Annotated in this window: 55 protein-coding genes and 1 tRNA gene (2 of these 56 cut by a window edge); 30 read left to right on the top strand and 26 right to left on the bottom strand. The window is 68.0% G+C overall.

Annotation, left to right across the window (positions count from 1 at the left end):
- Both ROP_RS10405 and ROP_RS10400 read right to left on the bottom strand, forming a co-directional pair.
- Nucleotides 1–810 carry the 5' portion of a multicopper oxidase family protein gene (locus ROP_RS10405; protein WP_012689294.1) on the bottom strand. It extends 678 nt beyond the left edge of the window, so the window shows 810 of its 1,488 coding nt (coding positions 1–810); its start codon is at nt 808–810; its stop codon lies off the left edge, out of view.
- 51 nt (nt 811–861) lie between these two features.
- The gene (locus ROP_RS10400; protein WP_012689293.1) at nt 862–1,809 is read right to left on the bottom strand and encodes an acyl-CoA thioesterase; all 948 of its coding nucleotides are present in this window, start codon (nt 1,807–1,809) and stop codon (nt 862–864) included.
- Nucleotides 1,810–2,042: 233 nt separating this feature from the next.
- Here ROP_RS10400 and ROP_RS10395 point away from each other — a divergent pair, with 233 nt between their 5' ends.
- A complete protein-coding gene (locus ROP_RS10395) occupies nt 2,043–2,600 on the top strand; it encodes an intradiol ring-cleavage dioxygenase (protein ID WP_043824539.1) in 558 nt (185 codons plus the stop codon).
- On the opposite strand, the gene ROP_RS10390 is transcribed toward ROP_RS10395, so the two are convergent.
- On the bottom strand, nt 2,588–3,358 hold the full coding sequence (locus ROP_RS10390) for an IclR family transcriptional regulator domain-containing protein (RefSeq protein WP_043826422.1): 771 nt from the start codon (nt 3,356–3,358) through the stop codon (nt 2,588–2,590). The two genes, ROP_RS10395 and ROP_RS10390, sit on opposite strands and share 13 nt — an antisense overlap.
- 206 nt (nt 3,359–3,564) lie before the next feature.
- On the opposite strand from ROP_RS10390, the gene catA reads away from it, so the two are divergent.
- Genes catA through catC form a run of 3 tightly spaced genes read left to right on the top strand, consistent with a single transcriptional unit; the run spans nt 3,565 to nt 5,856 of the window.
- Nucleotides 3,565–4,407: a catechol 1,2-dioxygenase gene (gene catA, locus ROP_RS10385; RefSeq protein WP_012689290.1), complete on the top strand. Its 843-nt coding sequence runs from the start codon at nt 3,565–3,567 to the stop codon at nt 4,405–4,407.
- A gap of 29 nt (nt 4,408–4,436) precedes the next feature.
- Entirely contained in the window at nt 4,437–5,558 is a 1,122-nt protein-coding gene (locus ROP_RS10380) for a muconate/chloromuconate family cycloisomerase (RefSeq protein WP_012689289.1), read from the top strand.
- 16 nt (nt 5,559–5,574) lie between these two features.
- Complete coding sequence (catC, locus tag ROP_RS10375; protein WP_012689288.1) at nt 5,575–5,856, top strand: muconolactone Delta-isomerase; 282 nt, start codon at nt 5,575–5,577, stop codon at nt 5,854–5,856.
- A 13-nt stretch (nt 5,857–5,869) separates the two neighbouring features.
- Here catC and ROP_RS10370 read toward each other — a convergent pair whose 3' ends face one another.
- Nucleotides 5,870–7,057 carry an ROK family transcriptional regulator gene (locus ROP_RS10370; RefSeq protein ID WP_012689287.1) on the bottom strand — a complete coding sequence of 396 codons (1,188 nt, stop codon included), beginning with the start codon at nt 7,055–7,057 and terminating at the stop codon, nt 5,870–5,872.
- A gap of 151 nt (nt 7,058–7,208) precedes the next feature.
- Here ROP_RS10370 and zwf point away from each other — a divergent pair, with 151 nt between their 5' ends.
- The 5 genes from zwf to ROP_RS10345 all read left to right on the top strand — a co-directional run bounded on the left by zwf (nt 7,209) and on the right by ROP_RS10345 (nt 14,052).
- Nucleotides 7,209–8,687, top strand: coding sequence for a glucose-6-phosphate dehydrogenase (zwf, locus tag ROP_RS10365; protein ID WP_012689286.1), 1,479 nt, complete (start codon nt 7,209–7,211; stop codon nt 8,685–8,687).
- Complete coding sequence (edd, locus tag ROP_RS10360; protein WP_012689285.1) at nt 8,684–10,537, top strand: phosphogluconate dehydratase; 1,854 nt, start codon at nt 8,684–8,686, stop codon at nt 10,535–10,537. The genes zwf and edd overlap by 4 nt, the downstream gene beginning before the upstream one ends.
- A gap of 11 nt (nt 10,538–10,548) precedes the next feature.
- The gene (gene eda, locus ROP_RS10355; RefSeq protein WP_012689284.1) at nt 10,549–11,175 is read left to right on the top strand and encodes a bifunctional 4-hydroxy-2-oxoglutarate aldolase/2-dehydro-3-deoxy-phosphogluconate aldolase; all 627 of its coding nucleotides are present in this window, start codon (nt 10,549–10,551) and stop codon (nt 11,173–11,175) included.
- A gap of 28 nt (nt 11,176–11,203) precedes the next feature.
- Complete coding sequence (locus tag ROP_RS10350; RefSeq protein WP_012689283.1) at nt 11,204–12,382, top strand: ROK family transcriptional regulator; 1,179 nt, start codon at nt 11,204–11,206, stop codon at nt 12,380–12,382.
- 218 nt (nt 12,383–12,600) lie between these two features.
- Complete coding sequence (locus ROP_RS10345; RefSeq protein WP_012689282.1) at nt 12,601–14,052, top strand: sugar porter family MFS transporter; 1,452 nt, start codon at nt 12,601–12,603, stop codon at nt 14,050–14,052.
- Between the two features lie 36 nt (nt 14,053–14,088).
- Here the strand turns inward: ROP_RS10345 and ROP_RS10340 are convergent, their stop codons facing one another.
- Nucleotides 14,089–14,820, bottom strand: coding sequence for a FadR/GntR family transcriptional regulator (locus ROP_RS10340; protein WP_012689281.1), 732 nt, complete (start codon nt 14,818–14,820; stop codon nt 14,089–14,091).
- Between the two features lie 167 nt (nt 14,821–14,987).
- On the opposite strand from ROP_RS10340, the gene ROP_RS10335 reads away from it, so the two are divergent.
- The 3 genes from ROP_RS10335 (at nt 14,988) to ROP_RS10325 (ending at nt 18,055) form a co-directional block, all read left to right on the top strand.
- The gene (locus ROP_RS10335; RefSeq protein ID WP_012689280.1) at nt 14,988–16,382 is read left to right on the top strand and encodes a GntP family permease; all 1,395 of its coding nucleotides are present in this window, start codon (nt 14,988–14,990) and stop codon (nt 16,380–16,382) included.
- Nucleotides 16,383–16,415: 33 nt separating this feature from the next.
- The gene (locus ROP_RS10330; RefSeq protein ID WP_043824536.1) at nt 16,416–16,967 is read left to right on the top strand and encodes a gluconokinase; all 552 of its coding nucleotides are present in this window, start codon (nt 16,416–16,418) and stop codon (nt 16,965–16,967) included.
- 116 nt (nt 16,968–17,083) lie between these two features.
- The gene (locus ROP_RS10325) at nt 17,084–18,055 is read left to right on the top strand and encodes an alpha/beta hydrolase (RefSeq protein WP_043824534.1); all 972 of its coding nucleotides are present in this window, start codon (nt 17,084–17,086) and stop codon (nt 18,053–18,055) included.
- Between the two features lie 5 nt (nt 18,056–18,060).
- Here the strand turns inward: ROP_RS10325 and ROP_RS10320 are convergent, their stop codons facing one another.
- Nucleotides 18,061–19,527: an MFS transporter gene (locus tag ROP_RS10320; RefSeq protein ID WP_043824532.1), complete on the bottom strand. Its 1,467-nt coding sequence runs from the start codon at nt 19,525–19,527 to the stop codon at nt 18,061–18,063.
- 64 nt (nt 19,528–19,591) lie between these two features.
- Between ROP_RS10320 and ROP_RS10315 the strand changes: the two genes are divergently transcribed.
- Complete coding sequence (locus ROP_RS10315; protein ID WP_043826419.1) at nt 19,592–19,972, top strand: MarR family winged helix-turn-helix transcriptional regulator; 381 nt, start codon at nt 19,592–19,594, stop codon at nt 19,970–19,972.
- Between the two features lie 4 nt (nt 19,973–19,976).
- Here ROP_RS10315 and ROP_RS10310 read toward each other — a convergent pair whose 3' ends face one another.
- The 12 genes from ROP_RS10310 to ROP_RS10255 all read right to left on the bottom strand — a co-directional run bounded on the left by ROP_RS10310 (nt 19,977) and on the right by ROP_RS10255 (nt 29,485).
- Nucleotides 19,977–20,780 carry a transglutaminase-like domain-containing protein gene (locus ROP_RS10310; RefSeq protein WP_012689275.1) on the bottom strand — a complete coding sequence of 268 codons (804 nt, stop codon included), beginning with the start codon at nt 20,778–20,780 and terminating at the stop codon, nt 19,977–19,979.
- A 50-nt stretch (nt 20,781–20,830) separates the two neighbouring features.
- On the bottom strand, nt 20,831–21,670 hold the full coding sequence (locus ROP_RS10305) for an alpha/beta hydrolase (RefSeq protein WP_012689274.1): 840 nt from the start codon (nt 21,668–21,670) through the stop codon (nt 20,831–20,833).
- 70 nt (nt 21,671–21,740) lie between these two features.
- On the bottom strand, nt 21,741–22,967 hold the full coding sequence (locus ROP_RS10300) for a cytochrome P450 (RefSeq protein WP_012689273.1): 1,227 nt from the start codon (nt 22,965–22,967) through the stop codon (nt 21,741–21,743).
- A gap of 102 nt (nt 22,968–23,069) precedes the next feature.
- Nucleotides 23,070–23,146: transfer RNA gene (locus ROP_RS10295), tRNA-Met, on the bottom strand.
- Nucleotides 23,147–23,207: 61 nt separating this feature from the next.
- On the bottom strand, nt 23,208–23,846 hold the full coding sequence (locus ROP_RS10290; RefSeq protein WP_012689272.1) for an LON peptidase substrate-binding domain-containing protein: 639 nt from the start codon (nt 23,844–23,846) through the stop codon (nt 23,208–23,210).
- Nucleotides 23,846–24,319 carry a DUF309 domain-containing protein gene (locus ROP_RS10285; protein ID WP_012689271.1) on the bottom strand — a complete coding sequence of 158 codons (474 nt, stop codon included), beginning with the start codon at nt 24,317–24,319 and terminating at the stop codon, nt 23,846–23,848. The genes ROP_RS10290 and ROP_RS10285 overlap by 1 nt, the downstream gene beginning before the upstream one ends.
- 16 nt (nt 24,320–24,335) lie before the next feature.
- Nucleotides 24,336–25,085 (bottom strand): ESX secretion-associated protein EspG, encoded by a 750-nt coding sequence (locus ROP_RS10280; protein ID WP_012689270.1) that lies wholly within the window; start codon nt 25,083–25,085, stop codon nt 24,336–24,338.
- Nucleotides 25,082–26,413 carry a hypothetical protein gene (locus ROP_RS10275; protein WP_012689269.1) on the bottom strand — a complete coding sequence of 444 codons (1,332 nt, stop codon included), beginning with the start codon at nt 26,411–26,413 and terminating at the stop codon, nt 25,082–25,084. Before ROP_RS10275 ends, ROP_RS10280 begins: the two co-directional genes overlap by 4 nt.
- A gap of 2 nt (nt 26,414–26,415) precedes the next feature.
- Nucleotides 26,416–27,006 (bottom strand): DUF3558 domain-containing protein, encoded by a 591-nt coding sequence (locus ROP_RS10270; RefSeq protein ID WP_012689268.1) that lies wholly within the window; start codon nt 27,004–27,006, stop codon nt 26,416–26,418.
- On the bottom strand, nt 27,003–27,344 hold the full coding sequence (locus ROP_RS10265) for a hypothetical protein (protein WP_231868878.1): 342 nt from the start codon (nt 27,342–27,344) through the stop codon (nt 27,003–27,005). Before ROP_RS10265 ends, ROP_RS10270 begins: the two co-directional genes overlap by 4 nt.
- A 95-nt stretch (nt 27,345–27,439) precedes the next feature.
- Nucleotides 27,440–28,783 (bottom strand): HNH endonuclease, encoded by a 1,344-nt coding sequence (locus ROP_RS10260; RefSeq protein ID WP_012689266.1) that lies wholly within the window; start codon nt 28,781–28,783, stop codon nt 27,440–27,442.
- 102 nt (nt 28,784–28,885) lie between these two features.
- Nucleotides 28,886–29,485, bottom strand: a complete 600-nt coding sequence (locus tag ROP_RS10255) for a TetR/AcrR family transcriptional regulator (RefSeq protein ID WP_012689265.1) — start codon at nt 29,483–29,485, stop codon at nt 28,886–28,888.
- 140 nt (nt 29,486–29,625) lie between these two features.
- On the opposite strand from ROP_RS10255, the gene ROP_RS10250 reads away from it, so the two are divergent.
- From ROP_RS10250 to ROP_RS10225, 6 genes are all read left to right on the top strand, one after another.
- Nucleotides 29,626–30,771, top strand: a complete 1,146-nt coding sequence (locus ROP_RS10250) for an acyl-CoA dehydrogenase family protein (RefSeq protein ID WP_012689264.1) — start codon at nt 29,626–29,628, stop codon at nt 30,769–30,771.
- Nucleotides 30,772–30,812: 41 nt separating this feature from the next.
- Entirely contained in the window at nt 30,813–31,574 is a 762-nt protein-coding gene (locus ROP_RS10245; RefSeq protein ID WP_012689263.1) for an SDR family NAD(P)-dependent oxidoreductase, read from the top strand.
- Nucleotides 31,575–31,618: 44 nt separating this feature from the next.
- Entirely contained in the window at nt 31,619–32,314 is a 696-nt protein-coding gene (locus tag ROP_RS10240) for a TetR/AcrR family transcriptional regulator (RefSeq protein WP_012689262.1), read from the top strand.
- Between the two features lie 122 nt (nt 32,315–32,436).
- Entirely contained in the window at nt 32,437–33,246 is an 810-nt protein-coding gene (locus ROP_RS10235) for an SDR family oxidoreductase (RefSeq protein ID WP_012689261.1), read from the top strand.
- Between the two features lie 67 nt (nt 33,247–33,313).
- Complete coding sequence (fabG, locus tag ROP_RS10230) at nt 33,314–34,072, top strand: 3-oxoacyl-ACP reductase FabG (RefSeq protein ID WP_012689260.1); 759 nt, start codon at nt 33,314–33,316, stop codon at nt 34,070–34,072.
- Nucleotides 34,073–34,075: 3 nt separating this feature from the next.
- Nucleotides 34,076–35,065: an NADPH:quinone oxidoreductase family protein gene (locus tag ROP_RS10225; protein ID WP_012689259.1), complete on the top strand. Its 990-nt coding sequence runs from the start codon at nt 34,076–34,078 to the stop codon at nt 35,063–35,065.
- Here ROP_RS10225 and ROP_RS10220 read toward each other — a convergent pair.
- Entirely contained in the window at nt 35,062–35,520 is a 459-nt protein-coding gene (locus ROP_RS10220) for an SRPBCC family protein (protein WP_012689258.1), read from the bottom strand. The genes ROP_RS10225 and ROP_RS10220 overlap by 4 nt on opposite strands.
- Before the next feature lie 119 nt (nt 35,521–35,639).
- Between ROP_RS10220 and ROP_RS10215 the strand changes: the two genes are divergently transcribed.
- From ROP_RS10215 to ROP_RS10200, 4 genes are all read left to right on the top strand, one after another.
- The gene (locus ROP_RS10215) at nt 35,640–36,260 is read left to right on the top strand and encodes a TetR/AcrR family transcriptional regulator (protein WP_012689257.1); all 621 of its coding nucleotides are present in this window, start codon (nt 35,640–35,642) and stop codon (nt 36,258–36,260) included.
- A 99-nt stretch (nt 36,261–36,359) separates the two neighbouring features.
- Nucleotides 36,360–37,571, top strand: coding sequence for an acyl-CoA dehydrogenase family protein (locus tag ROP_RS10210; RefSeq protein WP_012689256.1), 1,212 nt, complete (start codon nt 36,360–36,362; stop codon nt 37,569–37,571).
- Nucleotides 37,568–38,593 carry a phosphotransferase family protein gene (locus tag ROP_RS10205; protein WP_012689255.1) on the top strand — a complete coding sequence of 342 codons (1,026 nt, stop codon included), beginning with the start codon at nt 37,568–37,570 and terminating at the stop codon, nt 38,591–38,593. The genes ROP_RS10210 and ROP_RS10205 overlap by 4 nt, the downstream gene beginning before the upstream one ends.
- Nucleotides 38,590–39,327: an SDR family NAD(P)-dependent oxidoreductase gene (locus ROP_RS10200; protein ID WP_012689254.1), complete on the top strand. Its 738-nt coding sequence runs from the start codon at nt 38,590–38,592 to the stop codon at nt 39,325–39,327. The genes ROP_RS10205 and ROP_RS10200 overlap by 4 nt, the downstream gene beginning before the upstream one ends.
- On the opposite strand, the gene ROP_RS10195 is transcribed toward ROP_RS10200, so the two are convergent.
- Nucleotides 39,324–39,875, bottom strand: a complete 552-nt coding sequence (locus ROP_RS10195; protein ID WP_012689253.1) for a hypothetical protein — start codon at nt 39,873–39,875, stop codon at nt 39,324–39,326. The two genes, ROP_RS10200 and ROP_RS10195, sit on opposite strands and share 4 nt — an antisense overlap.
- 95 nt (nt 39,876–39,970) lie before the next feature.
- On the opposite strand from ROP_RS10195, the gene ROP_RS10190 reads away from it, so the two are divergent.
- Genes ROP_RS10190 through ROP_RS10170 form a run of 5 tightly spaced genes read left to right on the top strand, consistent with a single transcriptional unit; the run spans nt 39,971 to nt 43,125 of the window.
- Nucleotides 39,971–40,477, top strand: a complete 507-nt coding sequence (locus ROP_RS10190) for a methylated-DNA--[protein]-cysteine S-methyltransferase (protein WP_012689252.1) — start codon at nt 39,971–39,973, stop codon at nt 40,475–40,477.
- Nucleotides 40,474–40,965, top strand: a complete 492-nt coding sequence (locus ROP_RS10185; RefSeq protein ID WP_012689251.1) for an RNA polymerase sigma factor — start codon at nt 40,474–40,476, stop codon at nt 40,963–40,965. The genes ROP_RS10190 and ROP_RS10185 overlap by 4 nt, the downstream gene beginning before the upstream one ends.
- The gene (locus tag ROP_RS10180; RefSeq protein ID WP_012689250.1) at nt 40,962–41,564 is read left to right on the top strand and encodes a methylated-DNA--[protein]-cysteine S-methyltransferase; all 603 of its coding nucleotides are present in this window, start codon (nt 40,962–40,964) and stop codon (nt 41,562–41,564) included. The genes ROP_RS10185 and ROP_RS10180 overlap by 4 nt, the downstream gene beginning before the upstream one ends.
- Nucleotides 41,561–42,271, top strand: a complete 711-nt coding sequence (locus ROP_RS10175) for a 2OG-Fe(II) oxygenase (protein WP_012689249.1) — start codon at nt 41,561–41,563, stop codon at nt 42,269–42,271. Before ROP_RS10180 ends, ROP_RS10175 begins: the two co-directional genes overlap by 4 nt.
- A 2-nt stretch (nt 42,272–42,273) precedes the next feature.
- Entirely contained in the window at nt 42,274–43,125 is an 852-nt protein-coding gene (locus tag ROP_RS10170; RefSeq protein ID WP_012689248.1) for a DNA-3-methyladenine glycosylase family protein, read from the top strand.
- On the opposite strand, the gene ROP_RS10165 is transcribed toward ROP_RS10170, so the two are convergent.
- Both ROP_RS10165 and ROP_RS10160 read right to left on the bottom strand, forming a co-directional pair.
- Nucleotides 43,122–45,344: an MMPL family transporter gene (locus tag ROP_RS10165; RefSeq protein WP_012689247.1), complete on the bottom strand. Its 2,223-nt coding sequence runs from the start codon at nt 45,342–45,344 to the stop codon at nt 43,122–43,124. The two genes, ROP_RS10170 and ROP_RS10165, sit on opposite strands and share 4 nt — an antisense overlap.
- A gap of 83 nt (nt 45,345–45,427) precedes the next feature.
- Nucleotides 45,428–46,963 carry a bifunctional 3'-5' exonuclease/DNA polymerase gene (locus ROP_RS10160; protein WP_167315977.1) on the bottom strand — a complete coding sequence of 512 codons (1,536 nt, stop codon included), beginning with the start codon at nt 46,961–46,963 and terminating at the stop codon, nt 45,428–45,430.
- 124 nt (nt 46,964–47,087) lie between these two features.
- On the opposite strand from ROP_RS10160, the gene ROP_RS10155 reads away from it, so the two are divergent.
- Nucleotides 47,088–47,294 carry a hypothetical protein gene (locus ROP_RS10155; RefSeq protein WP_012689245.1) on the top strand — a complete coding sequence of 69 codons (207 nt, stop codon included), beginning with the start codon at nt 47,088–47,090 and terminating at the stop codon, nt 47,292–47,294.
- Between the two features lies 1 nt (nt 47,295).
- Here ROP_RS10155 and ROP_RS10150 read toward each other — a convergent pair whose 3' ends face one another.
- Together ROP_RS10150 and ROP_RS10145 are read right to left on the bottom strand one after the other, a co-directional pair.
- Nucleotides 47,296–48,639, bottom strand: coding sequence for a DUF3533 domain-containing protein (locus ROP_RS10150; protein WP_012689244.1), 1,344 nt, complete (start codon nt 48,637–48,639; stop codon nt 47,296–47,298).
- 75 nt (nt 48,640–48,714) lie between these two features.
- Nucleotides 48,715–48,963, bottom strand: a complete 249-nt coding sequence (locus ROP_RS10145; protein WP_012689243.1) for a phosphopantetheine-binding protein — start codon at nt 48,961–48,963, stop codon at nt 48,715–48,717.
- A gap of 146 nt (nt 48,964–49,109) precedes the next feature.
- On the opposite strand from ROP_RS10145, the gene entS reads away from it, so the two are divergent.
- Nucleotides 49,110–50,375: an enterobactin transporter EntS gene (gene entS, locus ROP_RS10140; protein WP_043824530.1), complete on the top strand. Its 1,266-nt coding sequence runs from the start codon at nt 49,110–49,112 to the stop codon at nt 50,373–50,375.
- Nucleotides 50,376–50,391: 16 nt separating this feature from the next.
- Here the strand turns inward: entS and ROP_RS10135 are convergent, their stop codons facing one another.
- Nucleotides 50,392–51,456 carry an iron-siderophore ABC transporter substrate-binding protein gene (locus ROP_RS10135; RefSeq protein ID WP_012689241.1) on the bottom strand — a complete coding sequence of 355 codons (1,065 nt, stop codon included), beginning with the start codon at nt 51,454–51,456 and terminating at the stop codon, nt 50,392–50,394.
- Nucleotides 51,453–56,179, bottom strand: partial view of an amino acid adenylation domain-containing protein gene (locus ROP_RS10130; protein WP_012689240.1) — the 3' portion only. The gene runs 2,344 nt beyond the window's last position; 4,727 of the gene's 7,071 nt are visible here — the last part of the coding sequence; its start codon lies beyond the right edge, outside the window; the stop codon is at nt 51,453–51,455. Before ROP_RS10130 ends, ROP_RS10135 begins: the two co-directional genes overlap by 4 nt.

Genomic DNA, 56,179 nt, shown 5'->3' with positions numbered 1-56,179 from the left:
GGCGTTGATCAGCCGGATCCGGGCGCGCTGCCCCGCGCGCGCCGTGAAGACCACCGGGTCGGCGGGAGGTCGGCCGTTCACGAGGTACACCGGATACCGCACGTCCCCGGCGTCGCCGCCGAGCGCGGCCGACGTCATGTCGGGGCCGGGCATCGGGGACATTCCGCCCCTCAGCTCGTCGAAGACCTGCGTCGGTGTGCGCTCGGTCAGCCAGTCGGACAGCACGACGACGAACTCGGCGTCGTAGTCCGCGGGTGCTCCGGGGTCGTCGACGATCAGCGCGCCGTACAGGCCGCGACCGCGCTGGAGGTCGCCGTGCGTGTGATACCAGTACGTTCCGGGGTCGGGCGGGATGAAGTCGTAGACGAACTCTGTGTCCGCCGGGATCGGGGCCTGGGTGACGTCCGGGACCCCGTCCATGTCGTTGCGGATGGCCAGCCCGTGCCAGTGCACCGTCGTCGGGTCCGGGAGTTGGTTGCGGAACCGCACCTGGACGCGATCGCCGACGTCCGCCCGCAGGACCGGGCCCGGCAGTTGCGTGTTGTACAGCCACGCCGCGGTGCGCGTCCCTGCGAGGTCGACGTCGGACTGCGCCGCGGTCAGTTCGTAGGCGACCGGTCGACCGCCGGGAAACCGCCGCGACTCGGCCTCGGCGAACGCCCGCACCTGCGGTGAATCAGGGCCGACGGGAGAGTCGGTGTCTTCGCTCGACGAGCAGGCGGCGGTCAACCCGAGCACGGCTGCGCTCGCACCCCAACGCAGGACGTCTCGTCGCGACAGCTGGATGTCGAGCGCCCGGAACCCGGTCATCTCCCGCTCCTTCCGCGGGTAGACGCTTTCCCGTGACGCTACTCGGCCGGGTTACGCAAGGGCGCCGATTCGCGCGCGGTCGCGGAGGGCGATGAGTTCGCGGGCGTGCGCCTCAAGCTTGCGATCCTCGTCGGACTGCGGAACCCATTGCCGCGCAGCCGTCGCCGCGCCGGCGTCGTCCACAGCGGCGACGACGGTGAGGCAGTGGGTGGTGAGGTTCATTTCCCGCGTGCGCGGGTCGCCCGATCGCACGTGCACCGAAATGTGCATGGTCTGCGCGCCGGTGTGCAGCAGGCGGGCGTCGACCTCGACGACGTGCCCGATCTGGATCGGACGGTAGAACCGGACACCACCGGCGTACACGGACACGCACGGGGTGCCGTTCCACGACGTGCCGCACAGGTAGGCTGCCTCGTCGATCCAGCGCATCACGGTGCCGCCGTGAGTCTTGCCGCCCCAGTTGACATCGGTGGGCGCGGCCAGGAAGCGGGTCAGTGATTCCGGTGCGGTGCCCGCGTCGGTGTAGCTCTGCTTGCTCATCGCCTCTTCGATGTCGGCCCGCAGGCCGATGCGCATGACGGCCTCCTCGGCCTCGGCGCGGTCGGCGGCGGTGACGGGCTTCCACGGCGGTACGGTCGTCGGTTTTCCGGAGTCGTCGACGGCCACGAAGATGATCAGGCAGTTGCTGGCCTCGGTGAACTGTCCGGTGCGAGGATCGGCGGACGACACCGTGCACTGGATGTGCATGCTGGAGCGCCCGGTGTGAACGAGCCGTGCCTCGACCTCGACGAGGTGTCCGGACTCGATGGACCGGGTGAATTTGATGTTTCCGACGTATGCGGTGACGCAGTAGCTTCCGCTCCAGCCGACCGCGCAGGCGTATGCGGCCTTGTCGATCCATTCGAGGATGCGGCCGCCCTGGACCGCACCTCCGAGTGTCGCGACCTCGGTGGGTGCGGCGAGGAAGCGGAGGGTGATGCTGCGGGGAGGGGTGGTCATCGATGTGTTCCTCGGGTGTTCGACGTGGCCGGCGCGAGGGCGCGCACCGGGGTACGGCGAAACGTCGTTGTCCGCCGGTGGCGGGGAAATTATCCCACAGTTGCCTCGTACCGACGCGTTCGCGATGTGAACGGACCGCAGTTGACGAACGTGTGTGACAGCGCGCACACTCGATCGGGACCGCAGAGCGTTCTGTGTGTACGCACAGCGTGCATGAGTGATCGGATCAGGTGATGACCTCAATCTCGACGACGGCCGCACCACGGGCTTCCCTCGACTACGTGGACCGGGAGTTCTACCTCCCCGCGCAGCGGGTGCTGCCGTGGACCGCGAACCTGGCGGCACTTCCCGGCGAACCCGGGTCGCCGCTGCGGGTGACGGGTGTTGTCCGGTCCCGCACCGGCGAACCGCTGTCGGGTGCGGAGATCGAGATCTGGCACGCGGACGCCGACGGATGCTATTCCGGGTACTCCGTGGAGATCCTGCGCAACAACCTGCGCGGCATCGTCGTCACGTGCGCGGGTGGTCGCTTCGACATCGCGACGGTGCAGCCCGCACCGTGCGAATTCTCCAGTGCCCGAGGCGATGCCGCCGTGGGCCATCTCAACGTGGTCGTGCACGCCCGCGGCCACCTGCCGCGCGAGACGCGCTTGGTGCCGACGCCGGACGCATCGCGGGAAGTGGGTGAGTCCGCCGTCGAGACGTTCGTCGACGTCGATGCCGGCGGTGCGGTGTCCTGCGACTTCGTGCTCGATCCGATCCGATCGGCGTGCGGCCCTCAGCCGGCGTAGCCCATATCCGCACTCAGGGCGGCCGCGGCGGCGAGGACGCACGGAACGGCCTGTTCCCGGAACTGCGCCGGAGTGTTGCGTGCCGACGAGGTGGAACACGCGACCACGCCGACCACCGCGCCGCCGGCGTCGCGGACCGGTGCGGCGAGCGAGATCAGCCCCTTTTCCAGTTCCTCGGCCGTCAGTGCGAAGCCCTGCTCCCGGACCTTCGCGAGTTCGCGGTCGAGTTCGGCTGCGGAGCCGATGGTCTCCGGCCCCAGTTTCTGGAACGTCGACTCGGCGACCACCCGCTCGACGACGTCGGCGGGAGCCCAGGCGAGGAGGGCGCGGCCCATCGAGGTGGCGTATGCGGGGACGCGGGTGCCGACCGAGACGTTGATGCTCATGATCCGTCGAACGGGCACGCGGGCCGCGTACACCACGTCGGCGCCGTCGAGCACGCCGAGGGACGCGGACTCCTGCGTCTTCTCGGCCACCTCGAGCAGTCGCGGCATCGCGGCCTCGATCAGCGCGTGCGACTCCGAGTAGTGCTGGCCGATGCTGAGCACGCGCGGGGTGAGCGACCACCGGCCTCCGGAGCCGGCGACGTATCCCAGCTTCTGCAGGGTCAGCAGGATCCGGCGGACCGCGGGGCGCGACAGCCCCGCCTCCGTGGCGAGTTCGGCGAGCGTCGGGTTCGGGCGCTGGGCATCGAAGGCGAGGAGCACCGCGAAGCCGCGCTCGATGCTCTGGATGTAGTCGCGGTCGTTCTCGGTCATGGCGGCCTCCACCAGGGATTCTCGTGCATATCCGGACTCGGGGTTGACATTTCAATGTGACTGCGCGCACAGTAGTGGTGTACGCACAGCGTGATGTTAGTACGCATAGCGTACATGCGCAAGACCCTCCGGCGCGTGATCACCCACCGCGTCGCCCAAAACTCGATAACAGCCCCGTCCGAATCCCTCCAGCCCAAGGAGAAAAGATGACCACCACCGAGAGCCCCACCGCAGCCGGTTCCGGCACGGCCGCCACCGACAAGTTCAAGGCCGAACGCGTCACCGCCGACACCTCGCCCGAGCGGCTCGCGGCGATCGCGAAGGACGCCCTCGGCGCGCTCAACGACGTGATCCTGAAGCACGGCGTGACGTACCCCGAGTACCGCGTGTTCAAGCAGTGGCTCATCGACGTCGGCGAGGGCGGCGAGTGGCCGCTGTTCCTCGACGTGTTCATCGAGCACTCCGTCGAAGAGGTCCTCGCCCGCAGCCGCAAGGGCACCAAGGGCAGCATCGAGGGCCCGTACTACATCGAGAACTCGCCCGAACTGCCCTCGAAGTGCACCCTGCCGATGCGTGCCGAGGACGAGAAGATCACCCCGCTCGTCTTCGCCGGTCAGGTCACCGACCTCGACGGCACCGGCCTCGCGGGGGCGAAGGTCGAACTGTGGCACGCCGACAACGACGGCTACTACTCGCAGTTCGCACCCCACCTGCCCGAGTGGAACCTGCGCGGCACGATCATCGCCGACGACGAGGGTCGCTACGAGATCACCACGATCCAGCCGGCGCCCTACCAGATCCCGACCGACGGCCCCACCGGTCAGTTCATCGAGGCGCAGGACGGCCACCCGTGGCGTCCCGCGCACCTGCACCTCATCGTGTCGGCGCCCGGCAAGGAGTCGGTCACCACGCAGCTGTACTTCAAGGGCGGCGAGTGGATCGACAGCGACGTCGCTTCGGCCACCAAGCCGGAACTGATCCTCGACCCGAAGACCGGCGACGACGGCAAGAACTACGTCACCTACAACTTCGTGCTCGACCCCGCGTGAGCCGTTCCACCCGTACAGAAAGTGATCCGATGACCGACCTGTCGATCGTCTCCGTCGAAACGACGATCCTCGATGTGCCGCTGGTGCGTCCCCACAAGTTCGCCACCACGTCGATGACCGCGCAGCCGCTCCTACTGGTCGCGGTCGAGACCGCGGGCGGCGTGACCGGCCACGGCGAGGGCGTCGTCCCCGGCGGCCCCTGGTGGGGTGGCGAATCGGTGGAGACGATGCAGGCGATCATCGAGAAATACATCGTCCCGGTCCTGCTGGGCCGGCGTGTCGACGAGATCACCGGCATCATGTCGGACATCGAAAGGGTGGTCGCGGGTGCACGTTTCGCGAAGGCCGCCGTCGACGTCGCGCTGCACGACGCCTGGGCGCGCAGCCTGGGTGTGCCCGTGCACACGCTGCTCGGCGGGGCCTTCCGAAAAGGCGTCGACGTCACCTGGGCGCTCGGCGCCGCACCCGCCGAGGAGATCATCGAGGAGGCCCTGGGTCTCGTCGAGTCGAAGCGGCACTTCAGTTTCAAGCTGAAGATGGGCGCGCTCGACCCCGCCGTCGACACTGCGCGAGTGGTCCGGATCGCCCAGGCGCTCGAGGGCAAGGCCGGCGTCCGGATCGACGTCAACGCCCGATGGGACCGGCTCACCGCGCTGAAGTACGTACCCCGCCTCGTCGACGGTGGCGTCGAGCTGATCGAGCAGCCCACACCCGGTGAGCAACTCGAGGTCCTCGCCGAGCTGAACCGCCTCGTCCCCGTCCCGGTGATGGCCGACGAGAGCGTCCAGACTCCGCACGACGCCCTCGAGGTCGCCCGGCGCGGCGCCGCCGACGTCATCGCGCTCAAGACCACCAAATGCGGTGGCCTCGCCAAGAGCCGCGAAGTGGTCGCCATCGCGAAGGCTGCCGGAATCGCCTGCCACGGCGCCACATCCATCGAAGGTCCGATCGGCACCGCGGCGTCCATCCAGTTCGCCTGCGCCGAGCCCGGCATCAACTTCGGCACCGAACTGTTCGGGCCCCTGCTGTTCAGCGAGGAACTGCTGCAGGAACCGATCCGCTACGCCGACGGCCAGGTCTCCCTGCCCGAAGGACCCGGACTCGGAGTCGAGCTCAACATGGACGCAGTCAAGACCTGGACCAGGAACTAGAGGAGGACACCACCCGATGGCACTCTTTCACGTGCGCATGGACGTCGCCATTCCCCGCGACCTCGACCCGAAGGTCCGGGACGAGACCATCGCCAAGGAGAAGGCCTACTCGCAGGAGCTTCAGCGCTCCGGCAAGTGGCCCCAGATCTGGCGGATCGTCGGGCAGTACAGCAACATCAGCATCTTCGACGTCGAGTCGGCCGACGAACTGCACGAGATCCTGTGGAACCTTCCGCTGTTCCCGTACATGAAGATCGAGATCATGCCGCTCACGAAGCACGGTTCCGACGTCAAGTAGGCGGCGGAGCCGCCTACTTCTGTTGCGCCAGCAACCGGTCGACGGCCCGCACGCTGAGCACGTGGTCGAGCGCCATGGTGGCGCTGCCGACGACGCCCGACAGTTCCCCGTGCGTCCAGGGGAGGATCTGAAGCTGTTGGGTGGCCACGGCGATCGCATTGCCGTAGAGGGTTTCGCGTAACCCGGCGACGAACGTGTCGTACGCCTGCGCCATGTCGCCGCCGACGATCACGACCTCCGGGTTGAGGAGGTTGATCGCTCCCGACAGGACCTCGCCGATCTGCCGCCCGCTCTCGCGGATCATCCGCCGGGCCTCGGCGTCCCCGGCGAGGGCGAGGGTGATCACGTCGCGGATGTGGGTGACCTCGCGTCCCTGCTCCTGCAGGTTGCGGACCAGTGCCCACCCGCCGGCGACGGCCTCGATGCATCCCACATCACCGCAGCGGCACACGACCCCTTGTGCCGCTGCGGTTTTCGTGTGCCCGATCTCGCCCGCAGCGCCCAGGGCGCCGCGTTGCAGCACGCCGCCGGACACGAGGCCGGCGCCGAGCCCGGTCGACGCCTTGATGAGCAGCATGTCCGCGAAGTCGCGGCGTTCCCCGCGCCGCTCCGCCAGCACCATCACGTTGGCGTCGTTGTCGACGAACACGGGCGCGTCGGTGACGTCGGCGAGGAACGGCTGCAGCGGGACGCCGTCCCAGCCCGACATCATGGGGGAGTTCAGGCTGCACCCGCGTTCGGTGTCGACGGTGCCGGGGAGGCTGATCCCGATCCCGACCGTCCGGCCCGCGGTCTCGCCCAGCCCCTCGCGCAGCGCGAGGAGGCGCCTGGCGATGACGGGCATCAGCTCGGCCGGGCTCGTGCCGATCTCCTGCTCCACGTCCTCGGCGACGATGACGTCGCCCGCGAGGTCGCAGATGGCCAGCTGGGTGCGGCTCCGGCCGATGGCGGCCGACAGCACCACACCGGCCCGCACGTGAAACGAGAGTTTCACCGGCGGGCGCCCGCCGGTCGAGACGCCTTCTTCGCGTTCGACGACGAGCCCCGACGCCTGCAGTGACGACACCCGCGCCGCGACGGCCGTGCGGGACAGTCCGGTGAGGTTGCCGATCTCGGTGCGCGTGGTGGCTTGTCCTGCGCGAATGAGGGCGAAGACGTCGCCGCCCGTCGCCGGGGAGGTCGTCGAGCGAGGCGTCCGCATGCAGGCCATTCAACCAACCGGACACGCGTCTGACAACGTAAGGTTCAGATCTTTGTTCGTCGAAATACTTAAGTCTGTATTGATCGAAAGCGAAAGGTCGCCTACTCTCGTCTGTGATGGCCCACACATCCGGCTTTCAGAGGGAGATGACATGTCACCAGCGACCACCGTGGAACCGTGCGATTTCGTCGTGTTCGGCGGCACCGGCGACCTGGCGGTTCGTAAGCTGCTTCCCGCGCTCTACCTGCGCGACAGGGACGGTCAGCTGCCCGCCGAAACCCGCGTGATCGGTGCCTCGCGAGCCGGTCTCGACACCGACGGCTACCGCGACAAGGTGCGCGGAGAACTCGCGCGGTTCGTCTCCGGCGATCAGCTGGATTCGGACACCTGTGAGCGATTTCTCAATCGCCTCGAATACGTCACCGTCGACGTCGCCGACCCGGCGAACTGGGCGGGCCTGCAAGACTGTCTCGCCGACCGGGAGGGCGCCATCCGGGTCTTCTACCTGGCGTGCGCCCCCGGCCTGTTCGGGCCGATCTGCGAGAACCTCGCCCTGAACGGTCTCGCCGACGCGCAGTCCCGCGTGGTGCTGGAGAAGCCCATCGGCCACGACCTCGCCTCGGCCCGCGCCGTCAACGACGCGGTCGGCGCTGTGTTCGAGGAATCCCAGATCTTCCGCATCGACCACTACCTCGGCAAGGAGAGTGTCCAGAACCTGCTGGTCACTCGATTCGCCAACACGTTCCTCGAGCCGCTGTGGAACTCCTCGTCGATCGACCACGTGCAGATCAACGTCGCCGAGTCGCTCGGAGTGGGCAGCCGCGGCGGCTACTACGAGTCGGCGGGCGCGCTGCGCGACATGCTGCAGAACCACCTCCTGCAGCTGCTCTGCCTCGTCGCGATGGAGCCGCCCACCTACGTCGACCGCGAAACCGTGCGCGACGAGAAGCTGAAGGTGCTCCAGGCGCTCAAGCCGATGAGCCCGCAGGACGTCGAACGCTGCACGGTCGCAGGCCAGTACGGCCCCGGGCTGGCGGACGGCAAGGCGGTGCCCGGATACCAGGACGACGTCGAGAACCCGGACAGCACCACCGAGACGTTCATCGCCGTCAAGGCCGAGATCCAGAACTGGCGGTGGGCCGGCGTGCCGTTCTACCTGCGCACCGGCAAGCGCATGGACCGCCGCTGCTCGGAGATCGTGGTGCAGTTCAAGCCCGTCCCGCACCCCATGTTCCCCGGCAGCGAGGGCCACAGCGAGCCCAACCGCCTGGTCATCCAGCTGCAGCCCCACGAGGGCATGCGGTTGCACATGACGGCGAAGGAACCCGGCCCCGGCGGCATCCGGCTCAAGCCGGTCTCGTTGGACCTCAACTACATCGAGACGTTCAAGCGTCCGTCGCCCGACGCCTACGAGCGGCTGCTGATGGACGTGGTCCGGGGCAACCCGACCCTGTTCATGCGCCGCGACGAGGTGGAGGCCGCCTGGGAGTGGGTCGAGCAGATCCTCGTCGGCTGGGAGAAGTCCGAGCGCGGACCCCGCCGGTACCCGGCAGGCACCAACGGACCCACCGACGCGACCATCCTGATCGAGCGCGACGGCCGCGCCTGGCACGAAGGAGTTACCGCATGACCGACGCGCCCACACCCACCGCCGACATACACCCCGTCCTCGCTGCCGTCACCGAACGCATCATCGAGCGCAGCAAACCCGAGCGCACGGTCTACCTCGACCGGATGCGGCAGGCCGCCGACCGCGGTCCCGCGCGCGGCAAGCTGGCCTGCGCGAACCTGGCGCACGGGTTCGCCGCGTCCGGCCCGGCCGACAAGAAGGCGCTGCGCGCGTTCGTCAAGCCCAACATCGCGATCGTCTCGTCATACAACGACATGCTGTCGGCGCACCAGCCGTTCGAGCACTTCCCGCGGCAGCTGAAGGCCGCGGTCATGGAGGCCGGCGGCATCGCCCAGTTCGCGGGCGGCGTCCCCGCGATGTGCGACGGCATCACCCAGGGCCGCGACGGCATGCAGCTGTCGCTGTTCAGCCGCGACGTGATCGCGATGGCGACGGCGATCGGCCTGTCCCACGACATGTTCGACGGCGCCCTCATGCTCGGCGTGTGCGACAAGATCGTTCCCGGAATGCTGATCGGCGCACTCGGATTCGGCCACCTGCCGACGATCTTCGTGCCCGCCGGGCCGATGACGTCCGGTCTGCCCAACAACGAGAAGTCGCGCGTCCGCCAGCTGTACGCGGAGGGCAAGGCCACCCGCGAGGAACTGCTCGACGCCGAGGCTGCGTCGTACCACGGCGTCGGCACCTGCACGTTCTTCGGCACGGCCAACTCGAACCAGCTGCTCATGGAGGTCATGGGCCTGCACCTGCCCGGATCGAGCTTCGTGAACCCGGGCACCCCGCTGCGTGAGGCCCTCACGTGGGAGGCGGGAAAGCGCGTCGCCGGACTCACCTCGCTCGGTGACGACTACACACCGGTCGGCGAGGTCGTGGACGAGAAGGCCGTGGTCAACGGCTGCGTCGCGCTGCTCGCGACCGGCGGTTCGACCAACCACACGATGCACCTCGTGGCCATCGCCCGCGCCGCGGGCATCATCCTCACCTGGGACGACCTGGCGGAGCTGTCGGCCGTCATCCCGCTGCTCGCCCGGATCTACCCCAACGGCTCGGCGGACGTGAACCACTTCCACGCGGCCGGCGGCCTCGGCTACGTCGTGTCGTCGATGCTGGACGCGGGACTGCTGCACGAGGACGTGAAAACGGTCGTCGGCGCCGGACTCCGCCGGTACACCGAGGAGCCGAAGCTGTCCGGCGAGGGCGTCGAATGGCAGCCCGGAACGCCGATCAGCCACGACACCAGCGTCCTTCGCGGTCCCGAGGAGCCGTTCGCGGTGAACGGCGGCCTGAAGATGCTGAAGGGCAACCTCGGTGAATGCGTCATCAAGGTGTCCGCGGTCAAGTCGGAGCACCAGGTCGTCACCGGCCCGGCGCGCGTGTTCGACGACCAGCTCGACTTCCTCGCCGCATTCGAGGCGGGCGAACTCGACCGCGACTTCGTGGCGGTGCTGCGCTACCAGGGCCCCCGCGCCAACGGCATGCCCGAACTGCACAAGCTCACACCGGTTCTCGGGTCCCTGCAGGACAAGGGCCGCAAGGTCGCACTCGTGACGGACGGTCGTATGTCGGGTGCGTCCGGCAAGGTGCCCGCCGCGATCCACCTCACCCCGGAAGCCGCGGCAGGCGGACCCCTGGCACGGGTGGTCGACGGCGACGTGGTGACCGTCGACGCCGTCGCCGGAACGGTGAACGTCCACGTCGACGACGCCGAGTTCGCTGCCCGACCGGCAACCGGTCGGGCGCTCGGCGCCGACGAGTGGGTCGGCACGGGCCGCGAACTCTTCGCCGGTCTGCGTGCCGCCGTCGGACCGGCGACCCAGGGCGCCAGCGTTTTCCACCCCCAACCCGTCTAAAGGAGTAATCAGTGACGAACAGCCCCTCCCTCCTCGACCGCGTCCCGGTCATCCCCGTCGTCGTCGTGGACGACCTCGGCGACGCGGTGCCGGTGGCCCGCGCGCTGGTGGCCGGCGGCATCCCCATGATCGAACTGACCCTCCGGACGCCGTGCGCCCTCGACGCCATCAAGGCGATCGCGAGCGAGGTGCCGGAGATCTGCGTCGGCGCGGGCACGATCGTGGAACCGGTGCAGGCCGCGCAGGCGGCCGAAGCGGGAGCGCAGTTCCTGGTCTCGCCGGGCAGCACCGAAACTCTGCTGAAGGCGATGACGGACACCGGACTGCCGCACCTCCCGGGCGCGGCGACCGTCTCCGAGGTGCTCTTCCTGCTCGAGCACGGCTACCGCGAACTCAAGTTCTTCCCCGCCGAGGCGTCGGGCGGCGCGAAGTTCCTCGGCTCGATTCACTCACCCGTTCCGGCCGCGCGGTTCTGTCCCACCGGCGGCATCTCCACGTCGAACGTCGGCGACTACCTGTCGCTGCCCAACGTCGGCTGCGTCGGCGGATCCTGGCTCACGCCCGCCGAGGCCGTGAAGCAGCAGGACTGGGACCGGATCAGCGGACTCGCACGCGAGGCGGCCGCACTCGCCCGGTAACGCGTGAAGCGGCGCGGTACGGTGAATCGTGCGCGACAGTGACAACGGTGATTCCCGGAGGCCGGGTTCTCAGTCCTCGCTGAAATCCGCCAACCAGCACCGTGTGGTCCGCGCGCTCCAGACGTCGGGCGAGCTGACCCAGGCGGAGATCGCGCGTCGCACCGGATTGGCTCCCGCCACCGTCTCCAACATGGTCAAGGAATTGACCGCGGCCGGGATGGTCGCCGTGCCGGGCGGCGACCATCCCGGCCAGCGGGGGCGTGCGGTGCGGCTGACCCGCCGGATGGGCCTCGCGGTCGGGATCGACTTCGGGCACCGCCATCTCACCGTGGCCGTCGCCGACATGGCGCACCAGGTGCTCGCCGAGGAACGCGTCGAACTCGGTGCGGGTCACCGCGCGGAGGACGGTGTGGTGCAGGCGGGCGCCCTGCTCGACGCGGCCCTCGATCGGCTCGGCTGCGACCGCACGTCCGTCCTCGCGGTCGGTATGGGCCTGCCCGCGCCGCTCGAGACCGACACCGGCGAGGTCGGCGCCCCGTCGATCCTGCCCGGCTGGGTCGGTGTCGATGCGGCCGCCATCGCGTCGGAGTATCTCGGCACCACCGTGTACGTCGACAACGACGCGAACCTCGGTGTGCTCGCCGAACACATGTGGGGAGCGGGCCGCGGAACCACCGACCTCGCCTACGTCAAACTGTCCGACGGTGTGGGTGCCGGTCTGGTCCTCGACGGCCGGCTGTACCGCGGAAGAGGCGGCACCGCAGGCGAAATCGGCCACCTGACCCTCGACGAGTTCGGACAGGTGTGTCGCTGTGGCAACCGCGGCTGCCTCGAGACCCTCGTCGCCTCGCACGTCGTGATCGGACTGCTCGCCCCGAGCCGCGGACCCGATCTGAGCATCGCCGACATCGTCGCGATGGCCGAGCGCGGCGATGCCGCCTGCATCCGGGTGCTCGCCGACACCGGGCGGCACGTGGGTGTCGCCGCGGCGAGCCTGTGCAACCTCGTCAATCCCGAACGACTCGTCATCGGCGGCGAACTCGCGCTGGCCGGCGAACTGCTGCTCGGGCCGATGCGTGAGGTCGTCGGCCGCTACGCGGTGCCCAGCGCGGTCCGATCCCTGGACATCCGCGTCGCCGAACTCGGCCCCCGCGCTCAGGTGCTCGGCGCCGTCGCGCTGGGCCTGCGTTCCGCGCTTCCCGCCTGACTGTTCGCCGCTGAATCCCCGATCCGGGTCAGTGGGTGATCTCTGCCCATCCAGTGTTCATCGATGAATGCAAATCGGACAAATCCGTCTCTAGATGTTCATGTCTTGACGATTCGCGGCTTTGTTGCCTACTGTGTTCCACACCACAACGACTGCGCGCTCTGCGCAGGCCTCGGCCCGATCCGAGTCTCGATCACCCCTTGCTCACGAGGAGTCCCATGACTGAAAACGTCCTGTTGCCCGGCGCGGAATCGCCCGGCGACACCGCAGAGGGCACTTCGGTTCCCGTCCGTATCGCGGTCGTCGCCGCACTCGGCGGCCTGCTGTTCGGCTACGACAGCGCAGTGATCAACGGCGCCGTGTCGGCGATCGAGGGCAAGTTCCAGGTCGAGTCCGCACTCCTCGGATTCGCGATCGCCTCGGCGCTGCTCGGCGCCGCGGCGGGCGCGATGCTGGCCGGGCGGATCGCCGACCGGTACGGACGCCTCGTCACGATGCGGGCCGCCGCGGTGATGTTCCTCCTCAGTGCCGTCGGCACCGGATTCGCGGCCAACGTCGAGATGCTCGTGACCTTCCGGATCGTCGGCGGCATCGGTGTGGGTCTGGCCTCGGTCATCGCACCCGCCTACATCGCCGAGATCTCGCCCGCCCGCGTGCGTGGACGCCTCGGGTCGCTGCAGCAACTCGCGATCGTCACGGGCATCTTCGTCTCGCTCCTGGTCGACTACGCCCTCGCCGCTCTCGCCGGCGGATCGCAGGAAGAACTGTGGTTCGGGCTCGAGGCCTGGCGGTGGATGTTCCTCGCGATGTGTGTGCCCGCACTGGCCTACGGTCTGCTGTCGCTGACCATTCCCGAATCCCCCCGTTACCTGATCGCACAGGGACGCATCGGCGAGGCCCGCGGCATCCTCGCGGTCCTGCTCGGCGAGAAGGGTCTCGACCTCAAGATCGACAGCATTCGTGCGACGCTGGCCCGCGAGACGCAGCCGTCGATCCGCGACCTGAAGGGCTCCGCGTTCGGCCTGATGCCGATCGTGTGGATCGGCATCGGGCTCTCGGTCTTCCAGCAGTTCGTCGGTATCAACGTGATCTTCTACTACTCCAGCGTCCTGTGGCAGGCCGTCGGCTTCGACGAGGGCAGCTCCCTGCAGATCACGGTCATCACGTCGGTGGTCAACATCGCCACCACCCTCATCGCGATCGCCTACATCGACCGGGTCGGCCGTCGACCACTGCTCATCATCGGCTCCGCAGGCATGGCCGTGACGCTCGCGACCATGGCGTTCATCTTCGGAACCGCCTCCACCACCGTCGTGGACGGGGTCACGACGCCGCAGCTGACCGGGCTGCAGGGCCCGATCGCGCTCGTCGCTGCCAACCTCTTCGTGGTGGCCTTCGGGATGTCCTGGGGCCCGGTGGTGTGGGTCCTGCTCGGCGAGGCGTTCCCCAACCGCATCCGGGCCGCCGCGCTGTCGCTCGCCGCGGGCGCCCAGTGGGCGGCGAACTGGCTGATCACCGTGACGTTCCCGTCCATGAAGGACTTCTCGCTCGGAATCTCCTACGGCTTCTACGCCGTCTGCGCGGTGCTGTCACTCGTCTTCGTGCTGCGCTGGGTCAAGGAGACGAAGGGCGTGGAACTCGAAGCCATGCACTCCGATTCGGTCGCGTAGGCCGTCCACGCCACGACGAAGACACTCGCGAGGATCTCACTCGCGGGTGTCTTCGTCGTCCTTCATCAGCTCGACGGCCGTCGCGGATTCGCTCACGATCGCGCGCATGGCCGCCTCCGCCGCGTCGGCGTCGCCCAGCTGGATGGACGACGCCACCACGCCGTGCAGGCGGATCGCTTCGGTCTCCGCGACGTGCGGCATCAGTGAGTGCCGGGTGCGGCCCTCGAGCACCTCCACGACGATCTGCGACATCGCACGCAGCAGGGGATTCCCCGACGCGGTCAGCAGTGTGCGGTGAAAGTCGGAATCGTGGGCCAGGTACGCGTCCGTGTCCGCCGCACGGGACGTCGACGACATTCCGATGACGGCCGCCGTCAGTGCCCCGCACTGTTCGGGCGTCGCCCGTGTCGCCGCGAGACGTGCGGCGAGCGGTTCGATACCCGACCGGAGTTCGCTCAGGCTCGACAGCTGTTCGAAGCGCTGCGGGCCGGCGAGTTTCCAGCGAATCACGCTCGGATCCAGTGAATTCCAGTGCTCCTCGCCCAGGACCGTGATCCCGACGCGACGCCGGACTGCCAGGAGGCCGAGGGATTCGAGAACCCGTACCACCTCGCGGACGACGGTGCGGGAGACGGAGTACTGGGTGACCACGTCGTCGGCGGAGATGCGGGTGCCAGGTGCCACGACCCCGGCCACGATGTCGCTGCCGAGCCGGTCGAGCACCGTTTCGTGTAATTGCCGGTACTCGGCGCCCTCTGCGTTGGTCATCCGCCGATGTTCCCACGCTGGTACCTACTGAACACACGTTGGCGCGCTAGCGGACTTCTAAGTAGTACTTATTTGCAGCACGCCTTGAAATCGTATGGTTTATGAGGCAGAGTGACCTGAGTCACGAGCAAGGGTCATTCCAACACCGATCTCCCTGGAGCAACAGAATGAGTACCGCGTCACTACTCGCAGCGGCCGACAGCGCCGGCAGCGACGCGCAGCTGATCACGGCTGCCGTCGTCGGCGTCGCCGTCATCATCGCGCTGATCACCTGGCTCAAACTCCACCCGTTCCTCGCGCTGTCGATCGGCGCCGTCGGCGTCGGTATCGGCGCAGGTCTCGGCGCTTCGGACTCGGTGAAATCGTTCGTCGAGGGCTTCGGCGCCACGATGGGCAGCGTCGGAATCCTGATCGGATTCGGTGCCATGTTCGGCAAGCTGCTCGCCGATTCGGGCGGCGCCGACCGCGTCGTCGACACCCTCGTCGGGCGCGCCGGACCGCGGACGCTGCCCTGGATGATGGCACTGGTCGGCGCGGTGATCGGCCTGCCGATGTTCTTCGAGATCGGCCTCGTGCTGCTGATGCCCGTCATCATTCTCGTCGCGCGCCGTTCGGGGCTGTCGCTGATGCGCATCGCGATTCCCACCCTGGCGGGCCTGTCCGCCATGCACGGTCTCGTTCCGCCCCACCCCGGGCCGCTGGTCGCGGTGGCGGCGCTCAACGCGAACCTCGGACTCACCCTCGCGCTCGGCGTCGTCGTCGCGATTCCCACCGTCATCGTCGCCGGACCGCTGTTCAGCAAGCTGGCCGCCCGCTGGGTGGACGTCCCCGTTCCCGAGCTCTACGTGACCACCGAAGACCGGGAAGGCGCCGAGGCCGCCGCCGAGCGTCGCCGCCCCAGCTTCGCGGCCACCCTCTCCGCCATCCTGCTCCCGGTCGTCCTGATGCTGGGCAAGGCGGTCGCCGACGTGGCCGCCCCCGACTCGGAGTCGCCCGCGAAGGCACTGCTCGACTTCCTCGGAACGCCGGTCGTGGCCCTCGGACTCGCGGTGCTCGCCGGAATGCTGCTCCTCGGCCGGGGCGGCGGCATGGACCGCAACGCTCTCGCGGCCTCGCTGGAGAGCTCGCTGCCTCCGATCGCCGGAATCCTCCTCATCGTCGGTGCGGGTGGCGGATTCAAGCAGGTCCTGATCGACACCGGCATCGCCGACGTGATCGCCGAAGCGATCAAGGGCAGTGCCCTGCCCGTCCTGTTCCTCGCCTGGCTCGTGGCCGTGCTGATCCGTGTCGCCACCGGATCGGCCACCGTCGCGACCGTCACCGCGTCCGGCATCCTCGCGCCCGTCGCCGCCGAGCTGACGTCCACGCACGTCTCGCTGATGGTGCTGGCGATCGGCTCCGGCTCGCTGTTCCTGTCGCACGTCAACGACGCGGGATTCTGGCTGGTGAAGGAATACCTCGGCGTCACGGTGGTACAGAACCTGAAGACGTGGACGGTGATGGAATGCATCATCTCCGTCACCGGTCTGGCCGGTGTCCTCGCGCTGAGCGTATTCATCTAAAAGGGGTCGAGAATGTCGAGTGAGGTTGGTGAAATGCACGTGAGTACGCGCGAACCGGCAGGACGCACCCCGCAGACCGCGGAACCCGTCCTGGTGCTGATGGGCGTGTCCGGGTCCGGGAAGTCGACGGTCGCGGGAATCATCGCCGGCGCAATGGGCTGGGATCTGCAGGAGGGGGATGCTCTGCATCCTCCCGCGAACGTCGCGAAGATGGCGTCGGGGCAGCCGTTGACCGACGAGGACCGCTGGCCGTGGCTCGATCTCGTCGCAGGATGGATCCGGGAGCACACCGACAACGGTCTTCCGGGGGTGATCACCTGTTCGGCGCTCAAGCGCAGCTACCGCGACGTCCTGCGCGGCGACAACGTCGTGTTCGTGCATCTCGCCGGGTCGCGGGCGCAGATCGGGGAACGGCTGACCGCCCGCCTGGACCACTTCATGCCCCCGTCGTTGCTGGACACGCAGATCTCGACGCTCGAGCCGATCGAGCCCGACGAGGATGCCATCGTGGTGGACGTCGGCGGTTCGCCCACGCAGGTGGCGACGGAGATCATCGCGAGACTCAAGCAGCGGCTCGGCCGGTGAACTTCCGGTAATCGGACCGAAATTAGGTCGAAGTCGCTCGGTAACGGGCGGCTTCGACTTACCGTGGCGGGAGGTGTTCCGTAGCTGGATGAGCGTCCGATATCACGGAGGGCAGTATGCGAACGCGTAATTCGATCGTGTGGCACTGGGATGTCAGCCGACCGGCGCGCCTGACGTTCTGGTTCGCCAGGGCCTTCGTCAAACCGCTGTTCACGATATGGCCGACCACGGACCGCGGCATCGAACTGCTGGCGGCCCTCGACGAGCTCATCGACCGGTTGCCCAAGCCGAAGGGGCTCGACATCGAGGCGATCTCGCTCGGCGGAGTGCCGTGCGAGAAGATCACCCACCCGCGACCCACGGTCACCTCGATGGACGGCGCCACCATCCTCTACTTCCACGGCGGTGGATTCGTGTTCTGCGGGCTCGCCACCCACCGGGCGCTGTGCGGGCTGCTCGCCGCGCGTTCGGGTGCGCCCGTCGTCTCGGTCGAGTACCGGCAGCTCCCCAAGGGGGCGATCGGCGCGTCCCTGGTGGACGCGATGACCGCATACACCGAGGTGCTGAAAGTCTGCGACGACCCCACCCGGGTGATCGTCGCGGGCGATTCGGCGGGCGGGTACCTCGCGATGAAGGTCGCCGAAGTCGCCGCGTTGCGGGGCATCACCCGGCCGGCGGCCGTCATCGGATACTCCCCGCTGCTCAACCTCGACCTCGAGGATCACGACCCCGATTTCATGAAGCGCGACGCGTATCTGCCGATGTCGCAGGTGGCGAAGCTGAAGGACCGCTGGCTGGCCGGGCCCGACAAGATTCCGGGCGCCGAGTCTCCCGTGAACGCCGACCCGGGATTGTTCCCGCCCGTCTTCCTCACCGCCGCCGAGTACGAGATCATGCGGCCCGACGTCGAAATCCTCACCGACAACTTCGATCGTGCGGGCCGGCAGATCGAGACCCACCTCTGGAGTGGGCAGATCCACGCGTTTCCGGTGATCGGCAAGGCGTTGCGGGAGAGCCGCACGATCATCGGGCTCACCGTCGACTTCGCGTCCCGCGCGCTCACGGAGTCGAAGCGGCACTCGGCCTGAGCGGACTATGCGGGGTTGAGCACCCGGCGCAGCAGCGGTGACACCGTGATCAGCAGTCCCAGCAGGGCGACTCCCGTGACCAGTACGAGGCCGGAGTGGAACTGGTGGAACCCGGCGCCGCTGATGCCGGTGGCGGTGTGCGAGCCCGCGGTGACGAGCGCGGTGGTCAGCGCCAGTACGAGCGCGGCACCGACCTGTGCGGACGTCTGCACGAGCCCCGACGCCAACCCCTGCTCGGAGTCGTCCACGCCCGACGTGGCCTGGGCCATGATCGACGTGAAGCCCAGTGCGAAACCGACGCCCAGCAGCACCACGCTCGGCAGGATCGCGACCGTGTAGTGGGGCTGATCGCTCCCGGCGAAGAGGAACCACAGGTAGCCGAGGCTCAGCGAGGTGAGTGCCGCGATGATCATGCGGGCGGTGCCGAACACGTCGATCAGACGGCCCACGAACGGCGACCCGAACGCCACGATGATGCCTGCGGGGAGGAGTCCCAGCGCCATCTCCAGCGGCGACCAGCCGAGCACCGACTGCAGGAAGATGGTCATCATGAACTGGAAGCTCAGGTAGGAGCCGAACAGCGCGACGATGCTGAGGTTCGCCCGCACGATCGAGCCGACCCGCAGAATGCTCAGGCGCACGAGCGGGTGCGCGACCCGGTTCTCCACGACGAAGAACGACGCAAGCAGCGCAGCGGCCAGTGCGAACGAGCCCAGCGTGAGCGGATCGGCCCAGCCGCGGGCCGGCGCCGACACGACGGTGTAGACGGCGAGCAGCATGCCCGAGACCAGCGTGGCGGCTCCGACGATGTCGTGCCCGCCGTTGTCGGCGGCGCGGTCGCGGGGGATCAGGACGGTGCCGGCGACCAGGGCGAGCACCGCGAACGGCACCGGCATCAGGAACGTCCAGCGCCACCCGGCGCTGGTCAGCAGCCCGCCCAGGATCAGGCCGGACGAATAGCCGCTGGCTCCGAAGACGGAGAAGATCGACAGCGCCCGGTTACGGGCGGGCCCCTCCCTGAACGTGGTGGTGAGGATCGACATCGCGGTCGGTGCGGTGAACGCGGCGGCGAGTCCCTTCACGAAGCGGCTCGCGATGAGCAGCGTGCCGTTGTCGACGAGCCCGCCGACCAGGGACGCGATCGCGAACACGGTCAGCGCGATCAGGAAGACGCGGCGGCGTCCGAGGAGGTCGGCGGTGCGCCCGCCCAGCAGCAACAGGCCACCGAATCCGAGGACGTATCCGTTGATGATCCATTGCAGCGAGGTGGTCGACAGCCCGAGTTCGGTTCCGATGGAGGGCAACGCAACACCCACCATCGAGACGTCGAGACCGTCGAGGAACATCACGAGGCACAGCACGGCCAGGACGCCCCAGAGACGGGGAGTCCAGGCCTGGTCGGTCGACGGGGCGGTGGTGGCATCGGTGATAGTCACAGGGAGAATGTAAATGCACGTGCAATCAATGCGCAAGCACTAATTTCGTTTGCATTTAATTCGCTTGCACGTTTTTGGTGTGGGCGCTAGGGTGCGGATCATGAGCTCAGAAGCGGACCTGCGCGGCACGTGGCGGCTGCTCGCGAGCAGGTACAACTCGATCGCCTGCGAATTGGATCGTGAGATGCAACACGCGCACGGGTTGAGTATGAGCGATTTCGAGACACTCGACCGGTTGATGGACGCCACCTGCGACCGGCCTCGGATGCAGGACCTCGCGGCCGAGATGTACCTCAGCCCCAGTGCGCTGTCCCGGAGCGTTGCCCGGCTGGAGAAGGCGGGCCTGGTCGCCAGGGCGCTGTGCGAGGCGGACCGGCGGGGCGTCTTCGTCGACGTCACCGACGCCGGCCGCGCGGTGCACGCCGACGCCAGCAAGATTCAGCTGGGCGTACTCACCGAAAGGCTCACGGAAGCAACCTGACTCGTCACGTCAGCGAGGTGGGTGTCGAATAGTCGTCGGACGGGAACTCGCCATCGACGACGGCGGTCACCACGGTGTTCTCGAGTGTGATCGCCCCGCCGTGATTGTCCAGGAACGCGGTGTCCGCGGCGTCGCGACCCGTCGCGATCCGCAGCAGTGCGGAACGCGGGGCCAGACGGGTGGCGTCGACCACTCGCCACTCGTCATCGACGAACGCCTCGACGACGGCATGGAAGTCCATCGGATCGCACCCCGGCGCGTACACCGCTGCCAGCCGCGCCGGAATGGTGACCGCCCGCAAGAGTGCCACCGTGAGGTGGGCGAAGTCACGGCACACCCCGGCCCCCGACAGCATCGTGTCGACGGCACTGTCGGTGGATCTGCTCGACCCCGCCTGGTACAGCAGCCGCGACCCCACCCAGGTGGTGATGTCCTGCAGCAGCTCCGGGTGCGGCTTGGACAGGTTGAACTCCCCGCCGGTGAAACCGAAGAACTTGTCCGCCTCGGCATATCGGCTCGGGCGCAGGTACTTCGAGAGGTCATAGTCGGTGACCGGCGGCGAATCAGCCTTGCCCAGAACCGAAGCCGAGTACTCGACGTGCAGCGAGCCGCGTGGGCTGTCCAGCAGGTGCACGCGAGTACCGTGTTCCGCCACCATCTCTCGGGCCTCGACCGGATTGCCGTCGAGGGTGAACATCAGCGACTCCGAGAGCTCCGAACCGGGGGTCCGGGCCACCGCGATCTTGAATTCGAGACTGGTGGCGTCGGTGACCTCGATGTCCAGAGTGGCGGTGACGTGACGTTTCATCAGCCCATCCTGGCATCCCGCGTCCGGGGGTGCAGAACACCCCGGCCGGGTCAGGCCTGAACGCGCGGCCGCAACCACTCGACGAGATCGTCGAGTACCTCCTCGTTCTCCGGTTCGTTGAACACCTCGTGGAACAGGTTTTCGTAGATCTCCACCGTGAGGTCCTCCGAACCGGCGTACTCCGCGATGAGTTCCGTGCCGTGCACGCTCGCGAGGCCGTCGTCCCGGCCGTGCTGCAGCAGCAGGGGAACTTTCAACGACGGCAGGCGCTCCGGCAGATGTTCGGCCGCGAGAATCATTCCGCGCGCAATCCCCGCAGGCACCTTCCCGTGATGGACGAGGGGATCCTCCTCGTAGGCCGCCACGACCGCCGGATCGCGGGACACCAGCTTCGCGTCGAGCGACTCGACGGGCACTCCGGGGAGGAAGCGGCCCACCAGCTTGCCGATCTCGACCACCACGCGTGGTGTTCCGCTCGTCACGTCGACGGCGGGCCCGGACAGCATGAGTGCCGTCAGGTCCTGCTGGTGGTCGAGCGCGTACGTCAGTGCGATGGAACCGCCCATGCTGTGCCCGAGGAGGAACCGGTCGGTGCCCGGCCAATCCGTCGACGCGATGCCGAACAACTGGTGCAGGTCGTCGGTGAACTCGCGCCAGTCCTTCAGATGGACCCGTTTGCCGCCCGATCGCCCGTGTCCGCGGTGGTCCGGCGCGTAGATCGCGAGGTCGAGTTCGCCGAGCCGCTCGATCACGTGGTCGTAGCGCCGGGCGTGCTCGCCGAAGCCGTGGCACAGCACCAGCACGCCGCGCGGGCGCCGCTCGGGAAGCCACACGTCGTAGACGATGGGGATTCCGCCGACGCCGGCGAAGGACGATTCTCGATGCTGCATGATGCCCCTTCGTGGTCCGAACTCGACGACTCAGATCATTGCACGGTGAGGTACCCCGGCAAGAGGCAAATTAGGGGATCGGTCCGGGTGTGAATGCCACCGGCAAGTGCTTCAGCCCGTTGATGAAGTTGGAGCGCAGCCGCTGGGCCGGCGCCGTCTGCTCCATGTCGGGCATCCGACGCAGAATCTCGCTCAGCATCACCTTCATCTCGGCGCGAGCGAGGTTGGCGCCGAGACAGAAATGGTGACCGCCGCCACCGAACGCGATGTGCTGCGAGTAGTGGCCGGTGGGCCGGTCGATGTCGAACGTGTACGGATCGTCGAACACCGCCTCGTCACGGTTTCCCGACATGTGCCAGATGACCACCCGGTCGCCCTCGGAGATGTCGACGTCGCGCAGCACCGTGTCCCTGGTCGCGGTCCGGCGGAACTGCATCACCGGTGTGGCCCAGCGCAACCCCTCCTCGATCAGGGCGTCGAGCTTCGACGGATCCTCGAGCACCTTGCGGCGCTCCTCGGGATGCTCCATCAGCGCCAGCTGGGTGTGCGAGATGGCGTTGCGAGTGGTCTCGTTGCCGGCGACCGCGAGCAGCATGAAGAACATGTTGAAATCGAGTTCGCCCAGCTTCTCGCCGTGCACATCGGCCTCGATGAGGGCTGTCGCGATGTCGTCCCGTGGGTGCCGCCTGCGGTCCTCGAACATCTCCAGGCTGTAGGCGAACATCTGGCCGGCCGCCGCGCGTTCCTGACCTTCCTCGAGATGGAATTCGGGATCGGACGAGCCGATCATCTGATTCGTCAGATCGAAGATGAGCTTGCGGTCCTCCTGGGGCACGCCCAGGAAGTCGGCGATCGCCTGAAGCGGCAGTTCGGACGCGACATCGACGACGAAGTCGCACTCACCGCGCTCGATCACCGCATCGACGATGCTCGTGGCCCGCCGCGCGAGAATCTCGTGCAACTGGCCGATGCGGCGGGGTGTGAAGCCCTTGCTGACGATCTTGCGCAGCGCCGTGTGGTCCGGCGGATCCATGTTCAGCATCATCAACTGTTGGCCCGCCAGGTCGTCCGGGGCCAGATCGTCGATGTAGGTGGCGCCCCGCCACGACGAATACGTCTCGGCGTCCCGGTTCACCGTCACGATGTCGGCATGCCGGGTGACGCACCAGAAGGGGTCGCCGCGCTCGTCGAGGTGCCGGTAGACGGGAGCCTCGCGCCGCAACGTGGCGAACATCTCGTGGGGTACGCCCTGCACGAAGGTGTCCGGGTTGTAAAGATCGACGTCGGCGAGCTGCACGGTCCCTCCTGAGGCCTCACGTACGAGAATACGTTCTAGTCCTGGAGGATGTGGGACAACGAAAACGGCCCCGGAGAATGAATCTCCGGAGCCGTTTCCACTTGGTAGCGGGGACAGGATTTGAACCTGCGACCTCTGGGTTATGAGCCCAGCGAGCTACCGAGCTGCTCCACCCCGCGTTGCATTGACAACACTACACCCTTCCCGGAGTGCTCTTGACCAACCCCGGGGAGGGCTAGGTCACATCAGCCGGAACTGGACCATTTCGATGGCGTTCTCGATCGCCTCGGAGACCTCCCGCAAGCGCTCGTCCGCGCCGGCCGCGGCGAGGATCTGCAGGCGGTCGGCGTCGCCCATCGGAATGTAGGTGGCGACCTCGTACAGCCTCGTGCCGAGCGAACCGCGGAACCCGCCGATGACCGGAACGTCGGGTGGGACGTTCCCGGTCTCCGTTGCGAGACGGCGGAGGAGGCCGTACAAGAATTCGAGTCTCTCGATCAGCGACGGGAATTCGTAGTCCGCCGTCTGGGTGCCGGTGTTCTCGTCCGGCCACACATCCACCTCGGCGATCGGATACGGATTGTCCGGCAACCACTTCGACACCTTGATGCGTTCCTCGGTGCGGCAGAACAACTCGTATCGTCCGTCGCCGATCGACGCGTGGGACTCGATCCGCGCGATCGTGCCCACATCGTGGCGAACGTCGCCGCCGCCCACCTCGTTGCCGCGAGCAATGAGCACCACCCCGAATCGGGGACCGTCCGGTGCGGCCAGGCAGTCACGGACCAGTTCCTGGTAGCGGGGTTCGAAGACGTGGAGGGGGAGCTGCTGACCGGGCAGCATGGTCGAGCCCAGCGGGAACATGGGGAGCAGAGTCATCAGGGGATTCTCAATCGGGGTACGGGCGTCGCCGGTAACGGGTCGACGCGATCGATCTCGTCCGTCAGGTGTTCCGACCACGTCAGGAGGCCGGCGATGTCGAGGCCGTGTGGCGCCTCCACCTCGTAGTGTCGGATCCGGTCGTGGCCCTGGCGCAGCAGCGACCGCGCACCGGTCTTGTTGCCCCGCATCAGGTGGGTCAGACCCACCGCGAGCTGCGCGAGCCCCTGCCACAGTTCCCGCTCGTCCTCGGGGGCGATCTTCCAGGTACCTTCGAGGATTTCGTGGGCGTGGAACGGCATGCCGTGGTCGAGTAGCCGCTGGGCCTCGGTGATCGCCTCGTCGGGCGGCAACCGCAGGTCGTCGGGGATGCGCGGCACACCTTCGGCGTAGTGGGGCAGGGGCCGGCCGAGCTCGTCGCGGGGGCGTGCGTTGAGGGGTTTCCCCGTCCCGTCCCTGTCCCGATCGGTCATGGGACAAGGGTAACGCTCAGCCTCGGGTCGGCGAAGGGTTGGCAAGGGCTGCGGACACGCGTTTCGACAGCTCGTCGCGAACCACCCGGACCGTCGCCGACCGCAGGTGAACACGATCGTCCTGGTGATAGAGGTACCGGCCGTCCGCTTCCACGTCGATCCACGTCAGTTCGCCCAGAACAGGCTCGTCGAGTCCGCTGCGCGCACCGCGGATGCAGATGTATCCGATGCCGGTTCGCGGTCGGCCGACGATCCGTCGCAGAAGAGTGCCGTCGGATGCTCGGGCGTTCTGCAGGACGGAAGTGCCGGTGCCTCGGTTCTGGACGTCGTCAGGGTGCGCCGTCAGCGACGGGGTTCGTCCGGGAGCGCAATCGGGCAGGTCGTCCAGAAGTCGGGCGGCGAACCCGTCGACGTTCTCGGCGCCGGTGTCGATCCGGATGTTGCCGCGGCCCGGTTCGCCGCGTAGCTGTTCGGCGACGACGGCGGTTCGGCCGCGGATGCTGCCCCTCCGCCGAATCCCGGAGTCGAGTCCGGGGGAGGGGGCGAGCACCGTGACGGACAACTGCGGGTTCCGGAGCGCTTGGATCGCCGCGACCAGTTTCGGCTCGTCGAGCGTGGCCCGCCACTGCTCCAGTTCACGCTGCTGGATCGCGTACCGGTCTTCCGTCGCGGCCGCGGACCGGTACTGCAGCGGGTACGGCATCCGATCGAGATCGGTTGCCTCCCAAAGGAACATGAACTGGGCTGACGTCAGCAGCCAGTTCATGCGCCGATTACCGGGGGCGCGACGGGGTCGAGTTTGCCGATCAGTTCGTTGCCGTTGTCGACGGTGATGAGGTAGCTCGGTGTCTGATGCTCAGTGTCACCCTCGCCGTTTCCGCCTGCCCGGCCGGGCGCACCCATCATGCCGGGTGCCATACCCATGCCGGGGCGACTCATACTCGCCTTCACCGGCGTCGCCGCCGCGGCAGCGGCGGCCGCACCAGCCCCCGCTGCGGCACCACCCGACGGGATCGGGCCACCCGGAACCACACCGCCCGAGTTGGACTCGGAGTCGCGTTTGTCGTTCTTCCGGCGCGTGCTCGATGCGGAGCCCCCGCTTGCCGATCCGCCGGCACCCGACCCCGAACTACCGCCGACACCGCCATAACCCGCGCCGCCCGCGCCACCGCCCGGCTGCGAACCTGCACCAGAAGCGTTCTGCGCATTCGCAGCCGCAGTCTGTGCGGCCGAACCGGATCCGGCACCTGCAACGGCGGCCTGACTGGCAGCGGCCTCCGCATTCGCTGCAGACGTAGTCGCCGCATCATCTCCCGCGGATGCCCCGTCCCCAGGGGTCTCGCCGTTCACCGACTTATCGCCATCGCCCGAGGCGGAGGAGGTGCTGCTGTCGGTTGCGCTCCAGGAGCCGGGGCCGCCCGAGACCGGCGCAGCGAGATTCGGATCGGCGGAACCGGGCCCGCCGCTGAGTGAATGTGGTGCTGGGAGGACCGGAACGTTCGTACCCACGTCCTGGTAGTTCGGGACATAGATGTTCTGCAGCTTCCGAATGGCCTCCTCCCTCGCGGCATCCCGGGCTGTCTCCTGAGCTTCGGCGGCAGTGGGCGACAGGGGGAGGAGGCTGAGTGGTTGCTCCGAAACCGGCGCGGGGATGCTGTTCTTCACGTCTTGCGCGGCGCTACTCAAGATATCGAGCTTCACGCCGATTGCCTGCACTCCCGAGGTCAACTGGTCACTCGCGCCCGCAAGGGTTTCTGTCGCCGCGAGTGCCGCGTCGGCGGCCGCGCCCTCCCACTTCTCGGCGATCGTGTTCTTCAGAAGTGCGAACCCGAAGCCAATGGGCAGAGACCCGACAATCGCGTGGCAGGCCTGAGCGAGCCCGCCGATGTCGTCAGGGTTCATCTCCCGCGTCTTCTCATAGATCTCCGAGTGCTGCCACCCTTCGAAACTCTCCATCGCCGTGATGTACGGAGGGTCGATATCCTCCGATCCGAGTTGCTCCGCGGACCTCTGTAGCTTGGTGCGGTGCTGATCGCCGGCGCCATTGGGCAGTACCGCATCGAATAAGGGAGCGAGCGGGTTCTTCGGTGCCATCGTCAGTCCCCTTTCGGGATGAGTGGCTCATAGGTTCGAGCTGTGTCTTCGAGGCCTGTGCACCACTCGGACACAGGCGCGGGGCCTGCGTGATCCGAGAAGATGCTCCGCGTGAATCCGAGAACGCCGTAAGAAGTCTCGACGCTGAGTTCGCAGTAATCCGTCACCGTGCTGTCGAATATTAGAAGACCTCTTCGCCCGTTGATGTCGATGGGAGTGGAGTGGTCTTTCTTTTTCTCTTGTTCCTCGGCGAAGCTGATGTTTCCCGACAAAACATTCATGCCGTAGTAGAAGCCTTCGGGCCTGTGGAAGCTGTCGTAGCTACAACCGAGGAAAGTGTAGCTCCCGCCTTTGAAGTCGGCGTTCTTTTCGCTCGTGGGGTCGTACCCGGCCGCGGTCAACGTCGAATCAGGGATATCGAGACAGGGATCGAAGATGACCTGCGGACGATCCGATTGATCGACATGCCTGGGCATGCGCACAGTGGACGTCGGTAATTCGGTGAGAGTGGATTCGCCGTTAGCGGTCTGTGTGCTGCATCCCGCCAGTAGAAGGGAAGCAACCGCGACTCCACACAGCGCATTGCGCGTCACTGTTCGACTCCTGTTCGTATGCCAGCGAGTGCCTGACTGATTGCGCTGTCGGTGTCGGAAAACGCTTCGCCTCCCGCGGCAAACGTGTCACGCATCGTGAGGATGACATCGCGGAATTCTCTCAATCGTTCGCGCACTGAGCCGGACCCGCTGCCACCGTTGAACTTCTCGTTGTACCGCGTCTGCAGTTGTTTCGCCGAATCGAATCCGCCGAATCCTGAGACATACCTCAGGTGGTCGGCGTTCTTGATCGCCTGATCCATCTGGTCGATCATCGTGTTGCAGATGCCGACGCACCGTTGGATTGCGTCGTCTTCCAGACGCAGTGTTTTGCTCATTCCCATCCCCCCACTTTCGACAGGACCCCCTCGGCCGCGTGCGGAGATGCTACCGCACGGGTGTGTCACTCGGTCTAGTGCGCAGCGCTCGGTGTTCAGGCTGCCTGGAGGAATTCGAGGAGGATGCGCTCGACGGGTGAGTCGGTCTGAACCTCGTGGAATGGCAATGGTTTCGGCAGTGGTGGGGCCGTCGATCGGTATCGGTGTCCGGTGGGGGTGTAGATCTCGATATGGTGCAGTCCTCCGGACCGCTGACGAGGGGTGGCGTTCCATCCTGCGCCTTGTTTGGCGTAATTGCAGGCAGCGCACAGGCCGGCGCCGTTGTGTGCGGTGGTCGGCCCCCCGAATTCGCGGGACTGGATGTGGTCGTGGTGCCGGATCGGGGCATCGCACCACGGTGTCCGGCAGGTTCGATCGCGCAGGTCGATCAACCTCGCCAACCCGGCGGGGAAGCACCGGGCCTGGGACTCGGTGGCAGTCAGCGCCCCCGACGCCGGGTTCGCGTACAGACGGCGAAGGTTTACGCGCGTCGCGTTTCCGGTGTTCGGATCGATCGCGTCCTGCACCGCCTCGGCAATCCAGTGCCTCGCCAGATCTGCGGGGACAGGCCCGTATCCCTGCACGTGCGCCGGTTCGGACCCACCGTCGAGGAGGGCGCGGTCGGAGATCACCAGGTTCACGGTGATCGGTGGTGTCGTCGCCGTGTGGTGCGTGCCGGTGACTCGGGACACGAGGAGGTCGGCCATGATCTGAGACCGGGTGCGGTCGTCGCCGGCGGCGAGGATCGAATCGGCGTCACGGGCGAGGGTGGCATGCACGGCCACGCCCTCCGCGACCGGCAGCAGGGCGCTGACGTAGGCCATGGTGTCCGGTGCGGGACGGGAGGTGACCCGCCGATCCGACACGGCCTTGCGGGCCCGCCGGACCACGGCTTCGGCATCGACTTCCGCGGCAGCAGCGCGAACTTTCGCGCACACCGCCTGGTCGCCGAGGCCGTCCAACGTCGCCGGGTCGCCGCACAGAAGGTAATCGAGCGCCGTGCGGTCTTCTCTGGTCAGGCAGGCAGTTTCGCGCACGAGGATTGTTGCTCGCCATTCGCTGAGCAATCCTCGCTCGAGCAGCGCCAAGGTGTGTGGCATCTCGTGGGCGAGAGCGGTCGCCATTCCGAGATGGCGACCACCGCGAAACGGTGAGTCCCGTCGTGCCAGCGCCACCTGGTTGGCGATGCCGCGACCTCGCTGGGAGACGGGCACGTCGCGATCTGCGCGTGAGGCGCGGATGGAGGCGTCGAGGTCGGCGGTCACCCGGGCTTGCACGCCGGCGCAGGCGGCCTTCACCTCTTCGAGTGCCCGGAGCACATCGATGCGCGTCGCATCGTCGATATCCCGATCGAGTTTCGGCAACTCGGCCAGAAACGCAGTCACCGCTCCTGTATCCACCCCGACCCCCCACGACTTCCGAATCCCCCGAATCGAACGTATGTTCTATTCTAGCTCGATCCAGCGACGCAGGCAATACCCAAGGTGATAGCTCGGGGCAAACTACGCGGCCCCGACCAGCCGCATGGCGAGGCCGGCGTAGAGGTCTGCGACGGCCTCCGGTTCGGTGTAGGCGCCCGCGGGAAACCAGCGGCAGATGTCGACGCACAGTGACATGAGGGCGAGAGTGACGCCTTCGCCGTCGGGCACGGTGAATTCGCCGGATGCTGCTCCTGCGTCGACGACGGAACGGACGATGCGGGTGATGTCGCGGCGCAGCTTGACCACGTCGCGGTAGTGCTCGGGTGTGAGGGCGTTGAGTTCGTACTGCACGACGCGGGCCTGCGCGTGGTGGGTCGCCTGCCAGCTCGCGAACGCGCCGATCAGCGCCTGCAGTCGCGTCGAGGGTTTCTCGTCGGGGAGGTCCGCGCCGGTCACCACGTCGAGCGCGGCGGTGTGGCCTTCGTAGCTGATCGCGAAGAGGAGTTCTTCCTTGGAGCGGTAGTGCGGGTACATCGCGGCCGGGCTCATGTCGAGGCGGGCGGCGATCTCGCGGGTGGTGGTGCTTCCGTATCCGCTGGTCGCGAACGCGTCGACCGCTGCGGCTCGGATCCGGGCGGCAGCCTTGGACGGGCTGATCACCTGGCTGGGTGATTCGCTCATGTCTTTCTCCATCCTCGGCTGCGCGGCTGTTGACAATACCGCGCCACGCGATCAGTATAAGCAAGCGCTTAGAAAATAAGCACACGCTTACATGATCGAAGCGTGAAACAGTCAAAGCTCGACATCCAGAAGGAGCGGTCATGCGACGCACCCTGTACGGCCCCGATCACGAGGCATTCCGCGAATCGGCCCGGGAGTTCGTGAACCGCAACCTGCTGCCGGTGGCGGACAAGCTCATCGCGCAGCGCTTCATCGACCGTGAGATCTGGCTCGAAGCGGGCCGCAACGGATTCCTGGGACTCGAGGTTCCCGAGGCGTACGGCGGCAGCGAGGCCGGCGACTACCGGTTCAACGCGGTTCTCGCCGAGGAGCTTTCGCGGGCGAGTGCGGCCGTGTCGTCGAGCTTCGGCATTCACGCCGACGTCGTCGCGCCGTACCTCGTGCAGCTCACGACCGAGGAGCAGAAGCAGCGCTGGCTGCCCAAGTTCTGCACCGGTGAACTGCTCACCGCGATCGGCATGACGGAGCCCTCCGGCGGTTCCGACCTCGCCTCGCTCAAGACGACGGCCGTCAAGGACGGCGACGACTGGATCATCAACGGATCGAAGACGTTCATCACCAACGGTTACAACGCCGATCTGGTGATCGTCGCCGCGCGCACCAGTCCCGAGAAGAAGTCGAAGGGCATCACCCTGTTCGCCGTCGAGACGGGAATGGAGGGCTTCGAGCGCGGACGGAAGCTCGACAAGGTCGGCCAGCACGAGTCCGACACCGCCGAGCTGTTCTTCGAGAACGTGCGCGTGCCGTCCGCGAACATCATCGGCGAGATCGACCGCGGATTCATCCACATGATGGAGATGCTGCCGCAGGAGCGTGTCGGCGCCGCCGTCTCGAACCTCGCGCACGCCGCGCCGATCCTCGAGGAGACGATCCAGTACGCGAAGGACCGCAAGGCATTCGGGCAGCCCATCGGGTCGCTGCAGTGGAACAAGTTCCTTCTCGCCGACCTCGTCACCCGTGTCGAGGTCACCCAGGCGTACGTCGACAACTGCGTCGCCGCACACGCCGACGGCGAGCTGACGGCAGTGGACGCCGCGAAGGCCAAGTGGTGGACTGCTCAGGTGCAGAACGAGGTCCTCGACCACTGCGTGCAGTTGCACGGTGGTTATGGATTCATGACCGAGTACCGTGCCGCCCGTGCGTGGATGGATGCCCGTGTCACCAAGATCTGGGCCGGTTCGAACGAGATCATGAAGGAACTGATCGGCCGCGACCTCGGCCTCTGAGTCCGTACCCCCCCAGCCCGACGACAAAGGAGTCGCTTCGTATGTCCGTTCTCGACAAGTTCAGCTTGACCGATCGGGTGGTCGTCGTGACCGGTGCGTCGTCGGGCCTCGGGGTGGCATTCGCACAGGCGGCGGCGGAGGCCGGCGCCGACGTGGTGCTGGCCGCCCGCCGCACCGACCGTCTCGAGAAGACCGCCGAACTGGTGCGGGCCGCGGGGCGTGAGGCGCTGTGCGTCGCGACGGACATCGTCGACCCGGTGCAGGCGCAGAACATGATCGACGCGGCGATGGAGAAGTTCGGCCGGGTGGATGTTCTCGTCAACAACGCCGGCGTCGGTACTGCCGTGCCCGCGACGAGGGAGACGCCGGAGCAGTTCCGGCAGGTCGTCGACATCAATCTGAACGGGTCCTATTGGGCGGCGCAGGCGGCGGGCAAGGTCATGAAGCCGGGCGGCGCGATCGTGAACATCGCGAGCGTGCTCGGCCTCACCACCGCGGGACTTCCGCAGGCCGCGTACGCCGCGAGCAAGGCCGGAGTGATCGGTCTGACCCGCGACCTGGCCCAGCAGTGGGGTACCCGCAAGGGCATCCGGGTGAATGCGATCGCTCCCGGATTCTTCGAGACGGAGATGACGGACCAGTATCAGGACGGGTACCTCGAGTCGATGAAGTCGCGTCTGGTTCTCGGTCGCCTCGGTGACCCGGAGGAGTTGGCCGCGACCGTGGTCTGGCTCGCGTCGGACGCCGCGGCGTACGTCACCGGTCAGACGATCGCGGTGGACGGCGGCATCACGATCACCTGAGCGCCGGGTTGGGCGGGGCTGCCGTGCTGGCGTATAAGTAGGAAATGACCACGCGCACCGTCCATGAAGAGTGGGATGACCAGCCCGCCCCGTCGATGGCCGCCACCGATCTGCTGCGGGAGCCTCCGGCGACCCCTCGCGGTGCACGCACGCGCGCGGCGTTGGTGGCGGCCGCGCGGACGGTGTTCGAGCGATCCGGGTATCTCGATGCCAGGCTCACCGACATCACGAAGGAAGCGAACTGCTCGACAGGGTCGTTCTACACCTACTTCGACAACAAGGAGCAGGTCTTCGCTGCCGTGCTCGAGGTTGCGCAGGAAGACATGATGCACCCGGGCATGAAGCGGGTGCAGGACACCGACGATCCCTATGCGGTGCTGGAGGCGAGCAACCGCGCCTACCTGGAGGCCTACCGGCGCAACGCCAAGCTGATGGGGCTGCTCGAGCAGGTGGCGCACATCGACCCGGCGTTCGCGGACCTGAGGCGTCAGCGGGCCGACGCGTTCATCGCGCGCAACGCGCGGGGTATCGCGGAGCTGCAGGCGCGGGGCATCGCAGACAAGGAATTGGACCCGATGCTGGCGTCGCGGGCGTTGTCGGGGATGGTCAGCCGGCTGGCGTACAACGTGTTCGTGGCCAACACGAACGGAGACGACGGCACTCCCGTCGACTTCGACGACGTCGTGTTCACGACGACGCGGATCTGGGCGAACGGGCTGCGGTTTCCCGAGCGGGGCTGAACGCCACCCGGTCGGGTGAGTGCGGGGAACGTCCAGGTCGACAAAACTGAACCCGACACCGGATTCAGGTCATTTCTGTGGAAGACTGGGCCACGTCCGTGTCCCCGCCAGGGAGGAATCTCGTGCAGGTTGCGCAGAAGATCGCCGTCGTCACCGGTGGCGGAGGTGGAATCGGCAGTGCACTCGCGGAGCGGCTCGCCGCCGAAGGCGCCAAGGTCGTCGTCACCGATCTGGACGCCGAATCGGCCCAAGCGGTGTCGGATCGGATCAACGCGACGTGTCCGGGGTCCTCGATCGCCCGCGGTGGCGACGCGTCCGACGACGCTCACATCGCGACGGTCATCGACACAGCGGAGCAGGCCTTCGGGCCCGTCGACCTCTACTTCGCCAATGCCGGTGTCGCGGCAGGCGACCAACTCGAACCCGATGACGCCGTGTGGGATCTTGCCCTCGACGTGAACGTCCGCGCGCACATCCGGGCGGCCCGCCGCCTCGTTCCCGGCTGGATCGAGCGCGGGGAGGGGTACTTCGTCAGCACGGCATCGGCCGCCGGGCTGCTCACTCAGATCGGTTCCGCCCCCTACTCGGTGACCAAGCACGCCGCCGTCGGATTCGCCGAATGGCTGTCGGTCACCTACGGCGACCGAGGCGTCCGGGTCAGCTGCCTGTGCCCGATGGGCGTCAACACCAAGCTCCTCACCGACGACGCCGCCCTGTCGGCCACCGCCGCACGCGCCGTCACCACCGCGGGTTCGGTGCTCGAGCCCGCCGAGGTGGCCGAATGCGTGCTCGCCGCATTGGAAGCCGAGCAATTCCTGATCCTTCCGCACCCCGAGGTGCTGGAGATGTACCGGCACAAGGGCGCCGACTACGACCGATGGATCCGGGGGATGCGCCGCTACCAGGCGACGCTCCTGGCCCAGCCGTCCTGACGCGGCCGAGAAGCGAACTGCGCAAATACCGTACGAAGACCGAGAACAACCAGCATGGAGGAAACAAGTGAGCCAGGAACGTAGAACCGCCATCGTCACCGGGTCGGCCAGGGGAATCGGCGCCGCCGTCGCGAAGCGGCTGGCCGAGGACGGATACGCCGTCGCCGTACTCGACCTCGACGAGGCCGCATGTGCCGGCACCGTCGACGCGATCAAGTCCGCGGGCGGCGAAGCCCTGGCCGTGGGTGCGAACGTCGCCGACGAGGCGTCCGTCGCCGCTGCGGTGGAACGGGTGGCGACCGAACTCGGCGCCCCGACGATCCTGATCAACAACGCCGGAATCACCCGCGACAACCTGCTGTTCAAGATGACCGTCGACGACTGGGACGCCGTGATGAACGTGCACCTGCGCGGCGCGTTCCTGATGTCGCGGGCTGTGCAGAAGCACATGGTGGACGCAGGATTCGGCCGTATCGTGAACCTGTCCAGCACGTCCGCGCTCGGCAACCGCGGTCAGGTCAACTACTCCGCCGCGAAGGCCGGCATGCAGGGCTTCACCAAGACCCTGGCGTTCGAACTCGGCAAGTTCGGTGTCACCGCGAACGCGATCGCGCCCGGATTCATCGAGACCGAGATGACCGCCGCGACCGCGGAGCGAGTGGGCGTCGGATTCGAGGACTTCAAGAAGGCGGCTGCGTCGCAGATCCCCGTCAACCGCGTCGGGCAGCCCGAGGACATCGCGCACACCGCGTCCTTCTTCGTCAGCGAGGGTGCCGGATTCGTGTCGGGTCAGGTCGTCTACGTCGCCGGTGGACCGAAGGACTGATCGATGAAGGCGTGGCGCGTACACGAATTGGGTCAGCCGCGGGACGTCCTGACGTTCGAGGACGTCCCCGACCTCGAGCCGAAACCCGGGGAGTTGCTGGTCAAGGTGCTCTCCGCGGCCGCCAACTTTCCGGATGTGCTGCTCTGCCGCGGTGAGTACCAGATCAAGCCTCCGCTTCCGTTCACTCCCGGCGTGGAGCTGTGCGGCGAGGTGGTCGAGCTGGGGGAGGGTGTCGCCGGGTTCTCGATCGGCGACCGCGTGATCGGCATGCCGAGTCTGCCGAACGGCGGGTTCGCGGAGCTGGCCGTCATGTCGGCGGCTACCGCATTCCCCGCCCCGGAGGCCCTCGACGACGCCGAAGCATCGGCACTGTCGATCGGGTACCAGACGGGATGGTTTGCGCTGCACCGCAGAACACAGATCCAGCCCGGTGAAACCCTGCTCGTGCAGGCCGCGGCCGGTGGAGTGGGCAGCGCGGCAGTGCAACTGGGCAAGGCGGCAGGCGCCAAGGTGATCGGTGTCGTCGGCGGGCCCGAGAAGGCGGCCTACACGCGGGAACTCGGTGCCGACCTCGTGATCGACCGGCACAGCGAGGACTTCGTCCAGGCCGTGAAGGACTTCACCGGCGGTCGCGGTGCGGACGTCGTGTTCGATCCGGTGGGCGGCGACTCGTACACGAAGTCGACCAAGTGCATCGCGTTCGAGGGGCGGATCATCGTGATCGGGTTCGCGAGCGGCACCATCCCGTCACCCGGGTTGAACCATGCGCTGATCAAGAACTACTCGATCATCGGGCTGCACTGGGGGCTGTACAACGCGTACGACCCCGCCGCCATCCGGGAGTGTCACGACGAGCTGACGAGGATGGCCGCGGCCGGCGAGATCAAACCGATGATCAGCGAGCGGCTCGGACTCACCGACGTGGCGGACGGCATCGGACGCCTCGGCGAGGGGACGACGGTCGGACGGCTGGCGTTCCTGCCCGGACGCTAGCGGGCGCGCTTCGCGTACAACTCCTCGAGGTTCTGCCGCAGGGTGGCCTCGGTGTTCTTCACGGCCGTTTCGACGAACGGTTCGACGATGAGCCCGAGTGCCTTGCCCGCGAGACCGCCGGGGAGTTTGTACGCGAAGTCCACGCTGATCTCGGTCTTGTCCTCACCGTGCGCGGTGAACTCCCAGGTGGAGGAGTTGGCGGCACCGTCGAGCGACGCCAGGGTGATGACCCGGTCCTGCACCCACTCGGTGACCTCGAGGCGGGACCGCAGGGTGCTCGGTCCGATGTGTATCGCGGCGTCGAATGTCGACTCCAGCCCCTGGTCGAATTCGCCGATCGGACGGAATTCCGAGACTCCGAACATCCAGTCGGGAACCGTCCGGTAGTCGTCGATGTACGAGAAGGCCACGTGGAGCGGCACGGCTGCGATCGCGGAGTGACGGACGTGGATCATCGGGTGGTCCCTGGCTCTCTGTCGGAGAAGGCTGTCGATCTGGGCGACCTCGTTCGACTCTAGTCAACTCCCGCGACCACGGCAGGGGAGCGGCGGGTACCTGTTCTACCGTAGGACCCATGACGGTAGAGGGCACCCAGCGCGGCAGTTCGTGGCGTGAGTACACCGACCAGGGATTGTCGAAGGTTCTGGCCGCGGCGCTGGCAGCCTTCGTCGAGAAGGGCTACGACGGCGCGTCGATCCGTGAGATCGCGTCACGTTCGGGGCTCTCGGTCCCCGGTCTCTATCACCATTACCCGTCGAAGCAGGCGTTGCTGGTGGGTCTGACGAATGTCGTGATGCGGGAACTCCTCGATCGCAGCCGCGCCGCGGTGGCCGAGGCGGGACCGACGCCGGGCGAGCGGTTCGACGCGGTCATCGAGTGTCTGCTGCGGTTCCATATGTACCGCCGCGAGCAGGCCTTCGTCGCGTCCCGCGAGACACGGAGCATGGAGCCGGAAAGCCGGCAGGCGTACATCGCGCTGCGCGATGAACAGCAGGAGATGCTGGACGACATCGTCCGCGACGGGGTGTCGGCCGGTCTGTTCCGGACGCCGTTTCCGGAGGACGCGAGCCGCGCCGTGGTCACGATGTGCGTCGCGGTGTCCACCTGGTACCGGGAGGACGGGCCGCTTTCGCCCGACGCGCTGGTCGAGCGGTACCTGGCGATCGCGAGGAGCGCCGTCGGCGCATCCGGCTGAGGCTTGACCCCGTCCCGAACGTGTGGAATTCTCGGGAACGACTTCGACCGAGCGAGTGATCGGTCGGTACCGGAGTCGACGTACTGACTGGAGGTAGTTGTGGCGATCGAACTGTCCTATGCACCCGAGGTGACCGCCCTCGTCGAGAAGACCGAGGCGTTCATCCGCGATGTCGTGTTGCCCGTCGAGGACGAGCACGGCGGCGACATCACGGCGGCCGGTGGCGACACCCTGCGTGTGGAGTTGCAGAAGGCGGCGAAGGACGCGGGAGTCTTCGCCCCGCACGCGCCCGTCGAGTACGGCGGACACGGCCTGAACATGACCGACCGCGCGCCCGTCTTCGAGGCGGCGGGCTACTCGCTGTTCGGCCCGACGGCTCTGAACATCGGCGCACCCGACGAGGGCAACGTCCACATGCTCGCGCACATCGCGAGCCCCGAGCAGAAGGAGCGGTACCTCGCCCCGCTCGCGCACGGCGACGTGCGGTCGGCGTTCGCCATGACCGAGCCGTCGCCCGGGGCCGGCTCCGACCCGTCGGCGCTGACCACGCGCGCCGAGAAGGTGCCGGGCGGGTGGAAGATCAACGGCCACAAGTACTTCATCACCGGAGCCGACGGCGCCGGATTCTTCATCATCTTCGCCCGCACGTCCGGCGTGCCCGGCGACCGCGGCGGCGCCACCATGTTCCTCACACCGGCCGACGCCGAGGGGCTGACGGTGGGGCGTCACATCGACACCCTCGACCGGGCGATGATCGGTGGGCACTGCGAGGTGTTCTTCGAGGACCTGTTCGTTCCCGACAGCGGGGTCCTCGGCGAGGTGGACCAGGGATTCGCCTACGCCCAGGTCCGGCTCGGACCAGCCCGGATGACGCACGTCATGCGCTGGCTCGGCGCCGCGCGCCGCGGCCACGACGTCGCCGTCGCGCACGTCGCGCAGCGTGATGGTTTCGGCGGCAAGCTGGGTGATCTCGGCATGGTCCAGAAGATGATCGCGGACAACGAGATCGACATCGCCGCCACCCGGGCGCTGTTGACACGGGCGTGCTGGGAACTCGACCAGGGAGGCCACGCGAGCAACTCGACCTCCATCGCGAAGACCTACGCCGCGGAGGCGATCTTCCGGATCGTCGACAACTCCGTTCAGATGTGCGGCGGTCTCGGCGTGTCCGGCGACCTGCCCCTCGCCCGGCTGTCCCGTGAGGTGCGGCCGTTCCGGGTGTACGACGGTCCGTCCGAGGTGCACCGCTGGGCCATCGCCAAGCGTGTGGTGGGTGCCGCGAAGAAGGCCGCGCGGGAGGCGGGCGCATGACCGAACACCGCGGGCTCGATCTCGTTGCTCTGCAGAAGTTCCTGTCCGACTCGAATGTCCCTCTGAATGGCGAGTTGCGGGCCGACCTGATCTCGGGCGGCAAGTCCAACCTCACCTACGCCATTCTCGACGACTCCTCGCGGTGGGTGCTGCGAAGGCCGCCCACCGCGGGGCTCACACCCTCGGCGCACGACGTGGCCCGCGAGTTCCGCATCACCTCGGCGCTGCAGGGCACCGACGTGCCGGTCGCGGCGACCGTCGCGCTGTGCGAGGACGACAGCGTGATGGGCGCGCCGTTCACCGTGGTGGAACACGTGACGGGGCAGGTGATCCGGACCAAGTCGGAACTCGATGCGCTGTCCGACGCCGACATCGACGCGTGCACCGACGAACTGGTCCGCGTGCTCGGCGCGCTGCACAACGTCGACTACGACGCCGTCGGCCTGGGCGAACTGGGCCGGCCGGACGGGTACGTGGCCCGGCAGGTGAAGCTGTGGGCGAGTCAGTGGGGGCGGGTGAAGACGACGGACTCCGCCGACGTCGATCGCCTCCATTCCGCGCTGACCGAGTCGATTCCGCAGCAGTCGGCGTCGTCGATCGTGCACGGCGACTACCGCATCGACAACACGATCCTGGCGCCCGGTGACGTGAGCACCGTGGCGGCGGTCGTCGACTGGGAACTCTCGACCCTCGGCGACCCGCTCACCGACGTCGCTCTGATGTGCGTCTACCGGCATCCGGCGCTCGACCTGGTGCTCGGCGAACCGGCGGCGTGGACGAGCCCGCGACTGCCGTCGGCGGACGATCTCGCGCAGCGCTACACCGTGGCGTCGGGGCGTGAACTCGAGCACTGGAACTTCTATCTGGCGCTCGCGAACTTCAAGCTCGCCGTCATCGCCGAGGGCATCAACCACCGCTACCGGGCCGGCGCCACCGTCGGAGACGGTTTCGACAAGGCAGGCGACGCGGTGCCCGAATTCATCACAGCCGGCCTCCGCGCCCTGAAAGGACAGACGGTATGAGCCGCAGCGCACTGATCACCGGCGCCTCGCGTGGCATCGGACTCGGTATCGCCACCCGCCTCGCGGAGCAGGGATACGGGCTGACGATCACGGCCCGCGACCGTGAGCGGCTCGACACGGTGGCCTCCGACCTGCGGACCGCGGGCGCGAAGGACGTCGTCGTGGTCGCGGGAGACCTCGCAGACGAGGACTCGGCGGGACGCGTCGTCGAGGCGCACGCCGACGCCTTCGGCTCGCTGAACGCGCTGGTACTCAATGCCGGGGTGGGCACCGCGGGCGCCATCGGGGAATTCCCCATGCGCCGATTCGACAAGAGCCTCGGCGTCAACCTGCGGGCGCCGTTCAGCCTGTTGCAGCAATCGCTGCCGCTGCTCCGGACCGGTGCCGCGGAGAACCCGGGACGCGGATCGAAGGTCGTCGCCCTGGCCTCGATCACCGGCGTGTACGCCGAGGCGGGGCTCGCCGTCTACGGGGCGACCAAGGCCGCGCTGATCTCCCTCACCGAGACGCTGAACGTGGAGGAGTCGGGCAACGGGATCTCCGCGACCGCGCTCGCCCCGGCCTACGTCGACACCGACATGGCGGCGTGGACTCACGACACGATCCCGCCCGAGACGATGATCGAGGTGAACGACATCGTCGAACTCGTCGACGCCCTGCTGCGGCTGTCCTCGCGCGCGGTGGTCCCGAAGCTCGTCGTCGGACGGGCCGGAACGGACGGCTACCGCGCCTAGTCCTCGTCCTCCTGGGCCTCGCCGCGCTTGCGGAAGAACTTGAAGCCGGGAACGCCCTGGATCGCCTGACGCACCCCCTGGACCTCCTCGAGGAGCTGGTGGATCTCCGGCGACACCGTGTCGAGGGTCGCGAGGATCGGCATGAGCCCCTCCATGCGCATCGTCAGCTCGGGCAGGTGGTCCACCAACCCGATCGCGGCGTGAATCTCCTCCTCGGTGAGGTCGTCGACGAACCGCTGCGCGAGTGGGGCGGCCTTCGTCGCGAGCGGCTCGTACAGGTCGATCAGGGTCTGCGCGGACGCGGACGTGGTTCCCGCCGTGGCGACGACGGTGGCCGCCGCTTCCGCAACCGCGTTCGCCCTCGCCACCGCGATCTCGGCGCCGTCGCTGATCGCCTCGATGCGGGAGATCAGCACCTCGACCTGGTCCAGGAGGGCGCCGATCCGGCCGGGAAGGGAGACGACGAGTTCAGCGGTGTCCGCCGACCACCGGGCGATACCGGTGACGGTGCGCACCAGGTCGCGGGTGCCGAGTTGTACGAGAGCCATCGGCCCATCCTGCCTGATGCATTTCCGCACCTCACGTTTCGGTCGTGGCAGACGTCTACCTTTCAGAGGCCCGTACACCTGGAAGGATTGGCACCGTGAATGCCGACCGAGCAGCACACACTGTCATCGATTCGCCGATCGGTCCCCTGACGCTGGTGAGCGTCGACGGGGTGCTGAGCGGCATCTACATGGCCGAACACCGGCACCAGCCGAATCCCGCGACGTTCGGAGACCGCGACACCGCGGGGTTCGACGAGGCCACCGCCCAGCTCGCCGAATACTTCGACGGCAGGCGCACCGAGTTCACCGTCCCGCTCGCCACGCGGGGCACCCCGTTCCAGAAGCGGGTGTGGGACGCGCTGCGCACCATCCCGTACGGCGACACCTGGACGTACGGTCGGCTGGCCGATTCCCTCGGCAGCCCGACCGCGGTTCGCGCGGCGGCGGCGGCGAACGGCAGAAATCCGATCAGCATCATCATTCCGTGCCACCGGGTGATCGGGAGCAACGGCAGCCTGACGGGGTATGCGGGCGGACTCGACCGCAAACGGTTCCTGCTCGAACGCGAAGCCGAACGGGCGGGACTCCGGCTGAGCTCATGACCCTGAAGCCGTTCGAAGACGTCGTGGCCGAGCACGGTGGGACGGTCCTGCGGGTCTGCCAGGCCGTGGTCGGCCCGGTGGATGCCGAGGACGCCTGGTCGGAGACGTTCATCGCCGCGATGCGGGCGTACCCCGACCTGAGTCCGGAGAGCAACGTGGAGGCGTGGCTGGTGACGATCGCGCACCGGAAAGCGCTCGACCACATCCGTGCGCGCGACCGGCGGCCCGTCCCCACCGACGAACTCCCGGAGCAGACCACCGACCCCGGACTTCCCGGCGGTTACGACCCGGAGTTGTGGAAAGCGGTCGGTGCCCTGCCGATGAAGCAGCGGGCAGCGGTGGCGTACCACTACCTGGCTGGGCTGCCGTACACCGAGATCGCGGTGCTCCTGGGCAACTCCCCGGCCGCGTCGCGGCGGGCGGCCTCGGACGGCGTTGCGGCGCTGCGCAAGACCCTCTCGATCTCTGTGAGTGGAGACATCACATGAACATCCCCGACATCGTCTACTCCCTGTTCCCGTTGGACTCCGCGGTCGAGCAGAAACTGCGTGAGCGTCTCGCCGTCGCCGCCGCCGACGCCGGGCTCCTCGACGTCGCGTACCGGACACTCGACACCCCGGTCGGTTCACTACTGCTCGCCGCGACCGATCGCGGGCTGGTGCGGGTCGCGTTCCCCAGCCAGGATCACGACGCCGTGCTGCAGACCCTCGCCGAGCAGATCAGTCCCCGGATTCTGCGGGCACCGGCCCGGCTCGACCGGGTCGCCTACGAGATCGACGAATACTTCCTCGGCAGGCGCACGAGCTTCGACGTCCCGCTGGACTTCCGGCTGTCGAAGGGATTTCGGCTCGAAGTGCTGCACCATCTTCCCGACATCGACTACGGGCACACCGCCAGCTACGCGGCGGTCGCGGCCGCCGCGGGCAGTCCGAGAGCGGTGCGCGCGGTCGGCACCGCGTGCGCGCTCAATCCGCTGCCCGTCGTGGTGCCCTGCCACCGGGTGGTCCGCAGCGACGGCAGCATGGGCCAGTACGCCGGTGGACCGGAGGCCAAGTCGATCCTGCTGACATTGGAGGCCGCGGCATGACCACCGTGACGCAACGCGTGAACGCTCTGGATTGGCCGAACCTGCACGCCGAGACCGACGCCGCGGGATGCGCGCAATCGGAGCAGATCCTGACCGCCCAGGAATGCGGGCAGATCGCGGACATGTACGAGGAGGTCGAGCGTTTCCGGTCCACTGTGGACATGGCCCGGCATCGCTTCGGCTCGGGGCAGTACCGGTACTTCGACTATCCGCTGCCGGAGGTCGTGGCCGAACTCCGCAGCGCCTTCTACCCGAAACTGCTTCCCGTGGCCCGGGACTGGGCGGCCAAGCTGAGGCAGCCGTCGCCGTGGCCGGACACTCTGGACGAATGGCTGGACATGTGCCACGACGCCGGTCAGAAGCGGGCGACACCGATCCTGCTCAGTTACCGGGCGAACGACTGGAACGCCCTGCACCGCGACCTCTACGGCGACCTGGTGTTCCCGTTGCAGGTGGTGATCGGACTCGACCGTCCCGGGGTGGATCACGAGGGCGGCGAGTTCATGCTGGTGGAGCAGCGGCCCCGCGCCCAGTCGCGAGGCACGGTGACGACGCTGCAGCAGGGTCACGCTCTGATCTTCACCACCCGGGACCGGCCCGTGCGGTCGACCCGCGGTTGGTCGACGGCCCCGGTGCGGCACGGTGTCAGCACCATCCGGCGCGGCACCCGCCGGACCCTCGGCCTGGTCCTGCACGACGCGGAGTGACCGTGAGAGTGCTGTTGCCCTACCGGGGTCCGTTCACCCATGCACCGCTGTGGGGTGCGCTCCGCGCGCACACCCTGTCCGGGCTCGAGCGGCACGACCCCGACGGAACCCACACCCGGGTGGTGAACGGACCGCACGGGCCCGCGCTGGTGTCCGTGGTCGTGCGCCCCGCCGACGGGGATGTCGAGGCGGATGTGACACCGGCGGATCCGGACGATGTCGAGGCGTTGACCGCCACGATCCGGCGGTGGCTCGACCTGGATGCGGATCCGCTGCCGATCGACGCCGCGTTGAGCCGCCACCCGCAGCTTGCTGCGCTGGTGGCGCAACGGCCGGGACTGCGGCGCCTGGGTAGCGTGGACGGGTTCGAGACAGCGGTCCTGACCGTTCTCGGACAACAGGTTTCGCTGGCCGCTGCCCGGACGTTCGGGAGCCGGCTCGTGGCCGCGTACGGCCGGCCCGTCCACGACGGCTTCTTCGCGTTCCCCGAACCGCAGACGCTGGCGGCGCTCGCACCCGAACAGTTGCGCTCGACTCTCGGTCTCACCGGGTCCCGGGCCAGGACGGTGCTCGCGCTCGCCGAGGCAGCGTCGAACGGACTGCGTCTCGGCGCGGACACCGATCCGGCCGAATTCCGGGCCGGTCTGCTCGCGCTGCCCGGTATCGGCCCGTGGACGGCGGACTATCTGACGGTGCGGGTACTGGGCGACCCGGACGCGTTCACCCCCGACGACCTCGTCCTCAAACGCGCGCTGGGGGTCAGGACCGGAAGGCAGGCAGCGGAACTCGCCGAGGCGTGGCGGCCCTGGCGGGCATACGCCCTGTTTCACCTGTGGACGGACGCAGCGTATTAGTCCTTTGCCTTCGCCAGCGCCGACGGCCACCAGATCTTCTTGCCGATGTCGTGGGAGAGCGCCGGGACGAGGATGCTGCGCACGATGATCGTGTCGAGGAGCACGCCGAACGCGACCGCGAACCCGACCTCGGCGAGGAACACCAGCGGCAGCACACCCAGCACCGCGAACGTCGCGGCGAGCACCACACCGGCCGACGTGATGACCCCACCGGTCACCGCCAGTCCGCGCAGCACACCGGATTTGGTGCCGTGTTCCTCGGTTTCCTCGCGGACCCGCGTCATCAGGAAGATGTTGTAGTCGATGCCGAGGGCAACCAGGAACACGAACGCGAACAGCGGGAACGCGGGATCCGCGTTCGCGAAGTGGAAGACGTGGGTGAAGAAGAGCCCGCACACGCCGAGCGTCGCCGCGAACGACAGGACCACGGTGGCGATGAGGATGATCGGCGTGAGCAACGCGCGGAGCAGGATGGACAGCACGACGAAGATGACGACGAGAACGATCGGAATGATCAGGTTCCGGTCGTGCACCGACGCCGTCTGCACATCGAGAGTGGTTGCGGTGCTGCCACCGACCAGCGCATCGGCGCCGGGCACGGCGTGCGCCGCGTCCCGCAGTCGATGCACCGTCTCGAGGGCTTCCGGGGAATCGTACGAGTCGGCGAGGGTCACGTTGACGACCATTCGTCCGTCGATCGGTGCGGCCGTGAGGAAGTCGGGTGCGCATCCCTGCCCGGCCGCCGAAGCCACCGCCGCTGGATTCGACTTGACGAGGGCGGACAGCTTCTCGACATCGACCTGCGGGCACACCGCGCCGGGATCCGACGACACTCCCTCGACACCGCTCACGGCCGCGATGACCGCGTCCGTCTGATCGGCGTTGGTGACGATGACGGCGGGCGCGCCGGCGCCCGGGTCGAATTTGGAGTCGTACAACTCCTGACCGACGACAGCGTCAGGCCGGTTGGTGAAGTTCTCCGACGAGGAGAGCCCGTCCGTCTTCAGGCTGCCGATGCCGACCAGGAACAGCACGGCCAGCAGCACCGTCGTCCCGATCCAGAGGGAGCGGTCCTTGCTTCCCACCTGGGCGGCGATCTTGCCCCACAGGCCGTGCGTGGTGAGGTCGGCGGCCTGATCCACCTTGGGTTTCCGCGGCCAGAACACCCACCGTCCCGCCGCGGACAGTGCCACCGGCAGGAACGTCATCATCACGAGGTACGTGCACGCGATGCCGATCGCGGCGACCGGCCCGAGGCTCTTGTTGGAGTTCAGTTCGGAGAACGTCAGGCACAGCAGACCGAGGATGACGGTGACCGCCGACGCCGTGATGGCAGGGGCGGATTCCTTCCAGGCCTTGGTCATGGCGTCGAACCGGCTGGGGTAGAAGTGCAGTTCTTCCCGATAGCGGGAGATCAGCAGCAGGGCATAGTCGGTGCCGGCCCCGATCACGAGGACGAACAGGATGCCCTGACTCTGCCCGGTGAGAGTGAGCACCTCGGCCTTGGCGAGGAAGTAGATGACCATCGACGCCAGACCGAGCGCGAGCAGCGCCGAGAAGAGCGGGAAGAACCACAGCACCGGCGAGCGATACACCACCAGCAGGATCAGGACCACCACGAGCAGCGCGGCGCCCAGCAGCGCGCCGTCCAGGCCGGCGAACGCGTCGATGAACGCCACCAGCAGACCGCCGGGGCCGGCGGGGAGCACCTCGAGCCCGGTGGCCGCGTCCTTCGCGGCGGTGAGAACATTCTCCTCGGTGGCGGCGAGCACGTCGCCGGCGACCGCTGTGCCGTCCTCCTTCGCGACGAGGGGAACGAAGATCGACGCCGTGGTGCCGTCCTCCGAGAACTGCGGCTGGGACATGCCTTCGGCGTCGACGCCGTCGACGGCCGCGATGGCGTCGCGCGCCCGGGCGACGGCGGCCTTGTCCTGGTCGGTGAGCGGTGCGTCGCTGTGGAACAGCACGAAACCGGGGATGGTCTCGACGGTGAGGAACTTGGACGATTCGTTGGTGACGATCGTCGATTCGGCGGAACTCGACAGGTAGGCGGCGTTGTCGTTCTTCTGGACCTCGGTGAGCTTCCCCTGGAACGACCCCCCGAATCCGCCCGCGAAGAACGCGACGATCGCGATGGCCACGATCGTGAACGCAGGCCAGCGAAAGCGGCGCGACTTCTCGCCGCTCGTGCTCGAGTCCGTCGAATCCAACTTCGTCATGGGTTCTCCTTCGCCGCCCCCGCCAGCAGTGCGTCCCAGTACACCATGCGGAGCGCACCCGCGACACCGGAAACCTGCGCGGTTCAGGCCTCGTCGGAGGTTTCCGCGTAGCAGTCCCGCACCGCCACATCCATCGGAAACCGCACCCGCGTCTCACCGAACAGCAACCGGGTGGCTACGTCGACAGCGCCGAGAACGTGCCGTGTCGCGGACTCCGGGTTCCGGGTGTGCACCATCACCTCGTCGTGCTGGAAGAAGACCAGTTCGCTGTCCGGTTCGTCGGCCAGGCGGCGCCGCAGATCGGCGAGCACGCACAGCGCCCACTCGGACGCCGTGGCCTGCACCACGAAGTTTCGGGTGAACCGGCCGCGGGAACGCGCGTCGCCGTGGGACCAGAAGTCGGGTGACGGCGGTGGGCAGGCGCGACCGAGCCACGAGTGCACGACCTCGCCGCGTTCACCGGCGCGGGCCGCCCTCTCCACGTATTCGACGGCGACGGGAAAGCGGGTGCGCAGCAGGGTCAGCAGCGAACGGGCCTCACCTGCGGTGGCGCCGTACAGCACACCGAGGATCGCGACCTTGGCCTTGCCGCGGTCGCCGTCGAACGTCTCCGCCGCGACCGGTGCGTACAGGTCGTCGGCGCCCGCAGCGGCGACCATGCGGGTGTCACCCGACATGGCAGCCAGGATGCGGGGTTCGAGCTGGCCGGCGTCGGCGATGACGAACGTGTGACCCGGGTCGGCGATCACACTCGACCGCAGCGGTTTCGGAATCTGCAGTGCGCCGCCGCCGCGGCTCGCCCACCGCCCCGACACCACGCCGCCGGGGACGTAGACGGGCCGGAACCGGTTGTCGCGGACCCAGCTGTCCAGCCACTGCCAGCCGTTCGTGCTGAACAGCTTGGACAGGTCCCGGTGGTGCAGGAGCAGCGGGACCGCGGGGTGATCGACCTCGCGCAGCAGATGTTTGCGGGTCGACGCGAGTTCGATGCCCTCGCGGCGGAAGGCGTCGACGACCTCGACGTGGGACGCCGGGTTGATGCGACGGCCGAACGCCGCCCCGATCTCGACGGAGACGTCCTGGATGCGCTGCGGGAGGTCGTACCCGGCGGGCCGGGGCCCGAGCGTCGCTTCGAGGAAGGCGCGGTGGGAGTCGGTGGAGAACGGCAACCCGTCGAAACCCATCTCCGCCGCGGCCAGCGCTCCCGCGGACTCGGCGGCGACCAGGAGGTCCAGTTTCGCATCGGCTCCGATCGTCTTCCGCTGTTCCGCGAAGTCGGTGACCACCTGCGCCGGGTCCGCGGTGGGGGCGGTGTCGAACAGGCCGGGACGTTCGTCGACGGGTTCGTCGGCCGGCGGCGCGGGAACACCGTCGCGCATGCTGAGGACGGCATGGGTGAGCGCGAGGTCGTGGCAGCGTCGCACCCGCACCCCGGCCCGCAGCAGCGCCGGATAGACGGCGGCGGTACTCGTCCAGACCCAGCGGGGGTGCTCGGCTGCCTCGAGGTCGCGGACCGCGGTCACGGCGTCGGAGTGCCGACGCGGCGACTCGACCGGAACTCCCGCGGGATCGGTGCGAACGGTCGTCGCGCCACCCTCGGCGCCGGGAACCAGGACCATTCTCACGGGGCCCAGTCTGCTCCGCGCCACCGACAGTCGATAAACCGCCGTCCGAGGAGGGGAAAACCGCAGGTCCGGCACTACACTGAACGCAGACGCTTCTCGCCGGAAGGAGGGGCATCCGATGGCAACCATCGAAGAGTTCGAGCAGACGGTGACCGACAAGGTGATCGCCGGACTGCACGACAAATTCGCCGACTACGAGCGCCGCGGAGTCGGACTCGCCGAACTCGGCGACCCCGATCGGTTCGTCGAACGGATCCTGGCGGCCGTGCCCGCCCCGCATCCCTGGTACGAACAGTTCGGCACGGCCTGGTCGACGCCCGCGTGACTCACGCCCCGGCGGCGTCCACCGGTTCGGGTTCGGTCTGTGCCTTGTGGCGGCGGTGCAGGCCCTTGCGGTCGTAGAACCGGGTGATGACGGCACCGAAGACGAGGCCGATGAGCAGGCCTGCGAGGGTCATCCATACGGCGTGGATGAGCCCTGCGTCGCCCGAGGCGCCGAAGAACATGATGGCCCGCACCCCGATGTAGATCTGGTGCATCGGTTCGAACTCGCCGAGCCAGGTGTACAGCCGCGGCGCCGCTTCGAGCGGGATCGTGCCCCCGGACGAGGGAAGCGCCAGCACGACGAAGACCAGCAGGTTGATGAGCAGGCCCAGATTGCCGAACGCGGCCATCACGGACATCGCCGTGATCCCGACCGCGGCGATCGCGAACGCGCCGTACTCCCACAGCGCGAGCGGATCGGTGATCGGCAGACCCAGGGCGGAGCTGATCCACAGATACAGGCCCGACACGATCATCGCCAGCGCCACCATCACCGCCCACTTGATCAGCAGGGTGTTGAAGCGGGAGATCGGGACCGCCTCGTTGTGGAGGTACAACGGCCCGACCTCGGTCGGGGTGAATCCGAGCATGCCGTCGATCAGGGTGCTCGCGATGGTCGCACCGGTGAATCCCGCCAGCACGATCAGAAGCGCGTAGTAGAACGCCGCCAGCCCGAAACCGGTGCCGTCCGGCAGCGGATTGTGGGCCACGACCCGCACGTCGATGGGGTCGTCGAGCACCAGCCGGCTGGCCCCCGACAGCTGGAGGTCGGGCGCCGTCGCCTGGAGTTGCTGCGTCACCTGGGTGGTGAGTTGTTCGCCCATCGTCTGGTTGGCCTTGTCCATCGCCGTCTCACCGATGTTCTGGACGAGGTTCGCGCTGATCGTGCCGGCGCGGGGGTTCGTGTAGATGGTGATGACGGGCCGCTCGACGTCCCCGGGGATCACACTCGCCTGGGCGAGGATGAGTGTGCGTTTCGTGAAGTCGCTCGGTATGACGATGGCGCCGTAGATCTCCCCGTTGTCCAGTGCGGACTGGGCCTGCGCGATCCCGATCTGCCGCAGTTCGATCTTGTCCGGATCGACGCCCTCGACGAGACCCGCGGCGATCTGGTTGCCGAAGTTCTGCTGCTGCGGTGGATCGGAGTTGGGCAGGGTGTCGCCCTCGTCCTGATCGACGAGGGCGATGGGGAAGTGGTTGAGGTGCTCGGGGGGATTGAGCATGCCGCCCATGTACAGCGCGGCGAGCAGGGACATGACGACGGACACGAGGACCACGGGAGCTATCCAGAACCGTGGTGTCCGCAGCACGCTCATCTTGCCGGTATCGCTGGTTTCGTGTGCCATGGCCCCTCGCGTCCTCCCGTGTCCGGGCCGACCCGGGGATCGACCAGCCGGATCAAGCGTAGGCGGTGGGACCGCTCATCGCGCCGCGGTGACCTCGAACCAGGCGTCGAGTGTCGGCTCGCCGACGAGGTCGACGAGATCCACCTGCACACCGTCGGCCCGCCACCGTTCGACCAGCGCCATGACCCGCACGGAGTCCATTCCCTCGTCGAGGAGGTTCGCGGTGTCGTCGATGTCGGCGACCGGGACGTCGAGGACGTCGGCGACGTCGGCGCGGATTCGGTCGCGGGTCGGAACGGTGCTGGGAGCGGAACTCACTGTCATCCTCCGGTGCGTCGGCCGGACCACGGCGCGTTGAGCCGGTTCGGCCGTATGGGGTAGGTTGCTGGGTTAGTGAAGCCTAAGCATAGTTGCTCTCCGCGCGAACGGCGAAACGGAGAGCTGTTGCAACCGAATGTGAATGGATGACAATGGCTGGATTATCGCGATACGCAATCGACTTGACGCCACTCCGGACGAGTCGCGAGTTCCGATACATCTTCATTGCCCGCACGATCTCCATCTTCGGTCTGGGTCTGCTCCTGGTGGCGGTGCCACTGCAGGTGTACGACATGACGAATTCCACACTGGCAGTGGGCGCGGCGAGCATCGTCGTGGGCTCCTCGGTGTTCATCGGCACCCTGTTCGGCGGCGTGATCGCCGACCGGTACGACCGCAGGCCGGTCATCTCGCTCGCCCGTGCCGCCGCGGGCGTGGCGTTCGCGATCCTCGCGGTCAACGCGTTCCTCCCCACACCCCAGTTGTGGATCATCTACCTGTGCGGCGTGATCGAGGGCCTCGCAGGCGGCATCTCCGCGACCGCACTGATGGCCGTGATCCCGTCGCTGCTGCCCAAGGACAAGATGGCCGCCGCCGGTGCCCTGATGACCGTGATGGCCGATCTCGGGACGGTCGCGTCACCTGCCATCGGCGGTGTGATCATCGCGGCGACGTCGGTGGGCACCAACTACGTTCTTGCCGCGGTGTCCTCGGGCATCACCGCGTACTGCATCGCCAGGCTGCCGTCGCTGCCGCCGCCGGTCAAGAACACCGAGAGCCCGCTGCGGTCGATCGCCAGTGGTTTCACGTACGCCGCCAAAGACTCCGTGGTCGGCGGGACGCTGCTGGTCGGCTTCTGCGCGATGATGCTGACCGGCTGGAACGTGCTGTTGCCCGCCTACGCGAGTGAGGTGCTCCACGCCGGGCCGGCCGCCACCGGACTGCTCTACAGTGCCCCCGCAGTCGGCGCCCTCACCGGGTCGCTCACGAGCGGCTGGACGGGAACCGCGCGTCGCGGCGGCCTGATCGTGTTCCTCGCGGCCATGATCGCGTCGGCCGGGCTGATCGGCGTCGGCGCGGTCCCGATGATCGCGGTCACGTTCCTCGGGCTCGCCGCACACGGGTTCGGACGTGTGCTCGGCGACATCCTCCGGTACGCGGTCATCCAGACCGAGACTCCCGAGGAATACCGCGGACGCGTCGCCGGTGTGTGGGGCGCCCAGATCTCCACCGGCTCGGCCGCCGGAGCGCTCGTCGCGGGCGCCGTCGGCGCGGCGGTGGGACCGCGGGAGGCGTTCCTCCTCTACGGGGCGGGCGGCATCGTGGTGCTGGCGGTTCTCGCGGTGGCCCTGAAGGGCTTGCGCACCTACAGCAGTGCCGCTGCCGAGGAGGACGACCTCTCGGCAGCGGCACAGTGACGCTGTCAGGTGGGAACTAGCTGGCCTGAGCGTTGTTCGCGGCCTGCGACAGCTGCGGGAGCAGCTTGTCGAGCAGCCACGGCACGCTGAGCACGTTCGGCGAGCTCGACGCGAACACCAGCGGCGGATCGGTCAGACCCACGTAGGCGTTGTCGCGCACGGCCTTCACCCCGGCGAACAGCGGGTTCGACTGGACCTCGTTCTGCAGTTCGGGCGAGAGGTACCAGGCGAGCAGCACATCCGGGTTGTACGTGGGCAGCAGTTCCATGCTGACCGGAGCGGCGAACTTGGTCTGGTCACTGCTCTCCCGCAACTTCTGAGCGAGCGGGTCGACCGTGAATCCCAGGCTTGCCAGCATCTTCAGGCGAGGATCGGTGTCGAAGTAGAAGTTGTACGACCCCGGCTCGGTGCCGCTGCCGAAGGCCACCGTCTTGCCGGCGAATTCGGGGTGCTGCGACTTCGCCTGCGCCAGGGTGTCCTGCGTCTGCGTCACCAGCGCCTCGGCCTGCGCCGACCGGCCGAGGGCCTTGCCGACCGTGGTGATCTGGTCTTCCCAGCTCGTCGCCCAGCGACGCTCCGGGTACGCCACGGTCGGAGCGATCGCCGACAGCTTGTCGAACTGCTCCTGGTTCACACCGGAGTGCACGGCGAGGATCACGTCGGGGTCGAGGGCAGCGATCTGCTCGTACGGCATCTCCTTGCTCGACGCCGTCAGCAACGTGGGTTCCGCGTTCGGGTCGAGCTCCTCGAGCTTCGCGCGCGACCACGGCAGCAGGCCGTCGTCGGTTCCGGTGTCCGACTTCATGTTCTGCACGGCCACGGGCACGACGCCGAGCGACAGTGCCGCGTCCTCGCTGCCCCAGCCGATCGTGACGACGCGTTCCGGTGCCTCCGGGATCTCGGCGGTGCCGAGAGCCGACGGAATCGACACGGGGAAGGCCGACGCGTCGGCCTGTCCGGTGGCGGATCCCGCCGCGTCGGTGGAGTCGGACGTCGACTCACTGCAGGCACCCGCGAACAGCGCGGTTGCCGCCATCATCACGATTCCGGCTTTACGCCAGTATCTTCCGGACGTTTTCATCGATCTCCCTGTTCTGTGTTGGTGGGGTTGGTGCGAGAGCCGAACGAGGCGAGCGCCTCGTTCATGACGGAGCCGACTTCGCCGATCCAACGTGGCTGGGTCATGTCCTTGTGCTCGCAGTCGAGGTCGTGGTTGACGATGGTGCCGGTCAGGTAGGGCCGCCACAAGTCGTACGTCGCCGCGGTCGCAGGATTCCTGGCCGCAGTGAAGAAGAGCATGTCGGAGTCCACCACGATCTGTGAGGGTTCGGATTCGAGGCGCACGGCGTTCGCGAAGTTGTCGATCATCGCGGCCGGTGTGTGCTCGTTGATCCCGGCGAGGGCACTGCCCTCGCCGCGCAGGATGTCGATCACCTGCTGCCGGGTCAGGCCGTCCGCAATGAGCGGTTCCGGGTCGTAGCCGACCATGTACAGCAGCGCGGCGAGCGCGTCCTGTTCCGTCGGCATCGACGCCCACGCGTCCGACGGGAAGGAGTCGAGCATGACGAGCATGCCGAGTTCCTCGCCCTGGTTCTGCAGCGCGCCGGCGATGGCGTGCGCGACGACGCCGCCGAGCGACCATCCGAGGAGGTGGTACGGGCCCGTCGGCTGCACGGTCCGCATGTGCTCGATGTACTCGGCGGCCATGTCCTCGAGCGTTTCCGGCGGCCGCTTGGACGTCGACAGGTTCGACGCCTGTACGCCGTACAGCGGGTAGTCGGGGTCGATGTGCCGCAGCAGACCCGAGTAACCCCAGCTGATTCCGCCGGCAGGGTGGAAGCAGAACACCGGCGGCTTCGACCCCTCGGTGCGGAACGGCAGCAGGACGGCCAGCGCGTCGGCGTCGGAATCGTCGTCGAGGCGGTCGGCGAGTTGGGCCACCGTGGGGGCGGCGAACAGCGACGCCACCGTCGCGGTGACGGACAGGCGGGAGGAGATCGCGCTCATCAGCCCGGCCGCCATCAGCGAGTGGCCACCGAGGTCGAAGAAGCTGTCGTCGATGCCGACCCGCTCGATGCCGAGGGCCTCCGCGAACAGCTGGCACAGCACCTCTTCGCGGGCCGTGCGCGGCCCCCGCTCGGACACCTGCAGCGACAGGTGCGGAACGGGGAGCGACGACTGGTCCAGCTTGCCGTTCGGGAGGGTGGGGAACTCGTCGACGGCGATGAACGCGGCCGGAATCATATAGTCCGGCAACCGGCTGGCGGCGCGGCGGTGCAGTTGGTCGGGGTCGATCCGGCCGCCCGGCACCGACGTGGCGTACGCGACGAGCCGCTGATCGCCCGGTCGGTCCTCGCGGACCACGACGACGATGTGCTCGACGTCCGGATCTCCGGACAGCACGGCCTCGATCTCGTTGAGTTCGATGCGGAACCCGCGCACCTTGACTTGCGAATCGGCGCGGCCGGTGAAGTAGATCTGGCCGTCGCGGCCCCACCACACCACATCCGACGTCCGGTACATGCGACTGCCCGGGTCGGCGAACGGGTCGGCGATGAACCGTTCGGCGGTCTTGGGGCTCTGATTCCGGTATCCCCGGGTGACGCTGTCGCCCGCGAGGTACAGCTCGCCGGACACTCCCGGGGGCACCGGTCGCAGCGCGTGGTCGAGGACGTACGCGTGCTTGCCCGGGTCGACGACGCCGATGGGGACCGGGCCTTCGTGTCCCGGTTCGACGAGGGCAAGGGTGGCGTTGACCGTGCACTCGGTGGGTCCGTACGCGTTGAACAGCCTGCGGCCGGGTGCGTACCTCTCGATCAGCTGCGGTGTGAGCTTCTCGGCGCCGAGCATCAGGTCGACGCCGTCCGGGATGGGATGCTCCGGCGGGAAGGCGGCGGCGAAAGACGGTGGCACACCGACGAAGTTCACGTCGTGTTCGTTGATGACCCGGGCGAGAGGCTCGCCGGGGATGCGGTCGGCGTCCGTTGCGACCACGAGCGTTCCGCCCGACAGCACTCCCCACATGATCTGCCAGAACGCGAGGTCGAAGCTGATGGACGAGAAGTGCAGCGCCCGCGTGCTGTGGTCCATGCCGATCACGTCGGACTGCAGCGACAGCAGGTCTGCGATGCCGAGGTGGGGGACGACGACGCCCTTGGGCACGCCCGTCGAACCGGATGTGTAGATGAGATACGCGGCGTCGTCGAGTTGCAGTGGCCTGCTGCGGTCGGCGTCCGTGGGAGCCGTGACCGGCTGGGTGTCGAGCAGGGCCTGCAGGTCCGGATCGTCCAGGTCGAGGATGGGCACCTCGGTGCCCAGCGGGGTGCGGTCGGGCACCCCGACGGACGAGGTGAGGATCGCGACCGGGGTGCCGTCGGCGAGCATGTGCGCGATCCGGTCGGCCGGGTACGTGGGGTCGACGGGAAGATACGCGGCACCGCTCTTCAGCACGGCGAGAACACTGATGATCAGCTCGGCGGAGCGGTCGAGGGCGAGCGCGACCACGTCGCCGGGGCCGGCGCCCCGCGAGATCAGGAGGTGGGCGATCCGGTTCGCGCGTTCGTCCAGTTCCTGGTAGGTGAGCGAGACGGCGGGCCGCACGCTCGATCCGACGGCGAGGGCCTCGGCGTCGGGTGTGCGGGCCACCTGCTCCGAGAAGTACTCGTCGAACGTGCGCGCGGGGATGGAGTGTTCCGCGTGTGACCACTCGCCGAGCACCCGGTCCCGCTCCTGCGGGGTCAGGATGTCGAGCCTGCCGATCCGCTGCCCGTGGTTCGCGACGAGCCGCTCGATCACCACGGCGAGGCGGTCGGCGAGAGATTCGACCGTTGCGGCGTCGAAGAGTTCGGTCGAATACTCCACCGTGACGTCGACGCCGCCGCTGTCCGGACGTTCCTGGAAGCGCAGCGCCAGATCGAATTTCGCGGACGTCGCATCGAGCATCCGCACGGACGCGGTCGTTCCGTCGAATTGTTCCGCCGTGCCGTCCTGCTTCCAGTGCGAGAGCATCACCTGGAACAGGGGGTGGCGGGCCGACGACCGTGGGGGATTGACCAACTCCACGATGCGGTTGAACGGCACGTCGGCGTGGTCGACGGCGTCGAGGTCGACGGCCCGGACCCGGTCCAGCAGCTCGTCGAACGTCGGGTCGCCCGAGACGTCGGTCCGCAGGACCACCGTGTTGATGAAGCAGCCCACCATGGCGTCGAGGTCGGGGTCACTGCGCCCGGCGACGGGCACACCGAGGGCGATGTCCTCTCCGGCACCGAGCCTTTCGAGCAGCACGGCCACCGCGGCATGGACGATCATGAAGAAGCTGGCGCGGCGCTCGGCGGCCAACCGGTCGACGGCAGCGTGCAATTCGGGCGAGAGGCTGCGGCGCACGGTCGCGCCGCGATTGGTGGGCAGGGCCGGTCGCGGCCGGTCGGTGCGCCAGCCCAGTTCGAGCGGCAGGCCGGCGAGTTGCTTCCGCCAGTAGTCGAGTTGGCCGCGCAGGAGGGCGGTGTCCTCGCCGGTGCCCGCCCCGATCCGGTCGCGCTGCCACACCGCGACATCGGGATACTGCAGCGGCAGCGGCGTGAAGGACGGGGCCCGGCCCGCACGGCGGGCGTTGTACGCGAAGGCGAGATCGTCGAGCAGCTTCGACTGCGACCATTCGTCGCCGATGATGTGGTGCATCAACAGGACCAGGGTGTGCTGGGGTTCGTACAGCACGGCCCGCAGCGGCGGCTGCTCGGTGAGTCCGAGTCCCACCGTCGTCATCGCCGCGATGTGCCCCTCGATGTTGCCGACGTTGTCGACACGCTCGAGCCGGACCTTCGCATCCCCGGCGGGAAGCACCACCTGGTGAGGCACCGCGTCGACGAGGGGGAACACCGTCCGCAGCGACTGGTGCCGGGTCACGACGTCGCCCAGGGCCTCGGACAGGGCGCCCGGTTCGAGGCCGTCTCCGAAATCGACGGCCAGCGCCAGCAGGTATGTCCCGCCGCCGGCCGCGCTGTCGAGGAACCACAGGCGCTCCTGCGCGGGGGACAACGGCACCGGCGTGCCCTCGGGGAGGCCCCTCGGGGACGGCCTGCTCGCGGACACCCGCTCGCCGGCATCCTCGACGAGTGCGGCCACCGCGGCCACGGTGGGGTTCTCGAACACCGTCGCAACCCGCAGCGGCACATCCAGTTCCGCGGTGATCGCGGACACGAGGGCGGCGGCGAGGAGGGAGTTGCCGCCCAGCGCGAAGAAGTCGTCGTGGACGCCGACCTGTTCGGCGCCGAGGATCGAGGTGAACAGCGGGAGGATCCGGGCCTCGGTGTCGGTCCGCGCGACGTCGCCGGCCTGTCCGAGCCACCGGGGAGCGGGCAGCGCGTCCTTGTCGACCTTGCCGTTGTGGGTCAACGGCAACCGGTCGAGCGTCACCAGCGCCGACGGTGTCATGTATCCGGGAAGCGAGCGGACGAGGTGCGCCCGCACCTGGTCTTCGACCGCCTCGTGCGCCGCGCCCGGCCGGGGCACGACGTACCCGACGATCCGCTGGTCGCCGGCCTGCTCGTGCACCGTGGCGACCGCCGCCTGCACGTCGGGGACCGCGGTCATCGCGGCGGTGATCTCGCCGAGTTCGACGCGGTAACCGCGCAATTGGATTTGGTCGTCGATCCGGCCGTGGTAGTGGAGGGCGCCGCTCGCGTCGTAGCGGGCGAGGTCGCCGGTGCGGTACATGCGCGTCCCGCCCGGTGTGAACGGGTCGGCGACGAACCGCCCCGACGTCAGGTCGGGTCGCCCGAGGTAACCGGGGGACAGTCCGGGGCCGG

The sequence above is a fragment of the Rhodococcus opacus B4 genome, assembly GCF_000010805.1.
Lineage (GTDB): Bacteria > Actinomycetota > Actinomycetes > Mycobacteriales > Mycobacteriaceae > Rhodococcus_F > Rhodococcus_F opacus_C.
The sequence above is the reverse complement of the archived record's forward strand: the minus strand, read 5'-3'. Positions and strand labels throughout refer to the sequence as shown.

Bases quoted from the DNA above. Each gene is read 5' to 3' on its own strand.
- ROP_RS10285 (WP_012689271.1), bottom strand. From the start codon at position 24,319: ATGACCGATCGGGACAGGGACGGGACGGGGAAACCCCTCAACGCACGC.
- ROP_RS10135 (WP_012689241.1), bottom strand. From the start codon at position 51,456: ATGAAAACGTCCGGAAGATACTGGCGTAAAGCCGGAATCGTGATGATG.
- ROP_RS10215 (WP_012689257.1), top strand. From the start codon at position 35,640: ATGACGGTAGAGGGCACCCAGCGCGGCAGTTCGTGGCGTGAGTACACC.
- ROP_RS10220 (WP_012689258.1), bottom strand. From the start codon at position 35,520: ATGATCCACGTCCGTCACTCCGCGATCGCAGCCGTGCCGCTCCACGTG.
- ROP_RS10180 (WP_012689250.1), top strand. From the start codon at position 40,962: ATGAACATCCCCGACATCGTCTACTCCCTGTTCCCGTTGGACTCCGCG.
- ROP_RS10370 (WP_012689287.1), bottom strand. From the start codon at position 7,057: ATGCGGACGCCTCGCTCGACGACCTCCCCGGCGACGGGCGGCGACGTC.
- ROP_RS10155 (WP_012689245.1), top strand. From the start codon at position 47,088: ATGGCAACCATCGAAGAGTTCGAGCAGACGGTGACCGACAAGGTGATC.
- entS (WP_043824530.1), top strand. From the start codon at position 49,110: ATGGCTGGATTATCGCGATACGCAATCGACTTGACGCCACTCCGGACG.
- ROP_RS10185 (WP_012689251.1), top strand. From the start codon at position 40,474: ATGACCCTGAAGCCGTTCGAAGACGTCGTGGCCGAGCACGGTGGGACG.
- edd (WP_012689285.1), top strand. From the start codon at position 8,684: ATGACCGACGCGCCCACACCCACCGCCGACATACACCCCGTCCTCGCT.
- ROP_RS10395 (WP_043824539.1), top strand. From the start codon at position 2,043: ATGACCTCAATCTCGACGACGGCCGCACCACGGGCTTCCCTCGACTAC.
- ROP_RS10380 (WP_012689289.1), top strand. From the start codon at position 4,437: ATGACCGACCTGTCGATCGTCTCCGTCGAAACGACGATCCTCGATGTG.
- ROP_RS10335 (WP_012689280.1), top strand. From the start codon at position 14,988: ATGAGTACCGCGTCACTACTCGCAGCGGCCGACAGCGCCGGCAGCGAC.
- ROP_RS10255 (WP_012689265.1), bottom strand. From the start codon at position 29,485: ATGAGCGAATCACCCAGCCAGGTGATCAGCCCGTCCAAGGCTGCCGCC.
- zwf (WP_012689286.1), top strand. From the start codon at position 7,209: ATGTCACCAGCGACCACCGTGGAACCGTGCGATTTCGTCGTGTTCGGC.
- ROP_RS10400 (WP_012689293.1), bottom strand. From the start codon at position 1,809: ATGACCACCCCTCCCCGCAGCATCACCCTCCGCTTCCTCGCCGCACCC.
- ROP_RS10225 (WP_012689259.1), top strand. From the start codon at position 34,076: ATGAAGGCGTGGCGCGTACACGAATTGGGTCAGCCGCGGGACGTCCTG.
- ROP_RS10175 (WP_012689249.1), top strand. From the start codon at position 41,561: ATGACCACCGTGACGCAACGCGTGAACGCTCTGGATTGGCCGAACCTG.
- ROP_RS10165 (WP_012689247.1), bottom strand. From the start codon at position 45,344: ATGACGAAGTTGGATTCGACGGACTCGAGCACGAGCGGCGAGAAGTCG.
- ROP_RS10250 (WP_012689264.1), top strand. From the start codon at position 29,626: ATGCGACGCACCCTGTACGGCCCCGATCACGAGGCATTCCGCGAATCG.
- ROP_RS10160 (WP_167315977.1), bottom strand. From the start codon at position 46,963: ATGGTCCTGGTTCCCGGCGCCGAGGGTGGCGCGACGACCGTTCGCACC.
- ROP_RS10330 (WP_043824536.1), top strand. From the start codon at position 16,416: ATGCACGTGAGTACGCGCGAACCGGCAGGACGCACCCCGCAGACCGCG.
- ROP_RS10280 (WP_012689270.1), bottom strand. From the start codon at position 25,085: ATGAACTGGCTGCTGACGTCAGCCCAGTTCATGTTCCTTTGGGAGGCA.
- catC (WP_012689288.1), top strand. From the start codon at position 5,575: ATGGCACTCTTTCACGTGCGCATGGACGTCGCCATTCCCCGCGACCTC.
- ROP_RS10315 (WP_043826419.1), top strand. From the start codon at position 19,592: ATGAGCTCAGAAGCGGACCTGCGCGGCACGTGGCGGCTGCTCGCGAGC.
- ROP_RS10265 (WP_231868878.1), bottom strand. From the start codon at position 27,344: ATGAGCAAAACACTGCGTCTGGAAGACGACGCAATCCAACGGTGCGTC.
- ROP_RS10195 (WP_012689253.1), bottom strand. From the start codon at position 39,875: ATGGCTCTCGTACAACTCGGCACCCGCGACCTGGTGCGCACCGTCACC.
- ROP_RS10325 (WP_043824534.1), top strand. From the start codon at position 17,084: ATGCGAACGCGTAATTCGATCGTGTGGCACTGGGATGTCAGCCGACCG.
- ROP_RS10345 (WP_012689282.1), top strand. From the start codon at position 12,601: ATGACTGAAAACGTCCTGTTGCCCGGCGCGGAATCGCCCGGCGACACC.
- ROP_RS10145 (WP_012689243.1), bottom strand. From the start codon at position 48,963: ATGACAGTGAGTTCCGCTCCCAGCACCGTTCCGACCCGCGACCGAATC.
- ROP_RS10305 (WP_012689274.1), bottom strand. From the start codon at position 21,670: ATGCAGCATCGAGAATCGTCCTTCGCCGGCGTCGGCGGAATCCCCATC.
- ROP_RS10275 (WP_012689269.1), bottom strand. From the start codon at position 26,413: ATGGCACCGAAGAACCCGCTCGCTCCCTTATTCGATGCGGTACTGCCC.
- ROP_RS10205 (WP_012689255.1), top strand. From the start codon at position 37,568: ATGACCGAACACCGCGGGCTCGATCTCGTTGCTCTGCAGAAGTTCCTG.
- ROP_RS10340 (WP_012689281.1), bottom strand. From the start codon at position 14,820: ATGACCAACGCAGAGGGCGCCGAGTACCGGCAATTACACGAAACGGTG.
- ROP_RS10245 (WP_012689263.1), top strand. From the start codon at position 30,813: ATGTCCGTTCTCGACAAGTTCAGCTTGACCGATCGGGTGGTCGTCGTG.
- ROP_RS10200 (WP_012689254.1), top strand. From the start codon at position 38,590: ATGAGCCGCAGCGCACTGATCACCGGCGCCTCGCGTGGCATCGGACTC.
- ROP_RS10290 (WP_012689272.1), bottom strand. From the start codon at position 23,846: ATGACTCTGCTCCCCATGTTCCCGCTGGGCTCGACCATGCTGCCCGGT.
- ROP_RS10240 (WP_012689262.1), top strand. From the start codon at position 31,619: ATGACCACGCGCACCGTCCATGAAGAGTGGGATGACCAGCCCGCCCCG.
- ROP_RS10310 (WP_012689275.1), bottom strand. From the start codon at position 20,780: ATGAAACGTCACGTCACCGCCACTCTGGACATCGAGGTCACCGACGCC.
- ROP_RS10390 (WP_043826422.1), bottom strand. From the start codon at position 3,358: ATGACCGAGAACGACCGCGACTACATCCAGAGCATCGAGCGCGGCTTC.
- ROP_RS10150 (WP_012689244.1), bottom strand. From the start codon at position 48,639: ATGGCACACGAAACCAGCGATACCGGCAAGATGAGCGTGCTGCGGACA.
- catA (WP_012689290.1), top strand. From the start codon at position 3,565: ATGACCACCACCGAGAGCCCCACCGCAGCCGGTTCCGGCACGGCCGCC.